At 49.1% G+C, this 57,671-nt stretch carries 52 protein-coding genes (2 of these 52 only partly in view); 10 read left to right on the forward strand and 42 right to left on the reverse strand.

Going from position 1 to position 57,671, the window contains the following annotated elements; genetic code table 11:
- From A3KS_RS19640 to A3KS_RS23395, 4 genes are all read right to left on the reverse strand, one after another.
- Positions 1–1,981, reverse strand: the 5' portion of a protein-coding gene (locus A3KS_RS19640; RefSeq protein ID WP_051355569.1) for a phage/plasmid primase, P4 family. It extends 353 nt beyond the left edge of the window; 1,981 of the gene's 2,334 nt are visible here — the first part of the coding sequence; the start codon lies at positions 1,979–1,981; the stop codon falls past the left edge of the window.
- A gap of 330 nt (positions 1,982–2,311) precedes the next feature.
- Positions 2,312–4,291 (reverse strand): DNA polymerase, encoded by a 1,980-nt coding sequence (locus tag A3KS_RS0100840; RefSeq protein ID WP_026393268.1) that lies wholly within the window; start codon positions 4,289–4,291, stop codon positions 2,312–2,314.
- Positions 4,292–4,698: 407 nt separating this feature from the next.
- Positions 4,699–5,157 (reverse strand): hypothetical protein, encoded by a 459-nt coding sequence (locus A3KS_RS0100845; protein WP_026393269.1) that lies wholly within the window; start codon positions 5,155–5,157, stop codon positions 4,699–4,701.
- Between the two features lie 563 nt (positions 5,158–5,720).
- Positions 5,721–5,870: a hypothetical protein gene (locus A3KS_RS23395; protein WP_156913172.1), complete on the reverse strand. Its 150-nt coding sequence runs from the start codon at positions 5,868–5,870 to the stop codon at positions 5,721–5,723.
- Between the two features lie 106 nt (positions 5,871–5,976).
- Here A3KS_RS23395 and A3KS_RS24185 point away from each other — a divergent pair, with 106 nt between their 5' ends.
- The 3 genes from A3KS_RS24185 to A3KS_RS0100860 are packed head-to-tail and all read left to right on the forward strand — an operon-like array spanning position 5,977 to position 8,125.
- On the forward strand, positions 5,977–6,174 hold the full coding sequence (locus tag A3KS_RS24185) for an HD domain-containing phosphohydrolase (protein ID WP_414150028.1): 198 nt from the start codon (positions 5,977–5,979) through the stop codon (positions 6,172–6,174).
- 33 nt (positions 6,175–6,207) lie between these two features.
- Positions 6,208–7,398: a DNA cytosine methyltransferase gene (locus A3KS_RS0100855; RefSeq protein ID WP_026393270.1), complete on the forward strand. Its 1,191-nt coding sequence runs from the start codon at positions 6,208–6,210 to the stop codon at positions 7,396–7,398.
- Complete coding sequence (locus A3KS_RS0100860; protein WP_026393271.1) at positions 7,388–8,125, forward strand: PmeII family type II restriction endonuclease; 738 nt, start codon at positions 7,388–7,390, stop codon at positions 8,123–8,125. Before A3KS_RS0100855 ends, A3KS_RS0100860 begins: the two co-directional genes overlap by 11 nt.
- Before the next feature lie 56 nt (positions 8,126–8,181).
- On the opposite strand, the gene A3KS_RS0100865 is transcribed toward A3KS_RS0100860, so the two are convergent.
- The 19 genes from A3KS_RS0100865 to rsgA form a co-directional block, all read right to left on the reverse strand.
- Complete coding sequence (locus A3KS_RS0100865; RefSeq protein ID WP_026393272.1) at positions 8,182–9,357, reverse strand: Fic family protein; 1,176 nt, start codon at positions 9,355–9,357, stop codon at positions 8,182–8,184.
- A 168-nt stretch (positions 9,358–9,525) separates the two neighbouring features.
- Positions 9,526–10,290 carry a hypothetical protein gene (locus tag A3KS_RS0100870; protein ID WP_026393273.1) on the reverse strand — a complete coding sequence of 255 codons (765 nt, stop codon included), beginning with the start codon at positions 10,288–10,290 and terminating at the stop codon, positions 9,526–9,528.
- On the reverse strand, positions 10,283–11,383 hold the full coding sequence (locus A3KS_RS0100875) for an AAA family ATPase (RefSeq protein ID WP_026393274.1): 1,101 nt from the start codon (positions 11,381–11,383) through the stop codon (positions 10,283–10,285). Before A3KS_RS0100875 ends, A3KS_RS0100870 begins: the two co-directional genes overlap by 8 nt.
- A 131-nt stretch (positions 11,384–11,514) precedes the next feature.
- Positions 11,515–13,434 carry a PocR ligand-binding domain-containing protein gene (locus tag A3KS_RS22185; protein WP_051355570.1) on the reverse strand — a complete coding sequence of 640 codons (1,920 nt, stop codon included), beginning with the start codon at positions 13,432–13,434 and terminating at the stop codon, positions 11,515–11,517.
- Positions 13,435–13,570: 136 nt separating this feature from the next.
- A complete protein-coding gene (zupT, locus tag A3KS_RS0100885; RefSeq protein WP_487249263.1) occupies positions 13,571–14,374 on the reverse strand; it encodes a zinc transporter ZupT in 804 nt (267 codons plus the stop codon).
- Between the two features lie 365 nt (positions 14,375–14,739).
- The gene (locus A3KS_RS0100890; protein WP_026393276.1) at positions 14,740–15,282 is read right to left on the reverse strand and encodes a hypothetical protein; all 543 of its coding nucleotides are present in this window, start codon (positions 15,280–15,282) and stop codon (positions 14,740–14,742) included.
- A gap of 455 nt (positions 15,283–15,737) precedes the next feature.
- Entirely contained in the window at positions 15,738–16,121 is a 384-nt protein-coding gene (gene dhaM, locus A3KS_RS0100895) for a dihydroxyacetone kinase phosphoryl donor subunit DhaM (protein ID WP_026393277.1), read from the reverse strand.
- A 2-nt stretch (positions 16,122–16,123) separates the two neighbouring features.
- Positions 16,124–16,762, reverse strand: coding sequence for a dihydroxyacetone kinase subunit DhaL (gene dhaL / locus A3KS_RS0100900; protein ID WP_026393278.1), 639 nt, complete (start codon positions 16,760–16,762; stop codon positions 16,124–16,126).
- A gap of 457 nt (positions 16,763–17,219) precedes the next feature.
- Entirely contained in the window at positions 17,220–18,215 is a 996-nt protein-coding gene (dhaK, locus tag A3KS_RS0100905; protein WP_026393279.1) for a dihydroxyacetone kinase subunit DhaK, read from the reverse strand.
- Between the two features lie 903 nt (positions 18,216–19,118).
- On the reverse strand, positions 19,119–19,922 hold the full coding sequence (gene trpA, locus A3KS_RS0100910; protein WP_051355571.1) for a tryptophan synthase subunit alpha: 804 nt from the start codon (positions 19,920–19,922) through the stop codon (positions 19,119–19,121).
- Positions 19,915–21,099, reverse strand: a complete 1,185-nt coding sequence (gene trpB / locus A3KS_RS0100915) for a tryptophan synthase subunit beta (RefSeq protein WP_026393281.1) — start codon at positions 21,097–21,099, stop codon at positions 19,915–19,917. The genes trpA and trpB overlap by 8 nt, the downstream gene beginning before the upstream one ends.
- Before the next feature lie 201 nt (positions 21,100–21,300).
- A complete protein-coding gene (locus tag A3KS_RS0100920; protein ID WP_026393282.1) occupies positions 21,301–21,909 on the reverse strand; it encodes a phosphoribosylanthranilate isomerase in 609 nt (202 codons plus the stop codon).
- Positions 21,910–22,424: 515 nt separating this feature from the next.
- Positions 22,425–23,207 carry an indole-3-glycerol phosphate synthase TrpC gene (gene trpC / locus A3KS_RS0100925; protein WP_026393283.1) on the reverse strand — a complete coding sequence of 261 codons (783 nt, stop codon included), beginning with the start codon at positions 23,205–23,207 and terminating at the stop codon, positions 22,425–22,427.
- Positions 23,204–24,232, reverse strand: a complete 1,029-nt coding sequence (gene trpD, locus A3KS_RS0100930; protein WP_026393284.1) for an anthranilate phosphoribosyltransferase — start codon at positions 24,230–24,232, stop codon at positions 23,204–23,206. The genes trpC and trpD overlap by 4 nt, the downstream gene beginning before the upstream one ends.
- Positions 24,225–24,806, reverse strand: a complete 582-nt coding sequence (locus tag A3KS_RS0100935; protein ID WP_026393285.1) for an anthranilate synthase component II — start codon at positions 24,804–24,806, stop codon at positions 24,225–24,227. Before A3KS_RS0100935 ends, trpD begins: the two co-directional genes overlap by 8 nt.
- The gene (trpE, locus tag A3KS_RS0100940; protein WP_026393286.1) at positions 24,806–26,269 is read right to left on the reverse strand and encodes an anthranilate synthase component I; all 1,464 of its coding nucleotides are present in this window, start codon (positions 26,267–26,269) and stop codon (positions 24,806–24,808) included. Before trpE ends, A3KS_RS0100935 begins: the two co-directional genes overlap by 1 nt.
- Positions 26,270–27,260: 991 nt before the next feature.
- Positions 27,261–27,734 carry a GNAT family N-acetyltransferase gene (locus A3KS_RS0100945; RefSeq protein ID WP_026393287.1) on the reverse strand — a complete coding sequence of 158 codons (474 nt, stop codon included), beginning with the start codon at positions 27,732–27,734 and terminating at the stop codon, positions 27,261–27,263.
- A gap of 44 nt (positions 27,735–27,778) precedes the next feature.
- The gene (locus tag A3KS_RS0100950) at positions 27,779–28,615 is read right to left on the reverse strand and encodes a lipase family protein (RefSeq protein ID WP_026393288.1); all 837 of its coding nucleotides are present in this window, start codon (positions 28,613–28,615) and stop codon (positions 27,779–27,781) included.
- A gap of 44 nt (positions 28,616–28,659) precedes the next feature.
- Entirely contained in the window at positions 28,660–29,736 is a 1,077-nt protein-coding gene (gene rsgA / locus A3KS_RS0100955; protein WP_026393289.1) for a ribosome small subunit-dependent GTPase A, read from the reverse strand.
- A 513-nt stretch (positions 29,737–30,249) separates the two neighbouring features.
- Between rsgA and A3KS_RS0100960 the strand changes: the two genes are divergently transcribed.
- From A3KS_RS0100960 to A3KS_RS22190, 3 genes are all read left to right on the forward strand, one after another.
- Positions 30,250–30,810, forward strand: coding sequence for a PadR family transcriptional regulator (locus tag A3KS_RS0100960; protein ID WP_026393290.1), 561 nt, complete (start codon positions 30,250–30,252; stop codon positions 30,808–30,810).
- A gap of 164 nt (positions 30,811–30,974) precedes the next feature.
- Positions 30,975–31,517, forward strand: coding sequence for a hypothetical protein (locus A3KS_RS0100965; protein ID WP_026393291.1), 543 nt, complete (start codon positions 30,975–30,977; stop codon positions 31,515–31,517).
- A 162-nt stretch (positions 31,518–31,679) separates the two neighbouring features.
- A complete protein-coding gene (locus A3KS_RS22190) occupies positions 31,680–34,655 on the forward strand; it encodes a methyl-accepting chemotaxis protein (protein WP_051355572.1) in 2,976 nt (991 codons plus the stop codon).
- Positions 34,656–34,759: 104 nt separating this feature from the next.
- Here the strand turns inward: A3KS_RS22190 and A3KS_RS0100975 are convergent, their stop codons facing one another.
- The 5 genes from A3KS_RS0100975 to A3KS_RS0100995 all read right to left on the reverse strand — a co-directional run bounded on the left by A3KS_RS0100975 (position 34,760) and on the right by A3KS_RS0100995 (position 38,124).
- A complete protein-coding gene (locus tag A3KS_RS0100975) occupies positions 34,760–35,218 on the reverse strand; it encodes a chemotaxis protein CheX (RefSeq protein ID WP_026393292.1) in 459 nt (152 codons plus the stop codon).
- The gene (locus tag A3KS_RS0100980) at positions 35,209–36,072 is read right to left on the reverse strand and encodes a response regulator (protein ID WP_026393293.1); all 864 of its coding nucleotides are present in this window, start codon (positions 36,070–36,072) and stop codon (positions 35,209–35,211) included. Before A3KS_RS0100980 ends, A3KS_RS0100975 begins: the two co-directional genes overlap by 10 nt.
- A 139-nt stretch (positions 36,073–36,211) precedes the next feature.
- Positions 36,212–37,516, reverse strand: coding sequence for a DEAD/DEAH box helicase (locus tag A3KS_RS0100985; RefSeq protein WP_026393294.1), 1,305 nt, complete (start codon positions 37,514–37,516; stop codon positions 36,212–36,214).
- A 102-nt stretch (positions 37,517–37,618) separates the two neighbouring features.
- Complete coding sequence (locus tag A3KS_RS23700) at positions 37,619–37,777, reverse strand: hypothetical protein (protein WP_169727682.1); 159 nt, start codon at positions 37,775–37,777, stop codon at positions 37,619–37,621.
- 149 nt (positions 37,778–37,926) lie between these two features.
- Positions 37,927–38,124, reverse strand: a complete 198-nt coding sequence (locus tag A3KS_RS0100995) for a cold-shock protein (RefSeq protein ID WP_026393295.1) — start codon at positions 38,122–38,124, stop codon at positions 37,927–37,929.
- A gap of 385 nt (positions 38,125–38,509) precedes the next feature.
- On the opposite strand from A3KS_RS0100995, the gene A3KS_RS0101000 reads away from it, so the two are divergent.
- On the forward strand, positions 38,510–39,421 hold the full coding sequence (locus A3KS_RS0101000; protein ID WP_026393296.1) for a DHH family phosphoesterase: 912 nt from the start codon (positions 38,510–38,512) through the stop codon (positions 39,419–39,421).
- Positions 39,422–39,454: 33 nt separating this feature from the next.
- Here the strand turns inward: A3KS_RS0101000 and A3KS_RS0101005 are convergent, their stop codons facing one another.
- The gene (locus A3KS_RS0101005) at positions 39,455–40,078 is read right to left on the reverse strand and encodes a hypothetical protein (RefSeq protein WP_026393297.1); all 624 of its coding nucleotides are present in this window, start codon (positions 40,076–40,078) and stop codon (positions 39,455–39,457) included.
- A 486-nt stretch (positions 40,079–40,564) separates the two neighbouring features.
- On the opposite strand from A3KS_RS0101005, the gene A3KS_RS0101010 reads away from it, so the two are divergent.
- Positions 40,565–41,485 carry a PfkB family carbohydrate kinase gene (locus tag A3KS_RS0101010; protein ID WP_026393298.1) on the forward strand — a complete coding sequence of 307 codons (921 nt, stop codon included), beginning with the start codon at positions 40,565–40,567 and terminating at the stop codon, positions 41,483–41,485.
- Positions 41,486–41,607: 122 nt separating this feature from the next.
- Here the strand turns inward: A3KS_RS0101010 and A3KS_RS0101015 are convergent, their stop codons facing one another.
- From A3KS_RS0101015 to recQ, 8 genes are all read right to left on the reverse strand, one after another.
- Positions 41,608–42,378 carry an arylamine N-acetyltransferase family protein gene (locus A3KS_RS0101015; protein ID WP_026393299.1) on the reverse strand — a complete coding sequence of 257 codons (771 nt, stop codon included), beginning with the start codon at positions 42,376–42,378 and terminating at the stop codon, positions 41,608–41,610.
- Positions 42,379–42,508: 130 nt separating this feature from the next.
- Entirely contained in the window at positions 42,509–42,850 is a 342-nt protein-coding gene (locus A3KS_RS0101020; protein ID WP_026393300.1) for a hydrogenase maturation nickel metallochaperone HypA/HybF, read from the reverse strand.
- A 264-nt stretch (positions 42,851–43,114) separates the two neighbouring features.
- A complete protein-coding gene (locus A3KS_RS0101025) occupies positions 43,115–45,889 on the reverse strand; it encodes an FAD-dependent oxidoreductase (RefSeq protein ID WP_084504845.1) in 2,775 nt (924 codons plus the stop codon).
- Between the two features lie 14 nt (positions 45,890–45,903).
- Positions 45,904–46,587, reverse strand: coding sequence for a hydrogenase nickel incorporation protein HypB (gene hypB, locus A3KS_RS0101030; RefSeq protein ID WP_026393302.1), 684 nt, complete (start codon positions 46,585–46,587; stop codon positions 45,904–45,906).
- A gap of 591 nt (positions 46,588–47,178) precedes the next feature.
- Complete coding sequence (locus A3KS_RS0101035) at positions 47,179–48,408, reverse strand: flavin monoamine oxidase family protein (RefSeq protein WP_026393303.1); 1,230 nt, start codon at positions 48,406–48,408, stop codon at positions 47,179–47,181.
- 67 nt (positions 48,409–48,475) lie between these two features.
- Positions 48,476–49,513, reverse strand: coding sequence for a helix-turn-helix domain-containing protein (locus A3KS_RS0101040; RefSeq protein WP_026393304.1), 1,038 nt, complete (start codon positions 49,511–49,513; stop codon positions 48,476–48,478).
- Positions 49,514–49,594: 81 nt separating this feature from the next.
- The gene (locus tag A3KS_RS0101045) at positions 49,595–50,368 is read right to left on the reverse strand and encodes a TraX family protein (RefSeq protein WP_026393305.1); all 774 of its coding nucleotides are present in this window, start codon (positions 50,366–50,368) and stop codon (positions 49,595–49,597) included.
- 26 nt (positions 50,369–50,394) lie between these two features.
- Positions 50,395–52,587: a DNA helicase RecQ gene (gene recQ / locus A3KS_RS0101050; RefSeq protein ID WP_026393306.1), complete on the reverse strand. Its 2,193-nt coding sequence runs from the start codon at positions 52,585–52,587 to the stop codon at positions 50,395–50,397.
- A 336-nt stretch (positions 52,588–52,923) separates the two neighbouring features.
- Here recQ and A3KS_RS0101055 point away from each other — a divergent pair, with 336 nt between their 5' ends.
- Positions 52,924–53,175 carry a hypothetical protein gene (locus A3KS_RS0101055; RefSeq protein WP_026393307.1) on the forward strand — a complete coding sequence of 84 codons (252 nt, stop codon included), beginning with the start codon at positions 52,924–52,926 and terminating at the stop codon, positions 53,173–53,175.
- A 77-nt stretch (positions 53,176–53,252) separates the two neighbouring features.
- Here the strand turns inward: A3KS_RS0101055 and A3KS_RS0101060 are convergent, their stop codons facing one another.
- Positions 53,253–54,128, reverse strand: coding sequence for a nitroreductase family protein (locus A3KS_RS0101060; RefSeq protein ID WP_026393308.1), 876 nt, complete (start codon positions 54,126–54,128; stop codon positions 53,253–53,255).
- A gap of 69 nt (positions 54,129–54,197) precedes the next feature.
- The gene (locus A3KS_RS0101065; protein WP_051355573.1) at positions 54,198–54,677 is read right to left on the reverse strand and encodes a VanZ family protein; all 480 of its coding nucleotides are present in this window, start codon (positions 54,675–54,677) and stop codon (positions 54,198–54,200) included.
- 163 nt (positions 54,678–54,840) lie between these two features.
- Here A3KS_RS0101065 and A3KS_RS0101070 point away from each other — a divergent pair, with 163 nt between their 5' ends.
- A complete protein-coding gene (locus A3KS_RS0101070) occupies positions 54,841–55,323 on the forward strand; it encodes a deoxycytidylate deaminase (protein WP_026393310.1) in 483 nt (160 codons plus the stop codon).
- A gap of 61 nt (positions 55,324–55,384) precedes the next feature.
- On the opposite strand, the gene A3KS_RS0101075 is transcribed toward A3KS_RS0101070, so the two are convergent.
- The 3 genes from A3KS_RS0101075 to A3KS_RS0101085 all read right to left on the reverse strand — a co-directional run.
- Positions 55,385–56,020, reverse strand: a complete 636-nt coding sequence (locus A3KS_RS0101075; protein WP_026393311.1) for a Maf family protein — start codon at positions 56,018–56,020, stop codon at positions 55,385–55,387.
- A 281-nt stretch (positions 56,021–56,301) separates the two neighbouring features.
- Entirely contained in the window at positions 56,302–57,066 is a 765-nt protein-coding gene (locus A3KS_RS0101080) for a M15 family metallopeptidase (protein WP_051355574.1), read from the reverse strand.
- Positions 57,067–57,091: 25 nt separating this feature from the next.
- On the reverse strand, positions 57,092–57,671 hold the end of the coding sequence (locus A3KS_RS0101085) for a chitobiase/beta-hexosaminidase C-terminal domain-containing protein (protein WP_026393313.1). Its footprint extends 959 nt past the window's final position; only the last 580 of its 1,539 coding nucleotides appear in the window; its start codon lies off the right edge, out of view; the stop codon is at positions 57,092–57,094.

Raw genomic sequence — 57,671 nt, forward strand, 5'->3', positions numbered from 1 at the left:
TGAAAATCCCCGGCGCTTCGGCGATAAAGCGTTCCTTTAATTTGGGGTCCCGCAGTTGTGCCGGTCGGGCCGGCCGAAAGGGCACAATCACCAGCCGCCGGTAGAAGGCGGCACTGCGATCGCCGAGGTTTTTGGGAATCGCGTTGCAGGAAAAGACCAGCCGGGCCGTCGCGACAAAGGCAAAGGGATCGCGGTTCTTGCGCTCGGCGGTGATCCGGTCCTCCCCGGTGATGCTTTTAAACAGGCCGTTGTCGGCAATGTTTTGAGACGGCAGATCGGCAAAAATATTGGCCAGCTTGCCGACCAGCTCGGCGGTTTTAAAACGGTCATCAAGACTCTGCCAGGGCACGTTGGAGACATTACCCCGGCCCAGCAACAGATCCTGAGCCACCCACAACAGCGTCGATTTCCCGGCGCCGCCTTCCCCTACCAGCACAAAGGCCTTCTGGGCACAGGTTTCGGGGATCAGCAGATAACCGAACAGCTCCTGCACCAGCTGCTCGGTGGCCGGGTCCAGGCACTGCCCGAGAAAAGCCATAAACCCCGGGGCCGTGGCGTCAGGATCATAATTGGTAGCAATCTGAATCGTTGACAGATAGCCGCGATCGTGCGGGCTGAGGGCCCCGGTCCGTAAATCGTAGAGGCCGTTTTTAAGATTGATCCAGTGGCAGCAGGCATTGAGCTTATCCAGCGACCGCGAAATCAGCAGCGTCAGCTGCCCCAGAACGTCCCTGATCTGGGCCATCGTGACATGATCGACCCGGAGCTGCTTGCGGATCAGCCGCTTGACGTGGTTTTCATCGACCATCGTGTAGACCCCGCCAATAAACTGATAATAGGCTTCCCCGGCATAGATCAGCGGTTTGTCACGGCTCAGATAATCGGCCAGGACCCCCGGCTTGAGCCGCAGACCGCGGGGCTGCTGCTGGTACCAGGGTGGCAGCGGCGGCTTCCCCAGATGCTGGGGGCATTTGGCCGGACAGCTGCCCAGCCGCGGACAGCCAAAGCCCCAGTCCCGGATCGTCTGACAGGTGATCGGGCCGGTGCCGGCATTCCCGGCCTGAGCGATTTTGGCAGCAGTTGCGGCCGGATCATAGCGGGGATCGGGTTGCGACAACTGATGGATCAGCGCCGCGCCGCCCCGGGTACCGGCCAGATTGGTGATCATTGCGTACCACAGCGGCTCCCGCAGATTGACGGCGTGGTCGCGGCAGTAGCCGATAAAGTCACAGTTTTTCATAATTAACTGGCTGTCCCGCTCCGACAGTTCCGTCTCGGCCGCTGGGGCCGAAATCGCGGCCGCGCCCGGGCCGCTCGCTTCGTCAGGCTGCCGCTTTGCCAGAGCAGCCGCCAGTTCCGCCTGAGTATAGCGCCGCCCCGGCTCAAACAGCAGACAGACCACCGCCAGCGGCTCGGCCTTGTGGTGGTCAAAGCCCGGCAACCGCATCACCCGGCTGGGATTGGCAATCACCGGATCGCCACCGAAGTGGGCCGCCAGTTGTTTCTGGACGGCGCGGAAATTAGCCAGGTGGGGGTCGGTGCTTTGATCTGAGGCTTTCATCAGCCAATAGCCATGCAACGACTTCCGGGTCCGCACCACAATTGACGGCGGCAGCGGAAAGGCCATCAGATTATCCCACTGGGTCGCCAGCGGCAACCCATCGGCCTCGACAAAATGAGCCGTGACCCGGGTGATCTCGGCGTCCTTATGGCCGCCACCATTGACCACAAAAAAGACCCCCCGCCGCTCACTCTGATTAACCCGCCCAAGCTCCGTAAGCAGCCTGGCCAGGCCGTCGCCATCCGCTACCGTATAATTCTGGCCCGACCCGCGACCCTGATCACAAAAGGTCCGCAACCCATAAGACCCCGGCCCAAACGCCGCCAGAAACGCCGCCGGAGTGATGGCCAGCGGCGTGACGGCAGCCAGGGCCGGGAAATTTTTATCAAGATTATTTTCAAAATCGTTATTATTTTTCATCGCTTTTCTCCAAGTTCATATTATTCAGGGCCCCGTAACAATCCCCCATTCAGGGGCCGACCACGCCTACCGTAATTAGGCCCGTCGTTTCGTGAGGCAACAACCCCATACCAGCGCCAGCCAGTACCGACAATTGTTACATCTGGCCGAAACTATACCATCATTCCGGGCCCAACAACAACCCTCAATTCAGGGGCCGACATTTATCACATCATGTTGTCCGCATCGGAGCGAACAGGTCATCGACCTGTCCGATTCCGCGGCGAACAACAGATTGATAAATGATCGGGCCCGACCACGCCTACCGTAAGTGGGCCCGACCACTACCTGCTACTCGGCCCCGGCCCACGCCCCCATCGTCCCATAGCGCTGCCCGACCGTGACCTCCACGGCCAGCGGCACATCAAAGGCCGGCCAGGGCGGCGCCGCCATGACGGCTACAAGCCAGGGGATGGCTGCCCCCAACTGCGCTGTTTCGACCTCAAAGACAATCTCATCGTGAACCGTCAGCAGCGGGCAGATAAACGGCCGGGCCGTCAGTCCCGCCTCCAGCCGGACCATCGCCAGCTTTAAAATATCCGCCGCCGTGCCCTGGATCGGGTGATTCAGCGCGGCCCGTTCAAAATGGCCCTGGAGCCCCTCCTCCGGGGCGTTGATGCCCGCCAGACAACGCCGCCGGCCCAGCGCCGTGTCGACCGTCTCGCGATAGCGGGCCGCCGCTTTGACCTGCTCCTGCCACGGGCCCAGCTCCGGATACGTCCGTTTCAGATTGAAAATCATCGCCTCACAGGCTTCCAGACTGGGGTTCTGGCCAGCCTTAAGGCGCAGAATATCGCGTAGTCCTTTGGGGTAGAGGCCATAAAAAATCCCGAAGTTGATATTCTTGGCCACCGTCCGGCGGGCCTTATAATCCGGATCGCTGCTGTCCTGGGCCGCGGCCAGGGTGATCCCGTAAACCGCCGCCGTCGTCACCGCATGGATATCGCCGCCCTCCCGGTAGACCGCCAGCAGGTTGGGGTCCCGGGTAAACCAGGCTCCGATCCGCAGTTCGATCTGACTGTAATCCACCGCCACCAAGGTGTAACCCGGCCGGGCGATCAGATAATCGCGGACATTGACGCCATACAGCGGCCCCGCCGGCAGGTTCTGACAATTGGGATGGGCACTGGTAAAACGCCCGGTTTCAGCGCCCAGCTGAAAAAACTGGGTGTGGATCGCCCCGGTAACGGGATTGATTTTAGCGGCCAGGCCAAGCAGATAGGTTTTGTGCAGCTTGGCCAGACCGCGATAGGCGGAAATCGCCTCCAGATAGGGCAATTGTTCCGGAGCATGGTCGCGGCAGTAGTCCCGCAGCCCGAGAATCGCCGCGGCGTCCACCGATGGCTTGCCGGTGTCGGTCTGTTTTAACACCGGCAACCCCAGATCGGCAAACAGATAGGCCTTGAGATCGTTGGTGGCGGCGTTTTTGCCGACCTGCACCGGGCGCCGACCCATCGTTTCCAGCTGGTTCAGGTAACGGCCCAGTTGTGCTTCCGCCGCGGCCGCGGCCGCCGTCAGCCCGGGCCGATCAACCAAAAAGCCGCGCTGCTCCATCCGCGCCGTAAACAGCGCCACCGGGCTTTCGATGGCATGTACCAGGCGCTGATGGGCGGGGATATGGCTTTGAAACCAGTCGTTTTCCAGCTGGTAGCAGCGCCACGCCAGCTCGGCATCACGACCGGCATAGGCGATGGTGGCCGGGTCGCGCGGATCCAGATCCGCAAAGCTCCCGACCCCGACGACCGCGATAAAGCCCGGCAGCGTCAGCCCCAACCAGTCCCGGGCCAGGGTTTTTAAGCCGACATCGGCCAGCCGCCGGAAGTGGCCTTCTTCTTTGTACATCAGCAGCGCCCCGGCCATCGTGTCATACACCGGCGGCACCAGCGTAATCCCCTGGTTCAGCAGAAACTTGGCCTCAAAACCGAGGTTATGGGCAATTTTGGTGACGGCCGGGTTTTCAAAAACCCGGTGGCGCAGCAGTGCCAGCACCGCCCCAGCGTCGGCATTAAGTCCGGTGCCAGCGGGATCGTGGTGGCCAAGCGGTATATAGATTGCCTGAAGGCCGTTATTTTCAGTCCCGGTGGGAGCAACCGCCAGTGATATCCCAACAATCGTCCCCCGATGGGGATCCAGTGCCGCTGTCCCGTCGTCTTGCCAGGCCGGCTGGGGGGCGGTTTCAAAATCAAAGGCCACCACCGTGGCTCCGGCCAGATACGCGTCCAGTTCGGCCAGCTCGGTGACCAGGCGATACTGTGTTTGTTGATTATTCATATTTTTACCTCTTTCTCGTTAAATTAACTGAACAATTTTGACAAAAAAAACCGAATGAAGTTAATGCCTGCAGCAGCAGGTTAATTAACGACATTCGGTAGGTCAGTGGCACAATAACGGCCCTATTTAACTCGAAATGTGGTTACATTCGATTCTATTTGTATGCCCTGGCCGACTGGCGGCCAGAGTGCGATCTTTCAATATTATTCACTGATCTTAGAACAAGTCTGTGAATGCTCTTATCATATAAAAAACTTCTTACGTATATAAACTTCTCGCCTATAAAAATTCTACTCTAGATAAACTAAACACGGCTGATTCCTGAGCCTTCAGGCGGTTCTCAGCATTTTTCTCAGTGCCTGATGACACCGTTTTATGATTGTCGCAGCGACAATTTTTCTAAACGTTTAATTTTGTGTTAATTCCGGTTCGGAATCGTGATTCTCTGACAGCAACACAACCAACTGGCGATTGTCCCGGGAACATTTAAAGCGTAGATCCAGTTTGTTCTCCACAACGGCATCAAACAGGCGTTGATCACAATTAGGGCAACGAATTTTTTGATGTTGACTGGCAAAATCAAGCAGCTCCGGCGACCCTGACTCAAGAAATGAATGGTGATGATTATCAATCCGGACCATCACCACTTTTTTGGCCCGGGCGCATTTGAGGGCGACCATACTGGCACCGTCATGGTGACGATAATCAAACAGGTACCCGACACAATGCTTCTTCTTCTCGAGATCTGCATACCGGCAGGTCAGCCGGTGGGGACAATCCACCCGCACAAAATCTTTGAAGCACTCCCCCCGCTGTTCCGACGACACATCCATTAAGTTTATCCCATCACTAAAAAAAATATCCAATGGGCCCTCCTTTAATCGTTTTTTTATCTCGACAGCCTCATGATGTCCAAACCCCCTTTCGCTATTATGGGTACATTATATCATCTATGGCAATTCTCAGAAAGAAATTTCTGACTTTCACGAAAATTAATTTTGACATTTTGTTTACTGCAGAAAACGCTTGCATTTCAAATTACATTCAAGTAAAATAAAAAATAGCGTGCCAATCCGCCATATTTTGGTTAATTTAGCCAAATTGCCGGTTTTAAAGTAAAAGTATCACCTTTGTGATACTTTTCTAACTTGTTGTTAATATAGCAATATTTATTATTCATGCGAATTAATCCGCGGCACCTTTTTTACTTAAGCAACTCTTAAGGCTGATGGTTTTTCCTGATCCGCGTTCCGATGTGTGTGCCTGCCAAACGATCCAAAAAAGTGAGATGCTCCTCTCGTCACCGTCCGTTTCAATAAAAACTGGCGATGACCAGGAGGAGCATTTTTTCAATCTTCTTTTTTATTTAATCGACTTGTTCAGTCAGTCGCCCTGACGCTGAACTGTTCCCCGCGATTCCGGCGTTTTTTTAGTATTTATCCCGATCATCTAACCGGATGGTTGGTTCCGCCGGTGCTGGGCTGAGTGGTTTTGCTGCCGGGGACACGGCTTTTTTTACCGCTGAAGCGGCTTTTTTGGCGTCTTTAATTTTAAACGCATCGAACATTTGTTTGAGCATTTCCGCATTGCTGCGGACCCGCATCGCCAGTTCGTTGGCCTGATTTCATCCTGATTATCGCTGATTTCGATGCTGCTCGACACGTAAGATCATTGTTTCGGGAGAAATCCTTGAGAAACCGGAACGGTTGACAGCCACCAATGAATTTACCAACATCGCCAAAGGTGTTTTGAGTCACCATGAAAGATGGGATGGAACTGGCTACCCAAGCGGCATCAAAGGACATGAAATTCCGATCACAAAGCAATACGATCATCTGTTTCTTTTATTCTATCTAATATCAATAAACTATGTTATAATATAACCCAAATTACAAAAAGAAAAATGGTGAACAATTATGTCAACACTACAAAAAAATGAATCCTCTGTCATCTCGTTATTTTCAGGTGGCATGGGTTTGGATATTGGTCTGATGCAGGCCGGATTAAACATTCAAATTGGTCAGGATATTGACAAGGCCTGTGTATCAACCATGAGACTCAACGGCCACAGTGTCATTGACGGCGATATCCGGAAAATAAGCGCTGAAGAAATTTTAAAACTTTCTGGACTGGCTCGAGAAGAGCCTTTTTTAATCTGTGGCGGACCACCTTGCCAGCCTTTTTCAACAGCAGGCAAGCGGCTGGGGATCAACGATCCCCGGGGTAGCCTCTTTATGGATTATATCCGCATGATTGATGCCATCCGGCCACGCTTCTTTATCATGGAAAATGTCAAAGGTTTGATTTCTTCCTCTATCAATCATGTCCCTCTATCCGAACGCAACAAAGAAAACAAGGATCCCCGATCCCAACGGGGATCTGTTTTCAAAATTGTTCTTGATGAGTTTGAGAAATTGGGTTATACAACCATTTATGGCGTGTTGGATGCTGTCAATTATGGGGTTCCGCAATTCCGTGAACGGCTGATTATTATCGGCAGTCGTGATCATGAAAATATTTTTCTCCCCATGCCGTCACATTTTCAGTTACATCAGAAAAAAGATTATTTGTGGCATACCCTTCGAGATGCAATTTTCGATCTGGAAAACAATCCCGGCGAATGTGCCAGCTTTAGCAAAGACCGCTTGGATTTTTTAAAAATGGTACCCGAAGGCGGCAACTGGAAAGACTTGCCCCCAGATCTCATCAAAGAAGCCATGGGCGGAGCCTATCTATCTGGTGGCGGAAAGGTTGGATTCTACCGACGTCTATCCTATGATCAGCCTTCGCCTACCCTGGTGACGACGCCAGTTCAAAAAGCTTCCATGCTATGCCACCCCACCAAGGATCGTCCCCTGAGCGTGACCGAATATGCGCGCATTCAACAATTTCCTGACGATTGGGTTTTTGCAGGAACAACGTCAGCAAAATACTGTCAGATTGGCAATGCCGTTCCAGTCGGTCTGTCCCGTGCTTTGGGACAAATGCTGGTTGCGGTAGCAAACAACAGTGCCATAATCAAGTCAAAACGTACCCGTGGCACCGATATTCATCTCAAAATTCAAAATGCTATGTCAAAACAGGAGAATACAATCAATGGCTATTAATTCAAACTATAACGAAGATTTGATGCTGTCAGTAATTGGTGATGCCCTCAATCATTTTTATGTGTCACTTGTTGCGAAAATAGATTCACTGTCCATCAAAACGGTCATGCGTAAAAAAAATCCCTATTTATTTCGGGCAAAGGATATGCAAGGTGCGGCACAGATCGTTGATGCCATTCTTTCTGCTTATGTATCATCGTCTGAAGAAACAATTTTTGGCAATTTATTTTTCGAACCCATTGCTACGGCTGCGGTTCAGGGTCAAAAAGCTCTGGCCCCGGGCATTGACATCATGGTTGAGGGGGATGATGTGATTTTCGCCATTGCCGTCAAATCAGGAACAAATGTATTTAATTCCAGCAGCAAGAAAAAACAAGAGCAGGATTTTGCAGCTGCCGGCAAATTAGCTCAACAGGCGCGAAAACGTTATGTCCCTATTATCGGCTACAGCTATGGAAAAAAGAAAAATGGAACAAAGACCATTCCCAAAATGTATGCTGAGCTGGCTGGCCAGGATTTTTGGGAAGAACTCACAGGTGATTGCGATTTTTATCTAAAACTGATTCATTACATTGATCGACTGCCTAAAACCCATATTGACGCTTTTGAAGCGGCCTATCAAAAAGCGCAAAATCGTCTGGTTAAAGAATTTACCCAATTATTCTGTTTAGACGACGGCAGCATTAACTGGGATGCCCTGGTGATTTTCAACTCCGGCCGCTCATGATCGCTTCGCTTTCTAAAAATAAAACCCTTCATCGTATCGGGTTTTATTTTTTTTACTCATGACTCACCCACAAAATACTTATTCCGGTTGCCATATTTCTGCACCCGCAGCAAGCCCAATTTGGTAAACTTCAGGACAAAGCCGCGGATCGTGGCATAGGCGGCGTCGCCAAAGTCTTTTTCCAACTGTTTGGTCGAAAACTCAGCCCGGCCATAGGCGGCCAGGACAAACTCAAAGAGCGCTTTTTCCTTAGATGTGATCAGCCCCGCCGCCAGCGCCTCCTGATAAACCGCCAGCCCTTCGGCGGCGGCCCCGGTCTGCGGCTTCAGCTGGTTATAAACCGCTTCGATAAAATAGACCAGAAAGGGCGTCACATCCAGAATCCCGCTGATCCGATAATTATCAGAAACCCGGCTAAAGGCCTGGTAGTAGTTCTTTCTGGTGGCCTGGATATGGTCTGACAGGGGTTGGAACAAAGCCGCCGGATAACCCTGCTGGATCAGCATCCATAAATGCAGCAACCGGGCCATCCTTCCGTTACCGTCAAAGTAGGGATGCAGATAAGCCAGATAAAAATGCCCGATCACCCCTTTGAGCAAATCATTGACGTCATTCTCACGATTAATCCAGTCAACCAACTGCGCCATCGCTGCGGGCAGCTGCTGGTGGGGCAAACCAGTATGTTCTATTTGCTCGCCGATAATATATACCGCATCGTCGCGATAGAAACGGCCCGGTTCCAACTGGTTTTCCGGCTCCAGAAAATCACCGACGGTCATCATATAGAGTTGATAAAGGGACGCTTCGGTAATCTTATTAGCCGGATCACTGATAAAATCCAGCCCTTTTTTCATCCCCCAGAGTCGTTGCTCGCTTTCGTCATGGGGCGCATAACCGGTCAGAATGTGCCGGATACTCTCCCGGGTTGAGTTGATATTTTCAATCGCCAGGGTCGCCTGAATCTCCGTTGTCATCGCATTAATGTTGTAACGGTGGGTTTCCGGCGGCCGCTCAAACAACACCCGGGCCGATGCCATACTGAGCCTCACCCGGTTTTCCAGATATACCAGCGGCTGACCATCAAAATCCTGCAACGGCAAGTTTTTAAAGAAATTTTTCTGCAGCAGCGCCATCATTTCCGCCACATCGGCAGCTGAATACTTGTGTTGCATCCGTTTTAAATCAATGAGATGCTTGTCCGCCAGCATCGCGGCAAATTTCCCGGCCTCCATGGCAGTCCTCCTTGCTGATACCAACTAGTATCAATTTGTATCAGTATAGCACAGCGTCGGGCCAATGCCAACAAAAAAACCTCCCATTACTGGAAGGTTCGCTCTAAAAAGCAGTGGCGCGAAGCGCCCTACCTTTTTCTGAATCGACAATCATTGCTATCTTACCGATCATTCAATAATTTCCAAAAAAGCGGGGTTATAATCCGCCACAAAGAAAACACAGGTCGATAAAACATCGAATCTATTATCGATCAGCAGGCGCTCCAATTGAACCCTCAGTACGGCGAGATGATCAACTTCGGTAGTCACCTTTGGATCAGTCCAATCAAAGATGGTGCCACTTTGCAAAGTATGTGCTTTAGCCAAATTCTGTCTGATCACGATCGTGATTTGATCACGGGTTGTGGCAAACTTGCGATAATCTCCGCCCATTGTTTCCTGCTGAACTCTGGTTTTGTACTGTTTGTTTTTCAATTCAGCGATCGAAACTTTTCGTTCATGAAAATTACGATCCGGTATCGATTGCATATGATAGAACGCTTCAACCATCGGGTAATTGATGTAAAGCTTCCCCATATCTGAAGAATCCACAAAATATTCCTGCAACTGCATAACAATCCTATCGCTAAAACGGGTGTCCTGGGGATCCAAGTCAAAAATCAACAGAATATCCGTATATTTAGCATCAAACAGTTTTTTCTTACTTTCATCCCGCTCTCTGTTTTTGAGAATCAGTAACAGATCAATGGCATCAAAGCTGATGGTTCCGTAAGTCACCATTTCCTGATACAAAGCATAAATATTTGTGCAATATGAGACGATGCGATAGGCATCGCTAATCGGATACGCAGCGATTACTTTTTTCATCAGACTGACATCCGTTTTTTCACCCTCAACGATGATCAGAATACTCTTCTTATCCGCTTCATCCATCAAATTCACCGTTTACATACAGTTTTTCCAGATTATGGCCTTCTCTCAGTTCGCGCCGCGTGGCATTGGCCAGGGAGGTCAATCGCTCCGGTGTTAAAATAAAATAACAATCCGGACGCATGATGCGATTTGTTAAGAGATTCGTATTATGTGAGGTTAGCACCGTCTGAAAACCGGTCATCGAATCCAATAATTCAACAATCATTTCCGATAGTTCAAAATGATAATAGGCATCAAATTCATCAATAAATAAAAATGAGAGATCGGTCGCAATTGTTAGCCAATAAAAAAATGTATATAAGGCTTTGGTTCCATTTGATGCCGCTTTAAAAAACGGGATTGGTTTTTTTCGCTGAAAATACAGCCGTTCCTGACCATCTGGATCAGCAATGACAACTAACTGTTCATTGATTCCAGCCCGATTGAGCAGTTCCTGGAATTGCTGCAGTGTTTGCTCTTGCAGAATAAAGTTAAAATAATCTTTGCTGTCATTTTTATAACCAATATAACGGTTCTCATCCAGGCTGCGGTACCAGAGCATGTTATTGACAAAATGGACCAGCTCTCGTAACGGTTTGACTGCTTCGCTGGTACTGTTGCTGACTACGTATTTTAAGAGCGAAAAATTTTCTTCCAGGAATTCATAATTCAGGGTCGGAATCCGTTTTTTCAACCCCTCTAAATCACCTGTTTTTTTTATATGATCATAAGAAAATATGATTTCCGAATTTAATTTTACTTCTTCAAATCGCAAAATTTGCTCGTTGTTTTTATGATATCGGTATTCAATTTCATCATCAGCTACTTTAAAAACGTATCGGAATTCAGCATAGTCGACTTCACTATCGGCATTCAGATAGTAATCATATAGGCCCGGGGAAACATTTTTGTCTGACAAATGGGACGTCAGGTCAAAGAGAGCCAATCCGATATTTGATTTACCGACCCCGTTTTTTCCATAGATTATTATTTTATTTAACAAACCATCTTTGATACAGTCTCTATTGAATGAATAATCCCGGACGTCAGAAAAATCCAAGCAGATCGTATCTTTGAAGTTTTTAAACCCTGTAACCATGAATTTTTTTAACATCTAGTCACCTCTCGTCTAGATTACCACGTATTGAGGAGCGAATGCAATAATAAATCTCGTTTTGCCGTAAAAATATTACGGCAAAACAAGATTGCTAACCTGTCTAAGGTACGGCAGCTCTCGCCACCCGCCTACTCCTGATCCGACAAATCGGCCCGGATTTCCAGAATCCGATCCCAGTTGGCAAAGAAAATATCAATCAGGACGGGATCAAACATCGCGCCTCGCTGTTCGGTCAGAAAGGCTTTGACCTGGTCCAGCGGCCAGGCTTCCTTGTAACAGCGCTGATGCGAGACGGCATCAAAGACGTCGGCAATCGAAACGATCCGGCTGACCGGGCTGATCGCCGTCCCGGCCAGTCCGGCCGGATAGCCGCTGCCATCCCAGCGCTCATGATGGCTTAAGGCGATGGTGGCCGCCAGTTTCAGGATTTTATACGGGGATTTCTTGAGAATATCGTAGCCAATCGTGGTATGATTTTTGATAATTTCAAATTCGTCCCGGGTCAGGGTGCCGGGCTTGTTGAGAATGTAATCGGGAATGCCGATCTTGCCAACATCGTGCATCGGCGTGGCAATTTTCAACAGCGTCGCCTCATCGTGGCCCAGCCCAAATTCCCGGCCCATCAGGTAGGCGTATTCGGCCACCCTGATCACATGCTTGGCGGCTTCCTGGGAGCGGGTTTCAATGATCTGACCGAGGGTGTAAATGACCTCTTTCTGGGTCTCGATGATTTCCACATTGACCTGCTGAAGCTGCTTTTGGGCGCTTTTAAGCTCGGTGATGTCCTGGATCACGCCGATGATCCCGGCCGGTTCGCCGGACAGATTACGAAACAGCGCTTTATTGTAAATCACGTCCCTTTTTTCACCCGGTCGGGTTTGGGACTGATATTCATAGACCTGCATGACCTGCTTTTCCAGCAACTCCAGATCCGTTTGATTGTTAAACTGAGCCAATTCTGGCGGGGCGATGTCTAATACGGTTTTGCCGACATAGTCCGACGGGCTGAGCCCAACAAAATCGTCAAAGGCTTGATTGCCACCGAGATAGACCCGGTCGGTGTTTTTGTAAAAAATCGGGGTCGGGATCGCGTCCATCAGCTCGGTCTGAAAGTTCAGGACGTTGTAGAGTTCGTCCAGGGTTTCATTGATTTTAATATTGGTATAGCTGAGCTGGGAGATATAGACCGCAATTTTTGAATAAAACCGCATCGACATGTCCACCTGACGCCGGGAAAATCGCGGCACCTGCTCCAGCGCCTGCATATAGGCTGCTTCATCAAAGCCGTAGCGGCGGGCCTGGTCACGGAAAAAGTCATAATCGATGGGCTCATCCTCGTAAAAAAACTGGCCCAGAAAAATATGCCCCATCCGCTGATCGTTGATATAAATGGGGGTGGCGATATCCCAGAGATTATTTTTGCATTTATATTGACGGTACTGATTGATGCGGATGCCCTGGGTCAGATAACAGTCACTTTCGAGACAGTTTCTCAGGGTTTCCGGATGACCGCGGTGAAATTGGGTACAGATATCCTGCCAGCCTTCCTGGACGATGATCCGGCCGTCCAGATCGATGATCCCGACGGGAATCCCGGTGACATCATAAAAATAATCCATGATCTCCTGCAGCAGCGGGGCATCCATCAGATCTTCGAGGCGGTAGTTTTTACCCTGATCCCGGTCGGATTGATAAAATCGCAGCGGATCGCCAAACTGATTGGCATCACGGATCTGTTCTTCGGGGTTGATGTGCAGTACAAAAACACCCATATCAGGAACATGGATCCCCGCCACCGACAGGTTAATGAGACCCTGATCGTCGCTGGTCAGGAAGGTTTTAAACGAAAAGGTCTGATCCTTTTTCATTTTTTCGAGATACGTCCGGAGCTGGTATAATGACAGTCCCAAGTTCAAATCAAGGAAGTTGATCGCCGCGATCGGTTTGGCGCCCAGTTCCAGCAGCTTGCGGCAGGCCTCGCTGATCCCGATCACCCGGCCGGAATCATCAATGATCATAACGCGATCATCGGCAGGTTTAACATTCATCGTCGTGTCTCCTTTGCGCGCTTCAGGTAGTAGTGCGTTTTTACGCTATGTTAGATTATACCCATCTGGCGCCGAAATATTCATCGGCGGGGGCTGGTGACACGACCGGCAACGCGGCACTGTTAGCCGTGATGCCCTACATCAGTACAATCAGACTCAGCGCCATCAGCATCATCCCGGCGATCAGCCCGTAGATCGACAGGTGGTGTTCGCCATATTCCCGGGCCGTGGGCAGCAGCTCATCGAGGGAGATAAAGACCATGATCCCGGCGATGCCGGCAAAGAGGATCCCGAAAACGGTGTCGTTGAGAAAGGGCAGCAAGATAAAATAGGCGGCAATCGCCCCGACCGGCTCGGCCATCCCCGAAAACAGTGACCAGCCGAGGGCCTTTTTACGGGACCCGGTGGCACAGAAAACCGGAATCGCCACCGACATCCCCTCGGGAATATTATGAATCGCCACGGCAATGGCGATCGCCAGCCCCAGGGAGGGTTGCTGAATGGCCGAGACAAAGGTAGCCATCCCTTCGGGAAAATTATGGACGGCAATGATCACGGCGGTAAAAATACCGGTCCGCAGCAATTTTTGACTGCCATCCACCGGACAGGCGGCGGTTTCTTCGAGCAGATGGGTCTCGTGGGGATTTTCGTAGGAGGGCACCAGCTTATCGATAATGGCAATCAGCAGCATCCCGCCAAAAAACGCGATGACGTTGACCCAGACCCCGGTTTCCGGGCCGAGATTGGCAATCAGCAGGCGCCGGGACTCAAACAGCAGTTCAACAAAGGAGACATAAATCATGACGCCGGCGGAAAAACCCAGCGCCACCGATAAAAGTTTGGTATTGGTTTTTTCAAAGAGCAGCACAATTAGCCCCCCGATACCGGTTGATAAGCCGGCCAACACGGTCAGGAGGATCGCGATGCCCAAATTTGACAGGTTCATTGGTTCACATCCTTATGGTTTATTCCATTGCAAATAATTGCGTAACAGAAATAATATAACACGAATAATAAAAAAATGAAACCGGAAATGTTTATTAGCTGTTGACTCAAACTACCGTACCGACCAATTGTTAATCAGTTGTTCGCTGCGGAATCGGACAGGCTTTGCCGTGTCCGCTCCGATGCGTACAACATGATGTAACAATTGTCGGTACTGGATTGTCTTTTTAAATTGCCTGAATAGCCGGAAATGTTGCGACCGCCCACCGCAAAAGGGCATAAAAAAAGAAGCATTCCACTGGATGATTGAGATCCGGGCTATCGCTTCTTTCATTGGATTTATGCTTATCAATCGAAGCATTAGAATAGACTATTTGCCGCTTTCCGGCCGGACTGACCCAGCACCGGTTTTTTGGGTTGCTGCGGCTCAGCGGGCTGTTTATCATCCTGACGGCTTTTCATTTCGGCATTATAGGTTGCCACGGTAATCTTACCGGATAAAACCAAGCCCTTCAATTCCGAACTGGTGTAGCCACCCAACTGATTGCTGGAAACTTTCTCGTCGTCCGGTTCATCAGCATCAGCGGTCTGACTCCTGGTTTCCTTTTTTTCGCGGTTTTCTTCTTCATCGTCGGTGGGAATCCGCGACGATTTCTGATCAATGTTCGAACTCTGCTGATCGGTATCACTGCCCACGGTGGCATTTTCACTCTTCATCCGATACCCGACATATTCCCGGCTGAGTTCCATGGTATCATATTTGTAATACGAATTCGCCTCATTGGCGGCAGTCTGCGCATTGATGCTGTCTCCGGTGGGTTTAACGGTAACCGCATCGACTTTTTTTGACAACGATGTGACAGGTGCCTGGGTCCCGGCGGCGTTTAAACTGATTGGATCCATGATCTTTCCCCTTTCTGTGGCGACATTCTCAGGCGACAACAGCCGTACTCTGAGCTGGATAATTCGTTCTCCCTATTATTAACAGCAGTATACCACAATTGCTTCGATATTTCATCAACTTTCGTAAAATCTATTGATCATGTCTTTCAAAAAAACATCCCGGGATCCCGGGCGATCCACGGATCGTTTGTCACTGCCGTACCGACCAATTGTTAATCTGTTGTTCGCTGCGCCATGCGAAATCCGCTGCGCTCCTTTCGCATTGGTCGCGGGCAGTCGCCAACTATAAACAAGTTTCTGATTGGCTCGTTGCCTGCGCGCAGAATCGGACAGGCTTTGCCATGTCCGCTCCGATGCGTACAACATGGTGTAATAATTGTCGGTACTGGGTTATTTTCGTTATTACAGACAAGACACCCCGGTTGCCCGGGGTGCCTGTGTTGATTAAATCGTCTTTAGAATTTTTTATAGGCTTTGGCGCCGGCCAGCACTTCGACGACTTCCTCAAAGGATGAGCCGATCGATGCTTCCACGGAGCTGAAAATGGTACCTTCAACGACCGGGGCATCAATAATTTGAACCTGACTGCCGCCTTCCCGCATTTCGATGGCCATTTCTGAACTCATCACGGCACTGCCGAGATCAACCAGAATAACCACCCCATCGCCTTGATCAACGGCTTCAATACCGGCTAAAATTTTGGAAACATCGGTACCGATGCTGCCATCTTCCATGCCACCGGCAGCCGCGAGTTTTGCTTCTGGGGCCATTTGTCTGGCCAGCTCCACTGCGCCTTCGGCAACTTTCTGACTGTGTGAAACGACTACAATTCCGACCATCCCTAATTACCTGCCTTCGCTGCGACTTCGCGGGCGGCCTGAAAAGCATAAGCCATCGAGGTTGCACCAGGGTCTTGATGCCCGATACTGCGTTCACCCAGATAAGAGGCCCGGCCTTTGGTGGCAATGATCGTTTTAGTATATTCGACCCCGCCCCAGGCAGCCGCTTCCGCGTCAACCAGCGCATCAGTCATTGACTTGCCAGCGGCAATGCTGGCTTTAATGGCGTTGATCGCGGGAATCATGCTGTCGAGAATGGTTTTTTCACCTTCCACCGCTTTGCCCCGGAATTGGATCCCGCCGACGGCTTCATCAAAGGCCAGAATAATATCCTCATTGGATAATTCTTCCTTGCCCTTAACGGCCGCCCCGGCTTTCATAAACGCCGTCCCGTAAAGGGGCCCGGAGGCTCCCCCCACAGTAGAAACCAGCGTCATCCCCACCGCTTTTAAAATATCATCAATGTTTTTATCTTCAACCGTCGGTAATTTTTCCATCACCGCTTTAAATCCCCGGCTCATGTTAATGCCATGGTCACCGTCACCGATTGCCTGATCAAAATCGGTCAATTCTTGTCGATGTTCTGCCATCTTATCCGCATAAACCCGAATAAAATCCAGCACTTCTGCCTTTGTTGCCATTGTTTTTCCTCGTTTCTATGGTTTGGTTTTGATAGACTGCCGTAAGCTTTGTCGGCAGTTTGCACGAAACAATTCTTACACTGTACGGCGGACAGGCTCAGGCCTGTTCGCCTACACGTTACAGAATTGTTTGTGAAACTACCACAAAGCAATGATTGTTCGATCCATTTAAATTCAAAATAGAACAAAATTTGCGTTGATTTCGGTTCCCAAAAACAATTTTGTAAATTGAAAAAACGAACTTAGTAATTAGCATAACTCAGTACCGACAATTGTTACATCATGTTGTACGCATCGGAGCGGACACGGCAAAGCCTGTCCGATTCCGCAGCGAACAACAGATTAACAATTGGTCGGTACGCCAGCGAAGTGCTTACCAAGAGTAGCACAAAATTGTTACGCACTAACCGACTGCAAAGCTAACGGCACTTTATTTATTACTTATTTTCGATTTTGCTTAATACATTTTGAAGCCGATAGTATCAGCTTGGGCCAGTAATAAGTCTTTGAGTTCGGCGTCCAGTTTTAACAGGGTGATGGATGCGCCGGCCATGTCGATGGAGGTCATGTAATCGCCAACGAAGGTTTTGAAGACTTTAACACCTTTGTCAGCCAGGATCTGTTGAACCCGACGGTTTAAGATATACAGTTCCATTGGTGGGGTAGCGCCGGCACCATTGATCATCACGGCAACTTCGTCACCGGCTTTTGGATCCATATCTTTTAAGATGCGTTCCATCAGGTAATCAACAATTTCGTCAGCGGTCTGGATTGGTTTGCGTTCGGTTCCCGGTTCGCCGTGGATCCCGATACCCAGTTCCATTTCATCTTCCGACAATTCAAAACCTGGTTTTCCAGCCGCGGGAACCGTACACGGTTTCAGTGCCACACCCATGGTCCGGACATTGGCAATAACCTTTTCAGCTGTTGCTTTAACTTCTTCCAGACTGGCTCCGGCTTCAGCTTTTGCACCAGCAATTTTATGAACAAAAACAGTCCCGGCCACGCCGCGACGACCTGTCGTATAAAGACTATCTTCAACCGCAACATCATCATTGGTAACCACGTTGGCTACTTTGATGCCTTCGGCTTCGGCCAGTTCAGCGGCCATTTCGAAGTTCATGATATCACCGGTATAATTCTTAATAACTAATAATACACCTTCCCCGGCATCAACCGCTTTGATCGCTTCAAATACCTGGTCGGGGGTGGGAGAAGTGAAAACCGAGCCAGCTACTGCACCGTCGAGCATCCCTTTGCCGACAAATCCGCCATGGGATGGTTCATGACCGCTGCCGCCGCCGCTTACCAAAGCAACCTTGCCAACTTTTTTGTCAGCGCGGACCAGCACATCAAAACCTTCTACTCGGGCTACGTATTCAGGATGGGCCAGAACGATACCTTCCAGCATTTCATTTTCCACATTTTCTACATCGTTAATAAATTTTTTCATAAGACTTCCTCCTATAAACATTATTAGTCCGGTAAGTGCAAAAGTGCCATGAGCTTTGCATTCAGTTTCGCACGAAACACCAGAAGAAATCGCACTGCGAATTTCTTCTTTGTCGCGGGCAGTCGCCAACTACAAGCAAGCTTGTGATTGGCTCGTTGCCTTCGCGAATTTCTACACTAGGGCGTACAACAATTTCTTGTACAGTTCGCCTACACGTTACGAAATTGTTTGTGGAAACTAAACGCAAAGCAATCATTGTTCGATGTTTATTCATTCGCAATTGTACATACCTTAAACCATACTATAACACGTTTTTACCCATTTTGAAGATAAAAAAACGATGTCAAAAGATTTTTTTTGGCGCGGTTCCGTTAATTCAGAAAATATTACGCACTCGACTGGTAATATTTCGATCTGTCAATAGGGTTGGGGGTGGTTCGATAAAATTTATGTTAATCTTTTGTAAATTTGGGGCAGTATATAAGGGGTTGAAAGATGATTAACGCTATATTTAAACCGTTACGTTATCTTGCCGTACCAACCAATTGTTAATCTGTTGTTCGCCACAAGATTGGCCAGGTTTATCAACCTGTCCGATTCCGCAGCGTACAACATGATGTAACAATTGTCGGTACTACCTATACACCCTAATCCCAATGCTTCCTTCATCTAGCAGATGTAGATGGTAAGGATTCGGTAACGAAAGTGACTGTTAGAAAACCGGCAATGTCTTAGGGGTAGACCCCTTAGGTGCCCATATTAAATCCATACATTATCCCGCCGTACCGGCCAATTGTTAATCTGTTGTTCGCCACAAGATTGGCCAGGTTTATCAACCTGTTCGCTTTGATGTGTGCAACATGATGTAACAATTGTCAGTACTAACTTAACTGCCTGTACACTCTAAACCAGCGCTGCCTTCATCTCACGGACGTAGTCGGTCAGGATCGGGGTGGCTGCGCTGCCGTGCGCGGCGATGAGTCGGACGATGGCGCTGCCGACGATGACGCCATCGGCGAGCTTAGCAATCTGTGTGGCCTGTTCCGGGGTGGCGATCCCAAAGCCCACCGCTACGGGCGTCTGGGTCACCGCCCGGATATCACTGACAATGGCAGCCAGATCGGTTTTGATCTCGCTGCGGACCCCGGTAACACCCAGCGACGACACCAGATAGATAAAGCCCGTCGCTTCTTTGGCCAGCATCTGAATGCGATCCTGGGAGGTCGGGGCAATCAGGGTGATCACGTCAACCTCATGGGCCTTAGCAACGCTTAAAATCTCACCTTTTTCTTCAAAGGGCAGATCCGGGATGATGATGCCATTGATCCCATTTTTCTGACAGGCGGCAAAAAACCGTTCCACCCCGTAGACAAACACCGGGTTCATATAGGTTAAAAAGACCAGCGGTATGGCGGTCTGGGTCCGGACCCGGGCAACCATGTCAAAGATCGCATCGGTGGTGGTGCCGACTCTCAGGGCCCGTTCGTTGGCGGCTTCAATCACCGGCCCTTCGGCGATGGGGTCGGAAAAGGGAATCCCGATTTCAATCAGATCGGCCCCGGCGGCGTCCATGGCGAGAATAAATTCTTCGGTTTTATCGAGGCTCGGATCGCCAGCGGTTAAAAAGGCGATAAAGGCTTTCTGATTGCTGAAGATCTCAGATATTTTGTTGGCTTTGATTTTAGTTGCTTCTATTATATTACTCATAAATATTTTCCCCCTTGTAGCGGGCAATCGCCGCGACATCCTTATCGCCCCGGCCGGAGACATTGACGATGATAATTTCGTCTTTTCCCATTGTCGGCGCCAGCACCATCGCGTAAGCAATCGCATGGGCTGATTCAATGGCCGGAATAATCCCCTCGGTCCGGGACAGGTATTCAAAGGCAGCGACCGCTTCATCATCGGTGATCGGCACATACTCGGCCCGTTTGGTATCATGGAGATGGGCATGCTCCGGCCCGATCCCGGGATAGTCAAGCCCCGCCGAAATCGAGTAAACCGGGGCGATCTGGCCGTATTCGTCCTGACAGAAATAGGATTTCATGCCGTGAAAGATCCCCAGACTGCCCCGGGCGATGGTGGCGGCGTGTTCTTCGGTATCGACCCCGCGGCCGGCCGCTTCACAGCCAATCAACCGCACGTCGGCGTCGGGAATAAAGTTATAGAAGGCCCCGATGGCATTGCTGCCGCCGCCGACACAGGCGATCACGGCATTGGGCAGACGGCCTTCTTTTTCGAGAATCTGGGCCCGGGCTTCTTTACTGATGACGCTCTGAAAATCGCGCACCATTTCCGGAAAGGGATGGGGTCCCATCACCGAACCGAGGACATAATGGGTATCGTCAACCCGGGTGGTCCATTCTCGAAAGGTTTCGTTAACGGCATCCTTTAAGGTCATCGTCCCGGAGGTGACCACATGAACTGTGGCACCCAGCAGGCGCATCCGAAAGACGTTGAGGGCCTGACGGTCAGTGTCTTCTTTGCCCATAAAAATCTCGCATTCAAAGCCCATCAGGGCCGCGGCGGTGGCCGTGGCGACGCCATGCTGACCGGCACCGGTTTCGGCAATCAGCCGGGTTTTCCCCATTTTCTTGGCCAGCAGCGCCTGCCCCAGGACGTTGTTGATCTTATGAGAGCCGGTATGGTTCAGATCTTCGCGCTTGAGATAGATCTTGGCCCCACCCAGATCGGCGGTCATTTTCTTGGCATAATACAACCGCGAGGGGCGGCCGGCGTATTCATTTAATAATTCGGTTAACTCGGCCTGAAAGGCCAGATCGTTTTTATAGTGTTCATAAGCTTTTTCCACTTCAATAATGGCATTCATCAGGGTTTCTGGGGTGTACTGACCCCCGTGGATCCCGTATTTTCCTTTACTCATTTTCTTTCTCCTTTTTATATCAAGTCTCCGTGCTTTTATTAATCTGCATCGTCGATCCTCGGTTTGTAGGGGCGATTCGCAATCGCCCGAACGTTGTTGATCTTTAAATTAACGCATGGCATAAGATCTACGCTTGCGGGCGGTCAATGACCGCCCCTACGGGATAATGCGTTACGTCAGTGTTTATTCCAGTAGTTTTTATTAACGGTTAATCTTCCTGATCATTTCCACAATCTCAATAATCTTGTCCCGGTCTTTCACTCCATCGGTTTCGACGCCGCTGCTTAAGTCGACGCAGTAGGGGCGTACCTGGTGGATGGCGGCAGCGATGTTGCTGTGGTTGAGGCCGCCGGCCAGAAAGAAATCGCCGCTGACGCCCTGCAACAGATCCCAGTTGAAGGCCGCCCCGGAACCGCCGTATTGACTGGGGTCGTAGGTGTCAAAAAGGCGGTAATCGGCGGCGGTTTCTTTGATGTCGGCCGGGCTGCTGATCCGCAAGGCCCGGATCACTGGCAAACCAGTTTGGGCCTGCAGCAATTGCACCGTGGCCTCGTCCTCATCGCCATGAAGCTGGATGAGGTCGATGATGCCCGCCGCGGCCAGCGCGCTGATCTCAGCCACCGGGTGGTTGACAAAAACCCCCACCGCTTTAATACCGGGATCAAGGACTTGTTTTAAGGCCCGGGCCGTTTCCATATCGACCTGGCGCTTACTTTTGGCAAAAACAAAGCCAATATAATCCGGCCGGGCGGCGTTCACCGCCGCAATATCGGCGAGGCGGGTTAAGCCGCAGATTTTTATTTTTGTCATGATATTCTCCCTATCAAATTTGGTCGTAGGTAATTGCTAAACTGCCATGAGCTTTGCATCCAGTTTCGCACGAATCACCAGAAGAAATCGCGATGCGAATTTCTTCTTAGTCGCGGGCAGCCGCCAACTACAAGCAAGCTTGTGATTGGCTCGTTGCCTTCGCGAATTTCTACACTGTACGGCGGACAGTTCGATGAACTGTTCGCCTACACGTTACAAAATTGTTTGTGGAAACTGCACACAAAGCAACCATTGTTCGATGTTTGCTCATTTCGCAATCACATATAATTTGGTCGTAATACCCGCCCCTTGAACTGTAGATTCTAATACAAACCCAGTACCGACAATTGTTACATCATGTTGTACCCAAGGGGGCAGACCCTGTGCCTCAAGGCGAACAGTTGCGACGAAAAACCTGAGTATTTGAATCATCTAAATTCGCAACTGTACGAATTGTGCGCATTCAACAGAATAACAATTGGTCGGTACGGCAGTTCGGAGTTAACAGCCAGCAGCTACCCCCGCAGCTGATCCAGCGCCGCTTTCTTATCCCCACTTCGCATCAATGTTTCGCCAATCAGTACCGCGTTGGTCCCATTTTCTCGCAGTTTTGCGATATCTTCTGCAGTGCGTATCCCACTTTCCGAAACAAACAAAATTTCCGGGGGCACCAGTTGGCGCAGTCGGATGCTGTTGTTTAGATCCACCTCAAAGGTCTTCAAATTGCGGTTGTTGACCCCAATCACCCGGGCCCCGGCGGCCAGGGCTTGTTTCACTTCCGCTTCATCATGGGCTTCCACCAGCGCCGACAGTCCCAGCGCATCGGCGATCTCAAGGTATTCCCGGATCGTTTCGGTATCTAAAATCGAACAGATTAATAATATCGCATCGGCGCCGATCAGGCGGGCTTCGTAAATCTGGATGGCATCGATAATAAAATCCTTGCGCAGTACCGGAATGCTTACCTGATCCTTGATTGCCGTCAGATAAGTATTAGCGCCCTGAAAAAAATCCGGCTCGGTCAGCACTGAAATGGCATCGGCCCCGGCGGCCTGATAGTCCCGGGCAATCTCCAGATAAGGGAAATCAACCGCGATCACACCTTTTGATGGCGAGGCTTTTTTAACCTCGCAGATAAAGGCGATTTCCCCGGCGGCAGCTTTCCGGGCTAGGGCTTGTTCAAAGGCAAAGGGTTTTTCTGATCGTTTGGCCTGGCTTTTTAAGGCGTCCAGCGTGGTCGTTTCTTTAAGCACCGCCACCCGTTTGGCGGTGGCCGCAACTATCTGATCCAGAATCATGCCAGCACCTCAATCGCCAGCTCATTGCTGCGTTTGACAAAGCTATCCAGCTTGGCCTTAGCCTTGCCGGAGTCGATAATCTCCTCGGCCATCCTGACACAATCCCGGAGGGTGATATCATTGTGGGACATGTACAGGCAGAAGGCTGAGTTCAGCACCACCACATCGCGCTTGGGACCTTTTTCGCCATTTAGGATATCCCGGGCGATGGCGGCATTTTCATCCTTTTCGCCGCCGATTAAATCCGATAATTCACAGCGCTTAAGCCCCAGCTGTTCCGGGGTGATAAAAAAGCTGTTGATTTTACCATCGGCGATTTCACAGATGGTGGTGGTATCAGTCAGGGTAATCTCGTCCAGGCCGTCGTGGCCGTGAACCACCATCCCCCGCTTGACATTAAGCTTGTTTAACACATTGGCCAGCGGTTCGACCAGATTTTCGTCATAGACCCCCAGCAGCTGCATATTGGCCCCGGCCGGATTGGCCAGCGGGCCGAGAATATTAAAGATCGTCCGGATCCCCAGTTCTTTACGGACCGGTCCGGCATATTTCATTGAAGCGTGATAGGTCGGGGCAAACATAAAGCAGATCCCCAGCTCGTCCAGCAGCACGGCGCTTTTTTCCGCCGACAGTTCAATATTTACGCCCAGGGCTTCCAATAGATCAGCCGATCCGCACTTGCTGGAGACGCTGCGGTTACCATGCTTGGCCACCGGCACCCCGCCAGCGGCAATCACCAGCGCTGATACCGTCGAAATATTAAAGGTGGACACCTCGTCGCCGCCAGTGCCGACAATATCCAGGACATCGGTTTTGGGGAAAATCTTGGTACATTTGTCCCGCATCACCATCGCGCAGGCGGTAATCTCATCGATGGTTTCGCCCTTCATCCGCATCGCCGTCAGAAACGAACCAATCTGGGCGTTGGTGGCCTGGCCGTTCATAATCTGATCCATGACCTCCCGGGTCCGCTCCAGAGACAGGTCCTTGCCGTTGACAATATCGTATATCGCTGCTTTAATCATTTTCGTTTCCAATCTTTAAAAAGTTCTCAATCATCTTATGGCCATCCTGGGTCAGAATCGATTCGGGATGGAACTGGACCCCGTAGACGTCATAATGGCGATGCTTCACCGCCATCACCTCGCCCTCGTCATCCTCGGCGATAATCAGCAGTTCATCCGGCAGCGTACTGCGCTCGGCACTGAGGGAATGATAGCGGCCGGCCGCAATAATCGGCGGCAGACCCCGAAAAATCGGGCTGCCGTTGGCAATATGGACGTTGCTGCTTTTGCCGTGCATCAGGGTGCTGGCATAGGTGACGGTGCCGCCAAATACCTCGCAGATGGCCTGATGACCAAGGCAGACCCCTAAAATTGGGGTTTTGTCCTTAAACGTATCGATCACCTCTTCACAGATCCCGGCATCGGCCGGTCGTCCCGGCCCCGGCGAAACGATGATGTGATCCGGGGCCAGCGCCGCGATTTCGGCCAGACTCAGCTCATCATTTTTAATCACCCGGATATCGGGATTGATCATTCCCACATATTGATACAGGTTATAGGAAAAGCTGTCGTAATTGTCAATCAGTAAAATCATTATTCCACCTCCTGGGCCCGGTCCAGGGCTTCAAACATCGCCCGAGCCTTATTTCGGGACTCATTAAATTCATTTTCCGGGATGCTGTCCGCGACAATCCCGGCACCGGCGGAGACATAAACCTTATCGTTTTTGCGGACCGCCATCCGAATCGCAATGCACATATCCATGTTGCCGGAAAAGTCGATATAGCCGACTGCTCCGCCGTAGACACCGCGTTTCTGGCCTTCCAGGGCATTGATGATTTCAATCGCCCGTTTTTTCGGCGCCCCGGACAGGGTACCCGCTGGCAACACCGCCCCGAGGGCATCCAGCTGATCCAGTCCGGCTTTGAGGGTGCCGGTGACGGTTGAGGAAATGTGCGAAACATGGGAATAACGCACCACCTCTTGATAGGTTTCCACCTTAACCGAACCAAATTCACTGACCTTACCCAGATCGTTACGGCCCAGATCGACCAGCATATTGTGTTCGCTGAGCTCCTTTTCGTCCTTCAGCAACTCCGCAATCAAGGCCTCGTCTTCCGCCGGAGTGGCGCCCCGGGGACAGGTACCAGCAATTGGAAAGGTCGATAGCTGGCCGTTTTTCAGGGATACCAGGGTTTCCGGCGAAGCCCCGGCCACCTGAATCCCGTCAAAGTCGATATAAAACATATACGGTGAGGGATTGATGGTCCGCAGCACCCGATAAGCCGACAAGAGATCGCCTTCAAAATCAGCCTCCAGGCGGTTGGAAATCACTGCCTGGAAAATATCCCCCTGATAAATATGTGCTCTTGTTTTTTCGACCATGTCACAATAATAGGCTTTGGTAAACAACGAGCGGTACTCTGATGTTACCTGGCCCCGGAAGGCCACGGTGCTGCTACCGTTTTTAATCAGTGCTTCAATTTCCTTGAGCTTAATCACCCCGTCGATGTAATTTTTCTCAAAGTTGTCGGTTTTAATATTGACAATCACCACAATTTTCTGACGCAGATGATCATAGGCGATAACCTTGTCAAACAGCATCAGATTCATGTCATCAAAGTTTTCGGCGTTTTCGTTTTCCAGCACCAGATTGGTTTCGGTGTATTTAACAAAATCGTAAGAAATATAACCGACAAAACCACCGGTAAACACTGGCAGAAAATCCAGCTTGGGGCTTTTCCACTGGGCCAGAATTTCCCGGAGCAACGACCGCGGATCATCGGCCAGGATATCCCGGGTCTTGCCATTTCTAACAACCACCTCCCCGTCCAGGCAGGTCACCGCCAGGGTCGGATCAAAGCCCAAAAACGAATAGCGCCCCCATTTTTCGCCGCCCTCCACGCTTTCCAGCAAATAACACTTTTTGCCCGTGGCTTTTAAAATTTTAAGCACCTCAATCGGTGTCTTAATATCTGAAAACAGCTCCAGACTAATCGGGATGCTCTGATAATCCCCGCAATACCCTCTGGCCTCTTCCATCGATGGTTTAATCATAATCGTATCCTTTCGTTAAGAAAAATTTATCTTGTAATCTATTTTTATGTTGTCATAGCATATGTTAGTCAGCTGATCAAAAAGGATGAGACAAACATCAAAACCCACTACTACCCCAGTACCGACAATTGTTACATCATGTTGTTCGCATCAAGGCGAACAGGTTGATAAACCTGTCCGATCTTGCGCGAAGGCAACGAGCCAATCATAAGCTTGCTTGTAGTTGGCGACTGCCCGCGACCAATGCGAAAGGAGCGTAGCGGATTTCGCATTGGTGTGGCGAACAACAGATTAACAATTGGTCGGTACGCAGTGACGCGCTAACCCCTCACCCTCACCAATCAGCGTCTACACCTATTTATGCGCTTTTTAAGTAATAAAAAAACGCCCGCCCCTGATTAATAAAAATTAATCAAGGACGAGCGCAAAAATTACTAGCCCGCGGTACCACCTTCATTTACAGAGAAAACCCCTGTACACTTAGCAGGATACAAACATATCCCTCGCAACTGACGTATGCATCACGTCGCAGAATACTCAGAAATTTCACTTTCCTTTGACTGCGCCCTCAGTGGTCCATTTGATGTTCTGCGTTGTGCGAGGCTCTCAGCCTTCCCCGCTCTCTGTAACTGCACGATACACCGTTATCTCCACGTCAACGGTTTGATTGAAGTATTAAATTAGATAAAGCTTAATCGATCTTAGCGTTTTTGTCAAATTAAATTTTTCTGATAACGCAATCATTAAGAATTTACCACAGGTACATGTCTTCAAACTGTCAAAAAAGCTAACCCAGTACCGACAATTGTTATATCATGTTGTACGCATCGGAGCGAACAGGTTGATAAACCTGTCCGATTCCGCAGCGAACAACAGATTAACAATTGGTCGGTACGGCAGTTTTTCGACCACCTCAAGAATTCACCATAGGTAAATGTCTTAACTGGCTTTTAGAGGCAGTTGCAATACTGACGTGAGCTTTGGTTCGTCATCAATCATTGACCATCAGCTTCATCGGCACAAACCGGATCCCCTTGTTAACCTGTTCGGGGGCCGTGGCCTCAAAGCCGAAACGGCGGTATACTTCCACCGCATAAGGGGATGAATTGACCGACATAACAAAGGGTTCTCCCGGCTGCTGGCTTTTTAAATCCGCTATTACGGTGTTAAATAAGGCCCGGGCAATGCCCTGGTGGTGATGGTTCTTATCGACAAACATCAGCGAGACATGAAGATCATCCCGGGTCCCGATGACCCCGAGGATCTGGTTGTCTTTGAAAAAGCCCCACAGCTTCTTATGGCCGGTGGCCAGATCTTCAGTCATTTCTTCGAGCTTATAATCCAGATAATCGGTAAAGGTCTGGCGACCTTCGGCGCTGTAGCCGTCGGCAATAAATTCGTGAAAAACCAGATTGGCAAGATCCACCGCCGCTGCTAAATCGTTATTTTCTATTTTTTTTATCATCTAAACCTCTTCTGGGATGTCAATCGGGAGTGACGTTTAAATCCCTAATTATTTTTCATTGAGTCGGCCAATTTCACTAAATTAATGGGCTCCGGACAAAAGCCCGGGCTGCTGCTCCGCAGGGCATTCATATAATTGATATCCTGCTCGCCCAGCTTCTGAAAATAACAGTTGATCCGGTGATTCAAAAACAGGTTGTTCATCTGAAAACCAATCGGCACCGGCGCCTCCACGTGTTGATAAATCAGCCCGGTTTCGGTAAACGGGGCCGGATATTCGGCAGCTGGCAGGGTTGGGATAAAATCATGAACATTAAAAATCCGAAAACTGTTTTTGATCTGGGCGTTGTAAGCTCCGGCAAAATCCCGATCACCGGGTCGGCCGGCGGCATAGGTATAAACAGTCACATCGTTGCGGTCGCTATTGACGGCGAAATCCAGGGCCGCCATAATCGCCAGATCGCCGCCCAGACTGTGCCCGGTGATGGTGAGTTTTTTATCTTCAGGCAGGTGGCGGACCTGCTCAAGCAGTTCTTCCCGCAGCGACTGATAGATCCGGGTGATGCCCCGATGCGTGAATCCGGCGTTTTTTACATAGGGAAAGGGAATCTGAAACAGATCCAGATCCGAATCCAGATTGGGGGTGGAATCAGAGCCCCGAAAAGCCAGCACCAACCGATCCGCCGACTCGGCGATAAAACCAAAATTTTCTGCCATTTTTTCAGTCACCCCGGCCAACCCATTAAATGAAGCCTTCAGCTCAAAACCGGCCGGAAGCGCCAACTGTTGCTGGTCAAAAAACGGGTAGGTCTGATAACAAAAACCAGCCATCAAAATGGCATCCTGTTGGCTGTAAGCTTCCGGCAGATCGTGTTGCTTCATGTTATTTCTCCTTTGATTTAAAAATTGTGAACGATAATCCTGATTTAGCGTTTGTTTTTATTCTTCGCCTGGCGCATGACCTGTTTCATTTCGCCTTTGCTGCCAAACATCTTTTTAATTTTTTCAGCTTCCAGTTGACGGGAATTGAGTCCTTCGTAGTCCAATTCTTTTTGTAACTTACGATAGTTTTCCAGCCGTTTGGCCGCGAGGCTTCCGGTCTCAATGGCGGCGCGGACCGCGCAGCCGGGTTCGCTGTTGTGGCTGCAGTCGCCAAAGCGGCATTGTTCGGCCAGGTTTTCAATATCCGCGAAGGAGCGGGACAGATCGGCGCTGTCCAGATGGAGTTCCCGCATCCCCGGCGTATCAATGACGACGCCGCCGCCAGGTAACAGCAGCAGCTGCCGATGGGTGGTGGTGTGCCGACCCTTGTCATCACTTCTCAGGCCTTTGGTAGCCAACACTTCGGAGCCGATCAGATGGTTGATAATGGTCGATTTTCCAACCCCGGATGAGCCCAGAAAAACAATCGTTTTACCCGGGGCCAGATAGCCGGCGATCTCGTCATAGCCACGGTTATCGACACTGGAACAGACCACCACATCGGTTCCCACCCGAACCGCGGAAATATCCCTGAGCCGAGCCACCAAATCATCACAGAGGTCGGCCTTGGTCAGGACAATCACTGGCCGGGCCATGCTGTTCCAGGCAATCGCCAGGTAACGCTCCAGCCGACGCAGATTAAAATCATTGTTTAATGACATGCAGATAAACACCAGATCAAAATTGGCGGCGACAATCTGAATGCCGTTCCCCGTTCCGGCCGCTTTTCGCTCAAACAGCGACTTCCGGCTTAACACCTGATGGATCACCGCATTCCCCGAACCTTCATCGGTCCGGTCGATCATCACCCAGTCACCAACCACCGGAAAGCTGGTATTGTCTTCCGCATTAAAGACAAACTTACCCGACACCTCGGCCAGCAATTCGCCCGCTTCACCGATTACCTTATAAAGCTCCCGATGCTGCTCCGTCACCCGCGCCACAAACAAGCCACTATGCATACTGGCTTCCTGTTTAACCCGCTGATCTAAACCATAATTTTCTAAATTTATCTTATTCATTTTTTTCCTCCAAATTTTAGTATTGTAAACCGTTTGGAGGGCTAAAGGCCTAGTATCGTTCTTTGCCCTCCGGCATCACGACACTATCCATGTTATTCTTATTTTTCATAAATTCTCCTTTTCTTTAATAATTCAGGTGTTTTCGAAACTACGAACTTCGAACAATGATTGCTTGGTGTTTAGTTTCCACAAACTTTTGCGTAACGTGTAGGCGAACAGTTCACGGAACTGTACGCCGTACAGTGTAGCAAATGTTTCGTGCGAAACTGAGCGCCAAGCGCACGGCAGTCACTCTATGGCCGATTAACAATTGATCGGTACGGTAGTTTAACATTTCTCAATCAACACCCGGTACTATTATTGTAAATGATTCTTTTTAATCAAGTCAAGGCAAATAAATTGCTTCTTTATGTTAATATTTCAAACTGGCCCAGAAAACAAATGCATTCTTGGTCAAAATCAGATAAAATAGAGAGGTACAATTATTTGACAAAAACGAAAGGCTTGAACAAAATGAGAACATTAAAATATGCCATCCTGGGACTCATCAACCGGGAAACCATGACCGGTTACGATTTGATGAAAGTATTTAATATGGAGCTGGTCAATTTCTGGTATGCCAAACACAGCCAGATCTATCCGGAGTTGAAAAAACTCACCGACGAAGGGATGATCACCTTTGAAACCTTACCCGAGGGCGACAAGCTACGCAAAAAAATTTATTCGATTACCGAAAAGGGCAAACAGGATTTTCACAACTGGATCCTCCAGCAGGATTTGCTGGAACCCACGCCAAAAGACATTTTTAAACTCAAAGTGTATTTTATCGAGTCGATGACTAACGAGGAAATCCTGGCCCATTTCCACTATCAGCTTAAGCAGCGTCAGGAAAAGCTGTCAAAACTCCAGACCAATATGGAAATTCTGCTGGCTACGAAAGATATTTCAACCATTCAGAGCCCCGAATACGGCGACTATATCGTCCTGAAGTCGGCCATCAAACGCGAGAAATCCTACCTTGAATGGCTGGGCGAGTGCATCGAAGAAGTCGCTACCAACACCCGGATCTATTGATTGCTGTAAACTTGAGGTTTGCACTTCGCTATCGTACCGACCAATTGTTAATCTGTTGTTCGCTGCGGAATCGGACAGGCTACGCCGTGTCCGCTCCGATGCGTACAACATGATGTAACAATTGTCGCTACTTGGTTTGAATTTTTATAAACAAGGAGGCCCCTATGAGCCCAACTATTTGCCCACAATGCGGCAGTACCAACACCAGTCCGGCAGCTCTTGCCCAAATAAATTGCCGGGACTGTCAGACTACTTTCGGCGGCGATCACCAGGAGCTGGTGGCGACGACCCGCCAGATCGTGCTAAACACCTATCAACAGGGGGCGGCCAGTCAGACTCTGACCTTTACCAAAACGGCTGCCGGGGCCACCATCGAGGGGCCGTTTCTCTGTTATTACCCGGATCTGCCGGAGATTTACATCAACCAACAACAGTGGCAACAGTTACTGGCGGATTTTTTTAAGCTTTATGTGCGGGACTGGAAAACCGAATATTGCGGCGATACGGCTTTAGAACCTGGCAATAACGCTTTTGGCTGGGACTTAAAAATTATCATCGCCAATCAGGAACCGCTGATTTACAAAGGTCAAAATCGCTACCCACCCTACTGGTCGGACCTGATGGAGCTGTTTACCAGCATCGGCCTGCCCAATATCGGCAAGGCGCTGGGTCAGAATTTTTTGCAGCTTCAAGCCCAATCGCATTAAATTGCTATTCTAAACCAGAATTTCCATCGATTTTCAGTTTGAAATACGATAGAATGTGGTATAAAGAACCAAGATAAAAAAACTGACAGATGTTTTCAAGATTCCCAACCCCGAACCAAGCGCACAGCACCACTAAAAAATAAGTTAAAGGCGGAAATCAGGATGAAGATTTTTAACAAGCATTCAATCGGTAATAAAATCACCTCAATGGTGATCATTTTTGTAGCCCTGGCCCTGCTGGTGATTGGCATTGCCGTCACCGTTTTAAGCATCAACACCGAAAACCAGCAAATCGAGGAACGGATGAATCTCCAGCTCAACAACACCATTGGTGAGATTGAACAGGTTCTCAGCAATCACAGCAAAGCAGCGCGTAGCTTAAGCACAACCATTGGTGTTACTGGTGCCCAGATGACCATTTCAGAATACTCCGATCTACTGCCCAAATATGTGGGATTGACGGATGACACCTATGGTATGGGGGTCTTTTATGACTATAATGCATACAAACCTGAAATTAAATATTTCGGACCCTATGCCTATCGGGAGAATTCAAGTATTTCTTATGCTGAAGCCTTATTCAGCACTGATGAATATGACTACCCCAACCAGGAGTGGTATCTCGTTGGTAAGAATGCCGGCGGTGAAATTGCCTGGTCACCACCATTTAAAGATGATGCACTTGGGATTTCCATGGTAACTGCTGCATCAGCCTTCTATGACAACGATAAGAACTTTAAAGGTGTGGTCACCGGCGATATCGATCTTTCCAGTCTTCAAACGATGATCAGTGAAATAAAAGTTGGTGAAACCGGCCGGGCGTTTCTGATCGATCAGAATGGTCTCTACATTGCTGATGCAGATGCCGCCAAAATAATGAGTGTCAATCTGCTGGAAGATCCCAATGCCAGCCTAGCCGCTTTGGGCGAAAGCATGCTCAGCGGTGAACCGGGTTCTGGGGTGTTCAGCGATGATGCTGGCAAAAACAATATCTATTACGCCCCGATCCCGGCCACCGGCTGGACCCTGGCGATTATGGAGCCCCAGAGCGAGCTCAATGCTCCGATTATGACCCTGATTTTCCAGCTGATCGGACTGTTTTTATTAACCTTGATCGTGCTGAGTTTTATCATCGTCAGACAGATCAAAGGGGTGGTTAACCCGATTGTTCTGATCACCGACCTTTTCCACAAGGCCGAATTAGGTGATTTTGACAGCGAAATTCCCGCCGAAATCATTAGTCGGGAGGATGAGCTGGGTAAGTTGGGGCTGTCCTTCCAGAAACTGTCCGAAAATATTCAGGAAAACATTGCCACCCTGGAACAGATTTCGCTGGGGAACCTCAATGTCACGGTCGACATAAAATCCGACCAAGACATCCAGTCCAAGAGTCTGCTGGAAGTGGTGGAAAACCTCAAGAACCTTGAAGCAGAGGTGGAAATGCTGACCCAATCAGCTACCGACGGCCATTTAGCGATTCGCGGCGATGCCACCAAATTCCAGGGCAAGTACCGGGATATTGTGGTTGGTGTCAACAATACCCTGGATGCCGTGGTCGAGCCGCTGAACATGTCGGCCGACTATGTCAATAAGATCAGCCGCGGCGAAATTCCCGCCAAAATCACCGCCACCTATCATGGTGATTTCAATACCATTAAAGAAAACCTTAATTCCTGTATCGATAATATCAATGCCCTGGTTTCTGATGTCAATATGCTGGCCCAGGCCGCCACTGAAGGTCAACTGGAAATCCAGGCCGACGCCACCCAACATAGCGGTGATTTCCGAAAGATCATCGAGGGCTTCAACAATACCCTGAACTCACTACTGGCGCCCATTAATGAGGCCCGCCAGGTGATGACAAAAATGGCCGCCAATGATTACACCCTTTCGATGACAGGCAGCTACAAAGGCAGTATGGAAGAGTTTGCCGCGGAAATCAACCTGGTTCATTCCCGTCTGCTCACGGTCCAGGATGCCTTTATCGATATTTCCCAGGGTAATACCAGCCGGCTGAACGAATTCGTGGCCGTCGGCAAGCGTTCCGATAATGATCAACTGATCCCATCAATTATCGCTACCCTGACCACCATCGACAACCTGATTGCCGAATCCCGCAACCTGGCCCAGGCCGGGATCAATGGTAAACTGGAAGTCCGCAGTGATGCGTCCCGCTTTTCCGGCGGTTATCGGGACATCGTCGACGGCTTCAACCAGACCCTGGACGCCATCGAACAGCCCATTAACGAAGCCGCCATTGTACTTGAACAAATGGCGGCCGGCAATCTGACCCAACCGATGACGGGAGATTATCTGGGCAGCTACGCGATTATCAAGAATTCCTTAAATGATACGATGAACTCACTCAATGAGATCCTCGGCAACATCAATCATTCCGCCGACGAGGTCGCTTCGGGTTCCCGCCAGGTTTCCGACGGCAGCCAGGCTCTGGCCCAGGGTGCCACCGAGCAGGCCAGTTCAATGGAAGAGCTCAATGCCTCCATTGAAGAGGTGGCGGTGCAAACCCGGGAAAATGCGGTTAATGCCAACCAGGCCAACCAGCTGACCCTGACCGCCCAGCAAAATGCCGAAAACGGCAACACCCAGATGCAGCAGATGCTCCGTGCAATGACCGAAATCAATGCCGCTTCGGCCAAGATTTCCAACATCATCAAGGTTATCGACGATATTGCCTTCCAGACTAATATCCTGGCCTTAAATGCGGCGGTGGAAGCCGCCCGGGCCGGACAACAGGGCAAGGGTTTCGCGGTCGTCGCTGAAGAAGTCCGGACCCTGGCCGGCCGCAGTGCCGAAGCGGCCAAAGAAACCACCGAACTGATTGAAGGCTCCATCTCCAAGGTTTCTGAAGGTACCGTCATTGCCAATAATACCGCCGAATCTCTCACCGAAATTGTCGCCGGGGTGGCCAAGGTCGCGGCACTGGTCAGTAAAATTGATGTGGCTTCCAACGAACAAACGGCCTCCATCAACCAGATCAACGTTGGCATTGACCAGGTCGCCCAGGTGGTTCAAACCAACTCTGCCACTGCCGAAGAAAGCGCCGCTGCCAGTCAGGAACTCTACAGCCAGGCAGAACTGCTTAAAAACATGGTCAGCAAATTTGAATTAACCAAATAAACTAACGCTGTTGACCGCCAGCTCTGCTGGTGGTCAATAAAAAAGAGCACTATCCATCACGGATAATGCTCTTTTTATTTTAATCTAAATTTTTAGTATTGCAGTTAATCCAGGGCCACATTGATTTCAATCAGGATGCCGTCGATATCAAATTCAACACACATGACCTGATCCTTGCTCATGCTCAGCTCAATGCTCTCCCCGGTCAGCATGGTGGGCGGCGAAATATCCACGGTAATATTATCGTTGGAAAAATTAATGGCCGCATTGGCCGTTAACATATTGGACAGTTCCGAAATGGCACTCTTTGCCATATCATCCAGTTCGTCCACCGGCATCCCCATCATCATGGTGGAAGCAATCTGTTTAGCCCCCTCCGTATCGATGGCATAGGCGACATTGCCCTTTTTATCACCGACAATCCCCAGTGTTAAGACAATACCACTGGCCACGATTTTTTTTGATTTCTCTTTTTGGGCTTTTAAATTAATGTTTTCAAATCCCAATTGTGGCATCACATCGGTGATCGACGCGATAAAAGGATTGATAATTGTTACATCCATTCCACATCCCCCTTTTGAAAGCCGACATTCATAAAGACATCACCAAGATCGGTTTTGATCACAAAAGACTCACTCATAAGGTCCCCGATGGAAATCGTAATATCTTTGCCCCGGAAAACAGTGGGTGGCGAAACCCGGAGGCCAAAGGAACGATTAAGACCGTTCAATAGCGAACAGGCATTACCGCCAATGACATTGGTAAATTCGCTGAGGAAATTAATAGCATCGTCAATCTGTTGGCCATCATCCTGAAGGATTTTGCGGGTCATCCTCAGTGCTGTCTCTTCAGACATGTCCATGATTAAGCGACCGTCATGACGGCCAATTATCCCAATAGCGACGGATATCCCGGAAGAATTGGTAGTCATCGGATGTGCTGCAACCTTTTCCGTCACAACTTCACCACCGATTTCCCGTTTCAGAAAACTGAAAATCGATTCTTTAAAAGCTTCTTCAAAATTATTCTTTAAGATGCCATAAAGTTCCTCACCTTCAAAAAGCCGTTCAATGGCAGCATCAAGATCAGTCTGGTCGACTGGTTTCTGTAAATAACCTTTGATACCGACTTTTCTGGCCCGCTGGATAATTTCTTCATCCATCATGGCGCTGACAGCGATGATTTTCGTATCTTTTAAGTGTTTTAGAATCTCTTTTGAACACTCGATTCCATCCCCATCCGGCAAGGTCATATCCATTGTAATCAGATCTGGTTTGAGTTCCTGGGCTTTTTGGATTGCTTCTTTCACGTTCAGGGCCGTCCCAACAATCTCCAGTCCATCTTTTTGAAGCATCCGTTTAAGAACTGCTATTGAAAAAGTTGAATCATCTACTATCATCACTCTAATATTTTCCATAAATCCACCGCCTTTTTAATCGAATCGAAAAAATTCCTATTCACTAATTCTAATTGTTATCATCAGCATTCGTCAAGTAATATTTAAGCCTGCGTGATATAAACTTTTGATACCCTATTTGCGTTTAAATATTCGGGTTTTACACATTATCTTTTTTCTTATTTTTAGAATAAAAACGATCCCGATCTTTTTTGCCACCAGTACTTTTCCCGCTGCCACTCCCAGCTCCTCTACGGTTTTTCGGTGCTGTTGCCTTATATGCCGCCGATCGCCGGGTCGAAGCGACCTTTAGTTCCGCCGGTACTTCGACGAGGGGAAAGGGATGAACCTCAACCACGGGAATTGATTTCAATACCAGTTTTTCGATCCCTTCCAGTAACGGCATTTCTTCCTGATCGCAAAAAGCTATGGCAATTCCGCCCATACCAGCCCGGCCAGTCCGGCCAATCCGATGGACATAGGTTTCTGGAACCTCTGGTAGATCGTAATTAAAAACATGGGACAGTTCTTCAATATCGATGCCCCGGGCGGCGATATCCGTTGCCACCAGGATCCGGGTTTTGCGTTCTTTAAAGTTATTCAGGGCCAATTGTCGGGCATTCTGAGATTTGTTGCCATGAATGGCCTGAGCCTTGAAGCCGGAACGTTCCAGATGTTTAACAATCTTATCAGCCCCATGCTTGGTTCGGGAAAAAACCAGCGCCGAAACGATTTCCCGGTTTTTCAGTAAATGAACCAGCAGATTGATCTTATTATTTTTATTGACATAATAAACGTTCTGCTCAATCACTTCAACGGTTGATGAAACCGGTGTGATGGTGACCTTGACCGGATCGCGTAAAATGGAACCGGACAGTTTAGCAATTTCTGGCGGCATGGTAGCCGAGAACAGCATATTCTGACGCTCGGCCGGCATATGCTTGATGATTTTGCGGACATCCTGAAGCATCCCCATATCCAGCATCATATCCGCCTCATCCAGAACAAACGACTTGATCTGACCCAGTTTGATATATTTCTGATTGATTAAATCCAGCAGTCGTCCTGGAGTTGCCACCAGAATATCAACACCAGCACCCAGGGCCTTGGTCTGAGGGTTTTGTGATACGCCCCCATAAATAACCAGGGTCCGCAGCCCTAAAAATTTGCCGTAGGCTTTAAACGAATCACTGATCTGCAAAGCCAGCTCCCGGGTCGGTGCCAGGATCAACGCCTTGATCGGACGATTACCCTTAAGGTTTCGTTGTTCGTAAGAGAGCTTCTGTAAAATCGGGATCGCAAAAGCGGCGGTTTTTCCCGTTCCGGTCTGGGCACAGCCCAATAAATCCCGGCCTTCCAGCAAAGACGGAATTGCCTTTTCCTGAATCGGGGTAGCCTCAGTATATCCTTCAGCGGTTAAAGCCTTCTGAATCGGCTGTATAATATTTAAATTTTCAAATTGCAATAGGTTCTCCTTTATTTTAAAAGTGCTGCACGGGTTGATAAACTTTTCGATTCAACCCGATCATAAATAAAGAACGCCGGCAGCGTTCCTTAGAAAATTGATTTATTTATCGAAAAATCCGCCTCGTTTTGTTGTTTTAAACGCTTTTCGATCACTGACCTTATTTTGACTCGGTTTGTCAGCTTTTATTCCCTGCTGTGCACTTAACTTTTTTTTCTCTTCAATTATTTTTTTCATTCCTTCGATATTGTTCGTTGACATAAAATCCCCTCCTTTTCCCCGGAAAACCATTGCAAACACAAACAATTAACAGTGTTGTAATGATATGGGATTAGTTTCGTCTTATTTTTTTAACAGTATAAAAAAAAACTTATGCCATTTTCAGGCATAAGTTTAAAATATTTGTGTTATTAGATAACTTGAATATTTTCGGCTTGTGGGCCTTTAGGTCCTTGAGTGATTTCAAAAGAAACTTCTTGGCCTTCTTCTAAAGATTTATAACCGCTGGAAACGATTTGTGAAAAATGTGCAAATACATCTTTACCATCTTCCCCTGTTATAAAACCAAAACCTTTTTCTGAGTTAAACCATTTTACTGTACCATTCATTGATGAGTACCTCCTAATTTTTATTCCCTAAATCCTTGTAATACGGATAACAACTACATTTCTAAATTAGGATAATACTGTAAAGCATAGTACCAATTAAAAAATATTAATGTTAAATTCATTTACTATTAATTTAAGTTCTTACTTATAATAGCACGAACCAATCAATAAAGCAAACTTTTTAATAATTATTTTCAAAATATCTTAAGCCTCTTAATTAAAACCCCAATTGCTCCTTGATTTTTTTCATTGAAAAGATGGAAAATCTGCGTCTTAAATGGTACAATATAAAAACTGTTTCTAAATTCTTACTGACATTAACAGCCCTGGCGGCTTTTAAATTTAAAGTGGCATTTAGCTAGTATTTTTTCTTAGGAGGTTTCATATGCGTTTAGTTACTCGTTCGGATTTTGACGGTTTAATCTGCGGCATGCTGTTAAAAGAAGCCGGCATCATTGACGACTGGATTTTTGTTCATCCCAAAGACCTGCAGGACGGGCTCTTTTCCCCCACTGAAAATGATGTGCTGGCCAATGTTCCCTACGTGCCCGGTTGCGGCATGTGGTTTGATCACCATTCATCAGAGAAAGATCGAATGGGGTGGCATCCCGGAGTTGAAGGCGAAAGCCGTCTGGCCCCCTCAGCCGCCCGGATTATTTATGAGTATTACGGCGGTGCCGACAAATTCCCCCACTATCAGGAAATGATCGTTTCGGTGGATAAGGTCGACTCCGGGGATTTGACCCGGGACGAGATTCTAAACCCCACCGGCTGGATCTTGCTGGGCTTTATTTCTGATCCCCGCACCGGACTGGGTCGCTTCCGGGATTTCAGAATCAGCAATTACCAGTTAATGGAAGAACTGATCAATCTTTTCCGGAACCTGTCTATTGAGGAAATTCTTGAATTGCCGGATGTCAAAGAACGGGTTGAACTTTACAACGATCAGGCCCGACTCTTTACCGAAATGGTTACTGCCCATACCCGGATCGACGCTAACGTGATTGTCACTGACTTACGCGACGTCGAAACCATCTACACCGGCAACCGGTTTATGATTTACAGCCTCTACCCGGATCAGAACGTGTCCCTCTGGATCGTCGACGGTAAGCAAAAGCAGAATGTCTCGATTGCCTGCGGTTACAGCATCCTAAACCGCACCTGCACCGCTGACATCGGTAAGCTGATGCTCAAACACGGCGGCGGCGGCCATCACATGGTCGGCACCTGCCAGATTCCCTATGACGAAGCCAACCCGATTATCGACGAAATCATCGCGGTCCTAAAAAGCGAATAAATAAAAGCGCAACCAGTGACGGTTGCGCTTTTTTTATTCTGCCGGGCGGAATTCGAAGACTTTCAGAGATCCCTTGTACCCTTGGAAGGTCAGATAGGCCACTGAGCGGTCGGGATTGATCCAGGCCATCACCGAGTAGGCGTTGGCGGCATCCTTCTTATTATAGGCCGAGTTGATTTCAATCCCGTCCACCCCGCCGAAAAGCGTTTTGACCTCCTCGTAGGGCATCCCTTCTTTTAGCGAATTAACCTGATCAGCCGTCACATTGGCATTGACCAGTGCATCGAGATAGGTATTGTCCGGTACATAGAGTTGTTTAAAAACCGCCACCTCAGCGGGTTCTTCCGCATCCGTTTCGGTAGTCGCCGCCGCGGCATCTGTAGCGACAATATCGTAGCTCACCGTTACCCCGTAGCCGGTTTTTTCATCCACATAGTTAAAACCTTTTCCCTTGGCAGAACCTTCAACCTCAAGAATTTTTTCAGCCTCCTCTTTGGTCATCCCCACCAACACCTTGTTGTACAAATTTAAGGGATCAGTACTGACCTCTTTTTTATCGCCTCCAAACATTATCAGTACAATGGCAATCACCACCGCAATGACAACCAACAAGGCAACGCCGCCGATCAGTATCGGCTTTGAAATTTTTTTCTTCATTCCTTTTTCTCCTGTTTTATTTCTTAATATTCGTCATAATAATGAGGTCTAGCCCACATCAATGTGTCACTTTAAATGGGATAATACCTCATGATCTTTACAATACCACGTTTCACTGAACTAATTCTAAACAAAAGACCGGACTTTGTCAAATCGATTCCTCCGCTCCGATATTTATGAAATCCCGTCAATCCACAATTTCAGCGATCTGTCTGAACGCTGCTCAAACGAAACAAAATAGTCTCCTTGGCAATTTCCAACGGTTCAATTTTTTCCATATTGATGTTAATATTTTTCCATTCAATCTGATTGACATCGTCTTCATCCCATGATAATGTTTACATATGTAAACAAACCGCCGGGTTTGATGTAACATTTTCATACCGCTGGGATCAATCTGTTCGACTTCTGGTCTGGTACGCGCCCCGAAGCTTGATCGATTAATTTTCGCTGGGATAACCCGGTAAATTTTAAAGGAGGCTACTTATGGCAGCTAAAATTCTATTAGTCGGTAGTGTTATGATGGATCTTATTCTTCGGTGTGAACGGGCGCCAGAACCCAGTGAAAGTGTTTTAGGGCATGATTACCGCAATGCACCAGGAGGAAAGGGCAGTAATGCGGCCGTGGCAGCAGCCCGGACCGGCGCCCAGGTTTCGGCCTATGCCACTGTCGGCAATGATTCCAACGGTGAATATCTCCTCGATTGCTGGAAAAAAGAAGGCGTGGATACTACCTTCACCATCGTTAAAGATGGTGCCAATACCGGTTTTGTAGCCATCACCCTGGAAGACAACGGTCAAAACCGCCTGATTATCTTCCCGGGTGCCAATATGCTGACCCCTCCCGACGAACTGGAAAAAGTGTTTGGAAACGATTTTGATGCCGTCCTGTTGCAGTTTGAAATCCCACTGGAAACCAATGCCAAAGCCATCGAACTGGCCAACAAAAAAGGCATCATCACCGTTCTGGATGCTGGTCCGGCCCAGGATTACCCGCTGGAAAAACTGCCACCGGTGACCATCCTGTCCCCCAACGAAACCGAAACCAAAGCTCTGGTCGGTATCTATCCCGCTGATGAAGAATCCTGTCGGGCCGCCGCCAAAAAACTGATGGAACGCAACGGCTGTAAATTTGTGGTCCTGAAACTGGGCGATCGTGGCTCGTATCTCTATGGCGATGGTCTGGATGTGATGGTCCCGCCCTACAAGGTTGACGCCATCGATCCCACCGCCGCCGGTGATGCCTACACCGGTACCCTGGCCAAGGCCTTTGTCGAAATGGGCGACCTGGTTGAGGCGGCCAAGTATGCCAGCGCTTCTGGCGCCCTGACCTGTACCCAACTGGGTGCCCAGCCGTCGCTGCCCACCGCTGCCGAAATTGATGCCTTCCTGGCCACCCAGAAATAAGCCCAAAATTAATGCTGCGGTTGGCTAAAACTGCCGTATCGACCAATTATTAATCAAAATGAACTAAAGAACAAAAAAGCAACAAACCGATTTAAGGCTTGTTGCTTTTTTATTGCCAGCTTTTATGATAGTTCCACCCCGAAATAGCTTTTCAAGGCGTCTTTGATGGCGGCATCACCGCTGATGGTGGTTTCAGTCAGCGTCTCACCATCGGCAATCTTTAAGCTGCCGTCAAAATAGGTGATCTTGCCGGTGGCGGTGACCAGGGCGCACATCTGGGCCTGTCTGAAAAAGGACTCCGGAAAAGTGGCCGTATAATGGTTGGCGATCAGATAATCGGCCGGACAGCAGTCTTCCAAAGTAAAGGCGTAGATCGGTTCAAAACCGGTGGCGGTTTTAAACTCGACCCGGTAGCCATAATCCGGATCGGCGATCACCCGATGGATACGGCCCAGCTGTTCCTGCTCCTGACCTTCCTCAAATAACAGCGGTGCGGCCAGACTGTTGCCGCCAAAACCGACATCACAGAGCCATTGCTGACCACCAGCTTGCACCAGCAAGACCATATGGGTTTTTCCCGAGTTGTCAAAACCCTCATGATAGACCCGGGCCAGATGCCGGGTAACCGGAAAGCCCAGCTCGGTCAGCACCGCCGCAAAGAGGGTATTCATTTCAAAACAATAACCGCCGCGATGGTTTTTGACGATCTTTACAAAAAGATCGTCAAGATCCAGGGAAATGTTTTTCCTGGCAAAAACATCGAGGTTCTCAAAGGGAATGTTCATCACATGGCCCAAATGCAGCTGTTTCAGGGTTTCGGCCAAAACCTGGCGGCCCCCATTATAGTCAATTCGCTTAAAATAGTCGTCCAGGTTAAATAATTTATCCGGCATAAGTTCTCCTTTATTAGTTTCGTTTAAACTAACCCCAGTATACCAGAATTCCCGGAAAAATAAAGCGAAAAGGATTTTATTAAGGATCATTTATAAATGAAGCAACCCTGATTCTCAGCTAAGCACCCGTTCAATAGGCGACGACCTCTTTGATATTAAATTCCCGCCCGGATATCAAACGGAAATCTTCCGCCTGACAGTTCGGGCAAATCTTGCGGTGGTCAACCACATTAAAATGTTCATGGCACGTCTGACACTCCCCCAGGGCCGGCAACACGATGATTTCCAGTTTGGTCTCTTGATAGGGGGTGTCACAGACCGCCGCCGGATAACAGGCTTCCACAAAATGCGGAATAGTCTGGGACAATTGCCCAATCTCCAGAATAATCTTATCCACCCTGGTCAAATCATTGGCCACCGCAAATTCGTCAACGATTTTTATCACTTCATAAACAATTCCCAGTTCATGCATGGCCTCACACCTCTTTTTCTTGTATTTTTACTTAATCAACAAACCGAGTACCGACAAATGTTACATCATGTTGTATGCATCGGAGCGAACAGGTTGATAAACCTGTCCAATTCTGCGCCAAGGCAACGAGCCAATCATAAGCTTGCTTATAGTTGGCGACTGCCCGCGACCAATGCGAAAGGAGTGTAGCGGCTTTCGCATGGCGCGGCGAACAACAGATTAACATTTGATCGGTACGATAGCGAAGTGCTACCCGCTAGTTTCTTATCGGGTTTCTGCAAAAGGGTTGACCTTGTTCAGCATGATTTTGGCTTTTCGGCCGACCGCTTTTTTAAGAATCGCCTTGGGTAAGTCGTCGATTTCATAGCCCATCTGATCATAAACCCGTTCTAACGTAATCGCCTCAAATTTACATTTCAGTGTACAGGCTCCGCAACCGACACAGAGGTACTCATCGACCTTGCTGGCACCGCAGCTTAAGCAACGAGCCGTTTCTTTCTGGATCTGGGCTTCAGTTAAGACCCCGCGCAAATCTTTAAAGGTCGTTTTCGAGACCTGACCATCGACATGGGCGATTCGTTGGCGCTCGGTGCCATCATAATCGATGCGCGCATCCAGATTGTCCTTATCCAGCATCGTATAGGTATGATTGTCACGGCCAAAAACCAGGGACTGCCCCTTCTGAACAAATCGGTGAATCGAAACCGCGGCTTCTTTACCGGCCGCAATCGCGTCAATGGCCAGTTTGGGGCCGCTGGCAACATCACCGCCGGAAAAGATGTCTTCTCGTGAAGATTGTAAGGTGACCGGATCGACGGCCACGGTGTTGCGACTGGTTAATAAAACCGCTTCGCCGGCAAACAAATCGCCATAAACATAGGTTTGTCCCACTGACAGGATCACCCCGTCACAGGCGACGATCATCCGATCCGCTTCTTCAAATTGGGGATTGAAACGACCGACGGCATCAACGGTTGCCAGGCAGCGCTTAAATTCCACCCCGGTAACCTTGCCGCTTTCAGTGATAATCCGGGTTGGTCCCCAGCCATTGTGAATGCCGATTTCCTCACTCAGGGCCTCAGCTACTTCCTCAGGATGGGCAGGCATCTGATCCCGGGCTTCCAGACAGTACAAATCGGTCTGGTCGACACCTTCCAGCCGGGTCGCACTGCGGGCCACATCGATGGCCACATTGCCGCCGCCGATTACCACGACCTTACCCTTAACATTGGTTTGTTCCGCTAAATTGGTGCGGCGCAGAAAATCCACCCCACTAAAGACACCATCAGCCGTTTCGCCATCAATCCCCAGGGTTCGTCCAGCCTGGGCCCCAATGGCCACATAAAAGGCCTTAAAGCCCTGGTTGCGCAGCTCCTGAAGGGAAAGATCCCGGCCAATTTCAACCCCGGTTTCAAACGTGACGCCCAGCTCCCGGATCACCTCGATTTCGGCGCCTAAGACATCTTTTTCCAGTCGATAGGAAGGAATGCCCAGACTCAGCATCCCGCCAAGGCGACGCTCTTTTTCAAAAACCGTGACATCGTAGCCGTCAATGGCCAGATCATAGGCACAGGTCAGTCCCGACGGGCCGGAACCGATAATCGCAATTTTCTTATCGCTGTAATCATGTCGTTTGACCGGCATAAAGCGGTTCGCCATTTCCAGGTCCTTTTCGGCAATGAACTTTTTGATATCATCAACGGCCACCGCTTCGTCAATATCCCCCCGGGTACAATCTTCCTCACATAACCGCGGACAGATCCGACCGCACACCGCCGGCAGCGGATTGTGCTTCTTGATCAGCTCCAGGGCTTCAGTATAGCGTCCCTGGGAAGCCAGTTTGATATAACCCTGAACCGGGATATGGGCCGGACATTTGGTGATACAGGGAGCCGTTCCCGAATCCAGAACGTTTTTACGGTTGATCCGGTAATCGCGGTTCCACTTGTCCTGCTGCCACTCGGTATTACGGGGGGTCACCTTGGTGACGGTCTCGTCAAGAGGCGTCTTGGAACACAGTTTCTGCCCCAGTCTGATGGCATTGGTGGGACAGACATCGACGCATTCACCGCAGGCCACGCATTTGCTCTCATCCACCACCGACTTATAGTTGGACCGGACGATGTCGTTGTTCAGGTACTCGTTGGCCAGCCGCATCGCATAACAGCCGCAACCGCAGCAGTTGCAGATAGCATGGGTATGGCCGGGGGTATCGAGATTGGGGATCGAATGCATCAGGCCGTTATCTTCCGCCTTTTTGATAATATCAAAAGCCTCGGCCCGGGTGATTTCGCGGCCCCGCCCGGTTTTGATATAATACTCAGCGGCATGGTCCAGTTGAATACACATCTCTTCTTTCAGGTGGCCGCAGCCTTCGCCCATCGCTTCCCGGGAGGTCCGGCAGGAGCAATCCGACACCGAAAAGACACTGGCCTGATCCAAATGGTGGGAAACCTCTTCATAGGTCACTTTTTTAGAATTGCCATCAATAGCCCGCTCAATCGGCAAAACCCGCATCGGTCCGCTGCCAATCGGCATGATGCCGACAGCCATGGGGCCTTTTTTGCCGCCAAAATAATAAAACGCTTCGGCAACTTCGGGATGTTTAGCAACCAGTTCTTTGTTATTATTGATCATTTCCAGATGACCGGGGACAAAAATATCCTGCCAGTACAGATCGACCCCTGCCACCGTATTGACAAAGGCAACCCCAGCCCAGGCAATATGTTCAAGGGCGGCGGTAACTTTGTCAAGGGGCTCCCCGGCTGCGGTAGCCACCGCTTCGGCACTGAGTTTTTCCCGGAATTCCAGGTGCATCGCAATTTTAGCCTGATAGTTATCGAGAATCGGTGCCAGGGCATAATACTCGGGACCAAAGGGAATTGCTTCCCGACCGGTGCCCGCCTTGGTACGGCCGATTTTATTGGCCAGATCAACAATTTCCTGACGATAGGGCCGGTCATTGACATCCGCCCAGGTCAGGGCAAAATTAAAGCGGGTTGACTGGTTAAAACTTGTCGGTTCTGATTTATTGTTCATTTTGATCTCCTCTTCTAACTCAATAATTCCGGTTGGTTCCAGTTTTTCACGGCCCTCCGCAGCCAGTCGGCCCATTCCCCGATGCCCTCGCCGGTTTTGGCGGAGATCGGAATGACAACCAGGTTGGGGTTGAGCTTGTTAACCCGGGCGCGCAGGACATCCAGATCAAAATCGAAGTGTTCCTGAACATCGATCTTATTGATCAGCAGCACATCCACCAGCGAAAACATCAGTGGATATTTCAGCGGTTTGTCATCGCCTTCCGGGACACTGAGAATCATCGCATTTTTGGAGGCACCGGTATCAAACTCAGCCGGACAAACCAGATTGCCGACATTTTCCAGCACCACCAGATCAGTTTCCCCGGTGCCAATCCCCTCCAGACCCTGCCGGGTCATCCCGGCATCCAGATGACACATCCCGCCGGTATGGAGCTGAATTACTTTGGTTCCCGTTTTAGCCACCGTGTGGGCATCCACATCGGAATCGATATCGGCTTCCAGAATGGCAATGTTCATCTCATCTTTCAGAGCTTCAATGGTTCGCAGCAGGGTCGTCGTTTTTCCCGAGCCCGGCGACGACATCAGATTCAACAGAAAGGTCTGCTCCTGTTTTAATTCCTGCCGCAGCAGCTCCGCCTCCCGGTCATTATTTTCATAGACGCTTTTTTTGATTTCCAGAACCTTGTAGACTTCCATCTTATTTCTCGCTTTCTATTGATCTTAGTTAATTACAAAACTCTCCAGATCGAACGATCATTGCTTTGTTGTTGGTTTTTAAAACAATTTTGTAGTATAAAGATCAAGCTCATACGCTAACATCAAACCAGTACCGACAATTGTTACATCATGTTGTACGCATCAAGGCGGACACGGCAACGCCTGTCCGAGCTTTCGCGAAGGCAACGAGCCAATCATAAGCTTGTTTATAGTTGGCGACTGCCCGCGACTAATGCGAAAGAAGCGTAGCGGATTTCGCATGGTGTGGCGAACAACAGATTAACAATTGGTCGGTACGCTAGCGAAGTGCTTACCTAATTCCATCGCGCAAATTGTTTGTGAGAAACCAGCAGCGAAGCGCACGGCAGTTTACTAGTTTTGTAATTGTTTTCAGTGACTTCTTTGAACTGATTATAGTTCATCTGATTATCTTTGACAACAATTTAACAGCGCATAAAAACACATCCCGTCAGCTGTTTTAACTTGGTGTTAACAACTTAACGGGATGTGTTGATAAAAAAAGCCGGCTGTTACCGTAAATCTGTAAACAGCAAGCTAAAATAAATAAGTTTATGGTTGCGCGGGTCCAAAATAGTGGTTGGCAAAATCGCTGAGGTATTCGGTCAGTTTATCCAGGGTCGGAAAACAGGTCAGGCTGCCTGAAAAATAGATCCCCTGCTGACCCTGAAGAGCGTTAACCTGATCGTAAAAGCCGTTTTTTATCTCTACCCCGGTAACGTGCGGAAAGGTCTGCCATTGTTTGTAGGCAAACAGCCGCTCAGCCTTAAAGCCGGCTTGTTTCAGATCGGCGTCGATCTGGGCTTTTAAATCCTTAATCGGCAGATCGCCGGCGGCATAGGCGGTCAGCAGCGATCCGGGTTGATCCGGCTTGCTGCTGTACAACAGCAGCAGGTGTCCGTCTTTGTCAAAATTATGAGTGAAGTAACTGGTGGTTCGGTAGTTTTCCCGGGCCACATAGGCCAGCACATTGTAGGCTTTGCGTCGGTAGCAACCCATCAGGCGGGCATGGTCAGAGGCATGAATCACCAACCGGTCCAGCGGCACAGTGATCACCACCGCATCAAAATGTTCTTCGCCAACCGATGTTTCAATGGTCAGGCGGTTATTATCAATCGGGCTGATGCCAGTGACCGGAGTATTCAACCTAAGATCATCCAGCCGCTCCGACAATTTGGCAATAATTTCGTTGGCGCCGTTGGAAAAACTGATCAGCTTCCGGGACTCGATCATCGAGGACAGGGTCATGATATCCAGATACTTCAGAGCATAGATGGCCGGAATCTCACTGGACTTCCCAAAGCCAAAGGCCACCAGATGGGGCGCATAAACCCGCATCAGGGTGTACAGTTTGTTTTCGTTGCACCAAGATTCAAAGGATTGGGTCAGCGCATCGGGAATATTCCCCCAACCCGGAGCACTTAAGGCCGCCTGATAGGGGGCCAGGTATTCCGGCAGCCGCTTAAGTTGCTCCTGAAAACCGGCAATCTCCGCGGGACCGATCTGGGCCTGTTTTTCACCATCTGGGCCCAGAAAACTGCGGTGAAAATACTTATACTCGGCTTTGACGCCCAACTGCCGCAAAAATTTCATCAACGACTCGGAGGTTCCCAACACCGACCCCAGCTCGCAGAATTCTTTTTTGTGAAAGACGCTCAAGCAATGCCCTCCGGCTCGTTCTTCCGCTTCAAAAACCGTGACCTGATGACCGGCTTTTTCCAGAAAATAGGCCAGCGTCAAACCGCTGTATCCGCCGCCCACCACGGCTATCTGCTTTTTCATTGTCGCTCCTCTCCGGGCTGACCGGCAGTACTAAACACCGCCGCGAACCGCAACTCTTTTTGCACCCTTAATACTTCCGATTAACATAGGACCACAAGGGCAGGGTTACCCCGGGACCATTGGCGTCGATGACGATTTCCATTGGCGTTTTGTGACTGTTTTTACCATAACCCAGCGGCAGCTTAAGATTATAATCACGAACAAACTGCTGAAAGCCGTCCTTGATCATATCAAAAGAATCGGGTGACGCCAGAAGCGATTCCAGATAAGCCCCGCTTTTCTGGTTGAATACCTGTACTGTTTTGGAGTAAAGATTATTTTTCTGCTCCCAAATCACCTGTCTGATATTCATTTCCCGGAGCTTGCTGGAGTAAAGATGGCGGCTGTGGATTCTGCCGGTGGTATACTCCACTTGATGGGGCGTCATAATCCAGCTGGGCTGCATCAGCAACGCATTGCCCATCGGGACGGCTACCCCCAGCAACAGGTCCAGGGCGCAGTCGGCATTTTTTTTGGTATACAGCCGGGCACAGGCCACGCCGCTGATTAAATCCACCACCGCATACTGATAAAGTTTGCCAATCCCCGGCTGATACTCCCGTTCCACCGTCCAGGCCAGCCAGCATTCGCCCACCGTCAGCTGTGCCGGTTCCGGCGCCCGAGTGGACCGGACTTCACGATCAGCCGCTGCGGATTGATGCTCTGCGGCGCTGATTTTCCGGCTATAATGCCTGCGGGCCAGTTTGTGATTAAGATCGTGACGGCGCATAATATTATAGACGCCGCTGTTGCTGATGTTCAGATCCTGTTCTTCCAGCAGCCAGGCAATGCTCTGGGGGCCATAGTCCGGAAAGGAAACGATTGCATCCAGCACGGCCTGCTCCACCGTCAGCGCCGCTTTATTGGGCGGCACAAAATGGCGGACCTGATCCTTCAATCCGGCCAGGCCCTGTTCATCAAAGCGTTTATGCCAGCGATAATAGAGGGTCCGGGAAATCCGGTACTTTTTACAGGCTGCACTGACCCCCTGTTCCTGCCCACAGAGCAGAATTTCATGGCGGCGTTTGATTGTTGCTTCTTCCTGATCTTTGACAGCTTTTTCCATCCGGCCGATCTCCTTTTCTGCAAACAGTTATTCTTTTATATTCTACTGCGTCTCGCGATTTCCGTCATTTTTTGGCGGGCCTTAAAAAAACAGATTGCCGATAAAAAACAGGATCACTATATGGACCGGATAAAAAATATAGAACAGATATTTCAGCCCCCGTCCCTTTTCACCGTTATAGGAAAGCATCAGCGGCAATGACCCGATCATCATCCACTGATAATTATTGTAAAGCAGGGCGGTTGGCCGGGGATCGATGGACCATTCCAGGGCGAAAAAGGCCAGGCAGAAAAGCCCGTAGGCCACGATCAGCCGCTTTTTATCGGTGCGGTTAAAGTAGATCAATACCCCCAGAAAAACAAAGATAAAGCTGCCCTCGTTAAAAATCAGATTGCCGGTGATGGCCCCGACAAAGCTCATCATCCCAGTCAGCGGCACGAACTGACCGGCCAAAATACAGAGCATCGTGGTCAAAATCTGATAGCCGGCAAACAGGGCGATAAATTTGTTGCCTTTGAGCTTGTCCGTTTTGCGGGTTTCGATCAGCCAGACAATCACCCCTACCAGCAACAACGTCACAAAAATATTATTGGACATCATGGCGTAGGGGTCTGTAATGCTGTTATTGCTGATCAGATCAATCAAGCCCATTCCCACACCAAAGAAATACATCCGCAGTAGATATTTTTTGCGGTCATGGGTGTAATAAAAGCCCCAGGCCATACAAAACATAAACACCGGCGCCGAAAGCCGGCCCAGCCAGTGCAACCACAGCGGGGTACCCGGAATAAACTGTCCGATATGGTCCAGTAACATCAAAATCAGGGCGATTACTTTTAAGCTCGTCGAGGTCATCGGTCTTTCTCCTTCTCTGACACTCGTTATGCTAATCCATTTTTATGAATCACAATTTTGATATCGGCATAAGAACAGCTCTCTGGCAGGGCTTCCTTGATGGGGCGCAGGGCTTCCAGACCGACGGTGCCAATGGCGTTGATAATCATGACTTCTTTTTCGGCATCGACGAAATCACCCCAGTTGATCGCTTTTCCTTCCTGATCGCAGCGAATTAAATGCGCGAGAACGGTGTTTTCGGTCAGTTCCCGTTGCTTGGCGATGGCAGCGATGGTCATGCCTCCGGCAAACAGCTCGTAGGTGAGTTCCCATGAGGGCACTTTTGCTTCTTTTTCGCCCGTTTGTTGCCTGGTCACCCGGGGGTCCGGGTCGTCTGCTGCCGTTTCCGGCCGGGGCCGGATGGTGATCGGGTTGTTTTCGGCAAAGCTGCTGATCGCTTCAATAAAGACCGTGCCATAATGATCATAGCGGGCCTGGCCGACGCCGTTGATGTTTAGAAATTCGGCTTCGGTCCGGGGAAAATAGGCCGCCATTTCTCTTAAGGTGGCATCGGGGAAAATCACATAGGGCGGCAGTCCCTTGTCCTGGGCAATGCTGCGTCTCAGGCTGCGCAGTTCTTCGAACAGGGCTTCGTCGCAATCCACCGGTGGTTTAGCCTTACCTGAAGTTTTTGTTTTGGCGGCCTTGATATTCAGCAGGTGTTTTTTATGAAAGACCGTTTCATCACCTTTTAAGATCCCGCTGGCAGCCGGGGTCAGTTTGAGGACCGGGTACTCATCGGCAGTGACGATAATGTAGCCCTTGGCTACCAGGGTCATGATGATTTCGCGGAGGCTTTCGGCGCTCTGCTCCTGAAGGATCCCGTAGGTGGACAGCTGATCAAAACCCAGCTCCAGGACTTTTTTATTTTTCGAGCCGCGGAGCACCGCAATTACCATATTCAGACCAAAGCGGTTTTTCATCCGATAAATGCAGGAAAGAATCTTTTGCGCGTCGAGGGTGATATCCACCATTTCGGACTGATCGAGACAATTGCCGCAATTGCCGCAGCGTTCATATTCGGCCACTTCCCCGAAATAGTTGAGGATGCTTTTTCTGAGACAGTCATTGGTGTGACAATAATCAACCAGATACTGAAGGTTCTCAAACAGCAGCGTTTCCCGCTCCGGAGAGGTCTGATTCAGCTGGATCAGCTGTTTCTGTTTGACAATATCGGCGGGGGAATAAAGAATGGTACAGTGGCTGGGTTCGCCATCCCGGCCGCCACGTCCGGCTTCCTGATAGTAAGCCTCCATATTCTGGGGCATGTTGTAATGGATGATAAAACGCACATCCGGCTTGTTGATCCCCATCCCAAAGGCATTGGTGGCTACCATGATATGCAGGCGGTCATTAATGAAGTCCTGCTGACTCTGCTCCCGATCGGCGGGACTCATACCGCCGTGATAGGCGCCGGCCAGAAAACCCAGGCCTTTGAGTTTGGCAGTGACGCTTTCGACAGTTTTTCGGGTGGCGCAGTAAATAATCCCGGACTGCTCTGGAAAGGTCTGGGTGATGGTATTTTTAACATAACCGAGCTTATCGCCGGTTTTCACCACCTGATAAAGCAGGTTGGGCCGGTCAAAGCCGATGATCGATTCGACCGGATCTTGCAGTGCCAGCAATTCCCTGATTTCCTGAATAACCTTAACCGTAGCAGTGGCCGTATAAGCCGCCACCACCGGCCGGGGCGAAATATTGCCGATAAAAGCGGGAATCTCCCGGTAATGGGGGCGGAAATCATGGCCCCACTGGCTGATACAATGGGCTTCATCCACTGCCACCATGGAAACCGAAAGTGTCCGCACCAGCTCCACAAAGACCGGCGCACAAAGCCGTTCCGGAGCGATATACAAGAGCTTGTACTGATTGGCCCGGATCTTTTCCAGCCGCTGCTGATAGGTGGCATCATCGAGACTGCTGTTTAAAAAGGTGGACGGGATTCCCATTTCACCCAAAGCATCGACTTGATCCTTCATCAGTGAAATCAGCGGTGAGATCACCAGGGTGATGCCGGGCAGCTGCAGGGCGGGCAGCTGATAACAGAGGGATTTTCCCCCGCCGGTGGGCATGATCCCCAGCACATCCTGGCCATTAACCGCCGCCGTAATGATTTTTTCCTGTCCTTCTTTAAATGTATCATAGCCAAAATATTGACTCAGGTTTTTTTTAAGCGTCACTAAGAACCTCCTGTGAATCCTTGTCTCCGATTAGACGGTTCCGTGGGAACCCTGACTTTTGTCATATCTCTCTATTATAAGATAAAAGACTGCCGCTGACAAGGAAGAGGGCACTGATTAACAATTGTCGGTACGAGGTTATCTTTTTTAACAATCTTCACAAAACCTTAACATTTTGTTCAAAAGTCCTTAACATCTATCGATTATACTGATAGCAGATCAACGGTTAAGCTTTTGAAGCTTAGCTGAAATAGGCACTTACCGAACTTAAACATCGAACAAAGCTCACCGCAGTTCGTAATCGCCAATAAATTTGTTCAACGAAAGGAAATAACAATGGTACAGTCAAGATTTGCAACTTATTATGAAAACCATCCAGAGACTAACGATATTTCACTGATTCTCGAAACAAGCGACACGACCAATAAATCACCCCACCGAGCCACCACCCCCTCAAAAAAAGAAATCGCCTTAGCCAAAAAGCAGCGGGCGGATGAATGGGATTACCTTAAAAACAGCATCGAAATGAAACTGGAATTGGCATTGATGTACCTCTATCGTTCCAATGCCCATCTTCAATATCTATAAAAAGGGGCTTTTGCCTATCGGTTCCGATGGCAAGAGCCCCTTTTAACTTTATCAGTTTATTTAACCATTGTCCATTTTTACAAGTCGAAATGAGCGACCCGGCGATACTCGATATTTCCCGAATCGTCCTGAATAAAATGCCAGTTGGACGGGAAACTCAATTCTTTAGCCAGGCCTTCCAGGGTGAACAGCATAATCCCGGCATCGGTGTAGTTCTCTTCCCGATCCGGATTAACTACCGCCAGTTCCGCATAACCATCTTTAAGGATCAGCCGACAAGGCTGAATATTCTGAAATGAAGGCGAATTTCTAACATAGTAAAGCAAATCCAGAACCCCTCTTTTTTCCATTTCTTCATAGGGCGCCACATTTCCCCAGTTTTGCAGGAAAATGGTATCGACTACCGAAAGACGGCTCTCATCGCTGGTGGTAATCATGGTGATGCCATAAGGATTCTGTTCATATTTGGTATCACAATTGATTATCGTTTTATGTTTATCGGTTTTTCCTTCTTTTTTGCTGGGCTTTCCAAAGACCAGCAGATACTGAATGATCCCTGGCTTGCCCGCCCGTAGTTTCTCTTCCTGACTGGGGATAATTTCATTGAGACTGATCCAGCAACTACCCAAACCCAGATCATAGAGTTTTTTTACCACCGACTGCAGATAAAAAGCGCCAAAGACTTCAATTTCATGGTCAGCCTTATCCAGCCGTAACCCGATATAATGAGGCCCCTTGATCATGACCCCGCCATCACCGCCGAAGCCTTCCAGGTCCTGATAAACTGTGTCACCGTTCTCCATCAGCATCAGGGAAAATCCCTTTTCTTTGCCAACAGTGCTATTTACCTCGTCAAGATAAGTTTTTACTTCATTTATCTCCCGCTCATCCACACCGCTATCGACAAATTCTCTGGTTGAGTGACTATTCACTGTAAATTCTCTGAATTTCATAAGTTACTACCTCCTTGTATTAGCTGTTTAATTTATACCCCTTTGGATGGGTATTAATCGTTTTTATCCCTAAAAGCGCCGGGAAAACCTTCTAATAACGATGGTTGTGAGTAAAACACCGAGAACAGCACCAGCTCCATCGATGAGCACATCCCGGAACTGACCGGAGCGGCCCGGTATAAATAGTTGATGAAATTCATCAGAGATGGCATAAAGAAGGCAAATCAACAGCGCCAGATTGGCCGGTTTTCTGGCTTCGCTTTGGACCAGTGCAAACAAAGTCAAGGTGCCTAAAATAAAATAAGCAATGAAATGCGCATTTTTGCGGATATAAAAATCCAGACTTCGGAACTCCATGTTTTCGATCCCCGGGATGCAATGTGCCAGAATTGACAATAATTCGTTTTTAACCCCAGTGCTGAGATGGGCCGACTGGGTGGCTGGCTGACTGGAAAGATAAAAAATAATACCCATCCAGATCAGGGTGCAGCTCCAGGCCAATATCCGTATTAATCGCTTCGTATCCAATTCTTCACCTGTTCTGACCACGTCAGTCACCCTTCTCATCATTACTGTTTATAAAAATTCGCTTTGTAATTATCACCCTGTCCTTTCTAGGCAAAACAAACAGTCTAAACTCGTTAATTTTATCTGAGACCGCTCCACTTTCTAATAAACTTATGGTAAACTTAAGAAAAAACAGGAGAATGCGATGAAACGACAAGATTATATTACCTGGGAAGAATATTTTATGGGGATTGCCCTGTTATCGGCCCGACGCAGCAAAGATCCCAATACCCAGGTGGGGGCCTGCATTGTCAATAAAGACAATATTATCCTTTCCACCGGTTATAACGGTATGCCGAAAGGCTGCAGTGATGATGCCCTGCCCTGGGAGCGGGAAGGAACGTTTCAAGACACCAAATATGCCTATGTCTGTCACGCTGAGCTAAATGCCATCCTAAATTCAGACGGGCGGTCGCTGGTTGATTCCATTTTGTATGTGACCTGTTTTCCCTGCAACGAATGCGCCAAGGCCATTATCCAGGCCGGGATAAAAAAAGTGATTTATCTGGAAGACAAATACCCGGATGCGGATGCCACTCAAGTTTCCCGGAAGCTCTTTAAAATGGCCGATATCACCCTGAAAGAATTCCTGAATCCGGCCTTTTACAGTGAGTTATCCCTGTACTGAACACTCCCCCTGCATTCCTGAACGTACGGAATGCTTTTTTTCGATGTAGAATGTCTGACTGTTACTGGTTGGCAATCTGCTCCAGCATTTTACCGAGCCGTTTATTGAGTTTGGCAATTGGCAGCCCAACAATATTATTGTAGTCCCCTTTAATTCCCTTGACCCAGAGGCCGGCCTCTTCCTGGATACCATAGGCCCCGGCTTTGTCCATGGCCTTGCCGGAAGCCACATAATCCGCTACCTCCCGCTGCATCTGATAATCCCATTGATAAAAACGTATCGAGGATGTTGTGACAAACCGCTCTTCCCATTCCCGATAGCGAATGCTGACCCCGGTTAGCACCTGGTGGGTATTTCCCGCCAGCTGCTTAATCATGTTGTAGGCGGCCATTTCATCGGCTGGTTTTCCCAGGATTTGCTGATCAAGTACCACAATCGTATCCGCTCCCACTACCAGAGCGCGGGGATTAATTTTTTGAACAACTCGAGCTTTTCGCGCCGCCAGCTCGCCCACCAGTTTTTTTACCGTATCCTGAAAATCCCCGTCACTGTTTGCCAAAATCTCCGCTTCAATCCGTTTTTCATCGATTTCTGCTGCCTGGATGATAAAATCTTTAATACCATGGCTATTTACCACCAGCTTAAACAGCTCCCGGCGGCGGGGAGACTGGCTGGCAAGAATTATCTTAGGTTGCATGGAGTACCTCCGGTTTTAAAAAATAATAGCCCTATTGTATCATTTTCTCGAAACAAACAAAAGATCTACACAATAAAAATTGCACCGCAGATTGAGTCATTTGCTAACGGTTTTTTGAGCGAATTTAATTATTTTTGTATCCATTGATTGATAACCCCGTTTTTCTGCAGTTAGTCACAAAGCAAAACCACCTGGCCATGAACGAGGCTTCATGAACGGGTGGTCTATTTTGCCGTTTCTGCGCTACCGGAATCAGTTCTGAGATGATATCATGATAACCGTTAACTGGTTTTTAAATATTCTTCAAAGGTCAGGTTATTTTTATCGATTTCCGCGGCCACATCCTTGCCCACATAGCGTAGGTGCCAGGGTTCGTAGGCATATCCGGTGATGGCTGTTTTATCCTCGGGATAGCGTATTATAAAGCCATACAAATGAGCATTATTCTTAATAAACTCACCTTCTGCGGTTTGACCAAAGCTTTCCAGTAGATCAAAATTGACCGATTCAGCTGTGACATCCATGGCCAATCCGGTCTGATGCTCGCTTTGACCGGGTTTTGCGCTAACCAGATCGGCCTCCTTCTGACCATAGCTTTTAACGTTCTCTGCATAGAGCTCCTCCTGGGTTTGATAGGAGCGATAGCCGGAACAGCAATACAACGAAAGGTTTTTTAACTCAGCGGCAGCAAAGAGATCTTCCAGTGCCGTGGCAGCTTCTTTTCGCAATTGCGTTTCCCTGACTCCCGGGAGATCAACCCAGACCAGATCTGATGGCTGATAATTTTCATCCAGGCTGGTGGTTTTATTGACTAAAACCAGTAAATCAGTGGGATTGGTGATGGCCTGACTGGCTGTTATATCGGTGCGGTTTCCCTGTGACGAATCAGCGTTAGCTGTATTGATGGTATTGCTGGCGGTTTGCACTGGCGCATTACTTGATGAAATAGCGCTCCAGATCATATAGATGGAAAACCCCACCAGAAGGATCACGACAATCAGCAGTCCCACCATCAGGTAAAATCTCTTTTTATTTTGAACATGCATGGCTTTCTCCTCTCCTCGTTTACGATCACGGACTGTAGTTATAACCCCGGGTATTAATGGATATCATATTGTCTCCCAGGGGCTCGCAATTTATATTGAGGGTGCTGGGAATCGAGTATCCGCTGATATTGAAAACAGAAAGGGTACCGATGGTGCCATTAGGATTAGCCCCGACGATCTGATAGTTTCCAGTGGATGAATATGAACTGCCATTACCGTAGTTATAGGAATACGTTACGTAACCATTGCTGAAGTAGTATTGATAGAAATACGACCCGGAACGTGATGTCCATGACCCGGAAATATTATTTTCCAGCAGCGATTCACTGCTGGCCGAAATGATGTATTTTCCCTCAATGGTTTTACTGGGATAGCCATTTGCCCCTACTTCAATAGCCTTAATCGTCTTTTCTCCTGGTGCCAATTCGATGACAGCGGTGTATTCTGGGGATGCCGTGGTCGGCTGAGAACCATCGGTGGTAAAGTAAATCTTATCAGCTGGATCGCCCTTGATAATATCCACTGCCTGGGTTCCCTGATAAGAACCAGGATTCAAATTAAAAGAAGGCGCTTTAACCATAAACTCACCCTTGCGCTTCATATAG

Origin of the sequence: Acetobacterium malicum subsp. dehalogenans DSM 11527, assembly GCF_000472665.1 — a bacterium.
Lineage (GTDB): Bacteria > Bacillota > Clostridia > Eubacteriales > Eubacteriaceae > Acetobacterium > Acetobacterium malicum.

Bases quoted from the DNA above. Each gene is read 5' to 3' on its own strand.
- A3KS_RS0100840 (WP_026393268.1), bottom strand. From the start codon at position 4,291: ATGAATAATCAACAAACACAGTATCGCCTGGTCACCGAGCTGGCCGAA.
- A3KS_RS23395 (WP_156913172.1), bottom strand. From the start codon at position 5,870: ATGCTCAAACAAATGTTCGATGCGTTTAAAATTAAAGACGCCAAAAAA.
- A3KS_RS0100855 (WP_026393270.1), top strand. From the start codon at position 6,208: ATGTCAACACTACAAAAAAATGAATCCTCTGTCATCTCGTTATTTTCA.
- A3KS_RS0100860 (WP_026393271.1), top strand. From the start codon at position 7,388: ATGGCTATTAATTCAAACTATAACGAAGATTTGATGCTGTCAGTAATT.
- A3KS_RS0100865 (WP_026393272.1), bottom strand. From the start codon at position 9,357: ATGGAGGCCGGGAAATTTGCCGCGATGCTGGCGGACAAGCATCTCATT.
- A3KS_RS0100870 (WP_026393273.1), bottom strand. From the start codon at position 10,290: ATGGATGAAGCGGATAAGAAGAGTATTCTGATCATCGTTGAGGGTGAA.
- A3KS_RS0100875 (WP_026393274.1), bottom strand. From the start codon at position 11,383: ATGTTAAAAAAATTCATGGTTACAGGGTTTAAAAACTTCAAAGATACG.
- A3KS_RS22185 (WP_051355570.1), bottom strand. From the start codon at position 13,434: ATGAATGTTAAACCTGCCGATGATCGCGTTATGATCATTGATGATTCC.
- A3KS_RS0100890 (WP_026393276.1), bottom strand. From the start codon at position 15,282: ATGGATCCAATCAGTTTAAACGCCGCCGGGACCCAGGCACCTGTCACA.
- dhaM (WP_026393277.1), bottom strand. From the start codon at position 16,121: ATGGTCGGAATTGTAGTCGTTTCACACAGTCAGAAAGTTGCCGAAGGC.
- dhaL (WP_026393278.1), bottom strand. From the start codon at position 16,762: ATGGCAACAAAGGCAGAAGTGCTGGATTTTATTCGGGTTTATGCGGAT.
- dhaK (WP_026393279.1), bottom strand. From the start codon at position 18,215: ATGAAAAAATTTATTAACGATGTAGAAAATGTGGAAAATGAAATGCTG.
- trpA (WP_051355571.1), bottom strand. From the start codon at position 19,922: ATGAGTAATATAATAGAAGCAACTAAAATCAAAGCCAACAAAATATCT.
- trpB (WP_026393281.1), bottom strand. From the start codon at position 21,099: ATGAGTAAAGGAAAATACGGGATCCACGGGGGTCAGTACACCCCAGAA.
- A3KS_RS0100920 (WP_026393282.1), bottom strand. From the start codon at position 21,909: ATGACAAAAATAAAAATCTGCGGCTTAACCCGCCTCGCCGATATTGCG.
- trpC (WP_026393283.1), bottom strand. From the start codon at position 23,207: ATGATTCTGGATCAGATAGTTGCGGCCACCGCCAAACGGGTGGCGGTG.
- trpD (WP_026393284.1), bottom strand. From the start codon at position 24,232: ATGATTAAAGCAGCGATATACGATATTGTCAACGGCAAGGACCTGTCT.
- A3KS_RS0100935 (WP_026393285.1), bottom strand. From the start codon at position 24,806: ATGATTTTACTGATTGACAATTACGACAGCTTTTCCTATAACCTGTAT.
- trpE (WP_026393286.1), bottom strand. From the start codon at position 26,269: ATGATTAAACCATCGATGGAAGAGGCCAGAGGGTATTGCGGGGATTAT.
- A3KS_RS0100945 (WP_026393287.1), bottom strand. From the start codon at position 27,734: ATGATAAAAAAAATAGAAAATAACGATTTAGCAGCGGCGGTGGATCTT.
- A3KS_RS0100950 (WP_026393288.1), bottom strand. From the start codon at position 28,615: ATGAAGCAACACGATCTGCCGGAAGCTTACAGCCAACAGGATGCCATT.
- rsgA (WP_026393289.1), bottom strand. From the start codon at position 29,736: ATGAATAAGATAAATTTAGAAAATTATGGTTTAGATCAGCGGGTTAAA.
- A3KS_RS0100960 (WP_026393290.1), top strand. From the start codon at position 30,250: ATGAGAACATTAAAATATGCCATCCTGGGACTCATCAACCGGGAAACC.
- A3KS_RS0100965 (WP_026393291.1), top strand. From the start codon at position 30,975: ATGAGCCCAACTATTTGCCCACAATGCGGCAGTACCAACACCAGTCCG.
- A3KS_RS22190 (WP_051355572.1), top strand. From the start codon at position 31,680: ATGAAGATTTTTAACAAGCATTCAATCGGTAATAAAATCACCTCAATG.
- A3KS_RS0100975 (WP_026393292.1), bottom strand. From the start codon at position 35,218: ATGGATGTAACAATTATCAATCCTTTTATCGCGTCGATCACCGATGTG.
- A3KS_RS0100980 (WP_026393293.1), bottom strand. From the start codon at position 36,072: ATGGAAAATATTAGAGTGATGATAGTAGATGATTCAACTTTTTCAATA.
- A3KS_RS23700 (WP_169727682.1), bottom strand. From the start codon at position 37,777: ATGTCAACGAACAATATCGAAGGAATGAAAAAAATAATTGAAGAGAAA.
- A3KS_RS0100995 (WP_026393295.1), bottom strand. From the start codon at position 38,124: ATGAATGGTACAGTAAAATGGTTTAACTCAGAAAAAGGTTTTGGTTTT.
- A3KS_RS0101000 (WP_026393296.1), top strand. From the start codon at position 38,510: ATGCGTTTAGTTACTCGTTCGGATTTTGACGGTTTAATCTGCGGCATG.
- A3KS_RS0101005 (WP_026393297.1), bottom strand. From the start codon at position 40,078: ATGAAGAAAAAAATTTCAAAGCCGATACTGATCGGCGGCGTTGCCTTG.
- A3KS_RS0101010 (WP_026393298.1), top strand. From the start codon at position 40,565: ATGGCAGCTAAAATTCTATTAGTCGGTAGTGTTATGATGGATCTTATT.
- A3KS_RS0101015 (WP_026393299.1), bottom strand. From the start codon at position 42,378: ATGCCGGATAAATTATTTAACCTGGACGACTATTTTAAGCGAATTGAC.
- A3KS_RS0101020 (WP_026393300.1), bottom strand. From the start codon at position 42,850: ATGCATGAACTGGGAATTGTTTATGAAGTGATAAAAATCGTTGACGAA.
- A3KS_RS0101025 (WP_084504845.1), bottom strand. From the start codon at position 45,889: ATGAACAATAAATCAGAACCGACAAGTTTTAACCAGTCAACCCGCTTT.
- hypB (WP_026393302.1), bottom strand. From the start codon at position 46,587: ATGGAAGTCTACAAGGTTCTGGAAATCAAAAAAAGCGTCTATGAAAAT.
- A3KS_RS0101035 (WP_026393303.1), bottom strand. From the start codon at position 48,408: ATGAAAAAGCAGATAGCCGTGGTGGGCGGCGGATACAGCGGTTTGACG.
- A3KS_RS0101040 (WP_026393304.1), bottom strand. From the start codon at position 49,513: ATGGAAAAAGCTGTCAAAGATCAGGAAGAAGCAACAATCAAACGCCGC.
- A3KS_RS0101045 (WP_026393305.1), bottom strand. From the start codon at position 50,368: ATGACCTCGACGAGCTTAAAAGTAATCGCCCTGATTTTGATGTTACTG.
- A3KS_RS0101055 (WP_026393307.1), top strand. From the start codon at position 52,924: ATGGTACAGTCAAGATTTGCAACTTATTATGAAAACCATCCAGAGACT.
- A3KS_RS0101060 (WP_026393308.1), bottom strand. From the start codon at position 54,128: ATGAAATTCAGAGAATTTACAGTGAATAGTCACTCAACCAGAGAATTT.
- A3KS_RS0101070 (WP_026393310.1), top strand. From the start codon at position 54,841: ATGAAACGACAAGATTATATTACCTGGGAAGAATATTTTATGGGGATT.
- A3KS_RS0101075 (WP_026393311.1), bottom strand. From the start codon at position 56,020: ATGCAACCTAAGATAATTCTTGCCAGCCAGTCTCCCCGCCGCCGGGAG.
- A3KS_RS0101080 (WP_051355574.1), bottom strand. From the start codon at position 57,066: ATGCATGTTCAAAATAAAAAGAGATTTTACCTGATGGTGGGACTGCTG.